This window comes from Spirillospora sp. NPDC029432 (assembly GCF_040703975.1).
Classification (GTDB): Bacteria; Actinomycetota; Actinomycetes; order Streptosporangiales; family Streptosporangiaceae; genus Spirillospora.
The window spans coordinates 111,741-168,381 of record NZ_JBEZWH010000011.1 but is presented as its reverse complement, the minus strand read 5'-3'; the positions used below and the strand labels follow the sequence as shown (position 1 = coordinate 168,381).

General features: G+C 73.7%; 50 protein-coding genes (2 of these 50 only partly in view). 25 read left to right on the top strand and 25 right to left on the bottom strand.

The window, feature by feature from the left end:
• Both AB0881_RS12065 and AB0881_RS12060 read left to right on the top strand, forming a co-directional pair.
• Nucleotides 1–180, top strand: the 3' portion of a protein-coding gene (locus tag AB0881_RS12065) for a hypothetical protein (RefSeq protein WP_366616428.1). The gene continues 42 nt to the left of window position 1, outside the view; the window shows 180 of its 222 coding nt (coding positions 43–222); the start codon falls outside the window, past its left edge; the stop codon is at nt 178–180.
• 148 nt (nt 181–328) lie between these two features.
• The gene (locus AB0881_RS12060; protein ID WP_366616427.1) at nt 329–1,756 is read left to right on the top strand and encodes a S28 family serine protease; all 1,428 of its coding nucleotides are present in this window, start codon (nt 329–331) and stop codon (nt 1,754–1,756) included.
• A gap of 58 nt (nt 1,757–1,814) precedes the next feature.
• Here the strand turns inward: AB0881_RS12060 and AB0881_RS12055 are convergent, their stop codons facing one another.
• The 3 genes from AB0881_RS12055 to AB0881_RS12045 all read right to left on the bottom strand — a co-directional run bounded on the left by AB0881_RS12055 (nt 1,815) and on the right by AB0881_RS12045 (nt 4,163).
• The gene (locus AB0881_RS12055) at nt 1,815–2,186 is read right to left on the bottom strand and encodes a globin (protein WP_366616426.1); all 372 of its coding nucleotides are present in this window, start codon (nt 2,184–2,186) and stop codon (nt 1,815–1,817) included.
• An 83-nt stretch (nt 2,187–2,269) separates the two neighbouring features.
• Nucleotides 2,270–3,271, bottom strand: a complete 1,002-nt coding sequence (locus tag AB0881_RS12050; protein WP_366616424.1) for a mechanosensitive ion channel family protein — start codon at nt 3,269–3,271, stop codon at nt 2,270–2,272.
• Between the two features lie 505 nt (nt 3,272–3,776).
• A complete protein-coding gene (locus AB0881_RS12045) occupies nt 3,777–4,163 on the bottom strand; it encodes a hypothetical protein (RefSeq protein WP_366616422.1) in 387 nt (128 codons plus the stop codon).
• Between the two features lie 977 nt (nt 4,164–5,140).
• On the opposite strand from AB0881_RS12045, the gene AB0881_RS12040 reads away from it, so the two are divergent.
• Both AB0881_RS12040 and AB0881_RS12035 read left to right on the top strand, forming a co-directional pair.
• Nucleotides 5,141–6,220 (top strand): XRE family transcriptional regulator, encoded by a 1,080-nt coding sequence (locus tag AB0881_RS12040; protein ID WP_366616421.1) that lies wholly within the window; start codon nt 5,141–5,143, stop codon nt 6,218–6,220.
• 1 nt (nt 6,221) lies between these two features.
• Nucleotides 6,222–6,812, top strand: coding sequence for a GNAT family N-acetyltransferase (locus tag AB0881_RS12035; RefSeq protein WP_366616419.1), 591 nt, complete (start codon nt 6,222–6,224; stop codon nt 6,810–6,812).
• 33 nt (nt 6,813–6,845) lie between these two features.
• Here the strand turns inward: AB0881_RS12035 and AB0881_RS12030 are convergent, their stop codons facing one another.
• Both AB0881_RS12030 and AB0881_RS12025 read right to left on the bottom strand, forming a co-directional pair.
• On the bottom strand, nt 6,846–7,628 hold the full coding sequence (locus tag AB0881_RS12030; protein WP_366616418.1) for a methyltransferase domain-containing protein: 783 nt from the start codon (nt 7,626–7,628) through the stop codon (nt 6,846–6,848).
• 76 nt (nt 7,629–7,704) lie between these two features.
• Nucleotides 7,705–9,765 (bottom strand): prolyl oligopeptidase family serine peptidase, encoded by a 2,061-nt coding sequence (locus tag AB0881_RS12025; RefSeq protein WP_366616417.1) that lies wholly within the window; start codon nt 9,763–9,765, stop codon nt 7,705–7,707.
• A gap of 199 nt (nt 9,766–9,964) precedes the next feature.
• On the opposite strand from AB0881_RS12025, the gene AB0881_RS12020 reads away from it, so the two are divergent.
• The 3 genes from AB0881_RS12020 (at nt 9,965) to AB0881_RS12010 (ending at nt 11,563) form a co-directional block, all read left to right on the top strand.
• Entirely contained in the window at nt 9,965–10,561 is a 597-nt protein-coding gene (locus AB0881_RS12020; protein WP_366616415.1) for a hypothetical protein, read from the top strand.
• A 233-nt stretch (nt 10,562–10,794) separates the two neighbouring features.
• Nucleotides 10,795–11,304, top strand: coding sequence for an HNH endonuclease (locus AB0881_RS12015; RefSeq protein ID WP_366616413.1), 510 nt, complete (start codon nt 10,795–10,797; stop codon nt 11,302–11,304).
• A gap of 43 nt (nt 11,305–11,347) precedes the next feature.
• Entirely contained in the window at nt 11,348–11,563 is a 216-nt protein-coding gene (locus tag AB0881_RS12010) for a zinc ribbon domain-containing protein (protein ID WP_366616412.1), read from the top strand.
• 24 nt (nt 11,564–11,587) lie between these two features.
• On the opposite strand, the gene ilvD is transcribed toward AB0881_RS12010, so the two are convergent.
• The gene (gene ilvD, locus AB0881_RS12005) at nt 11,588–13,441 is read right to left on the bottom strand and encodes a dihydroxy-acid dehydratase (protein ID WP_366616410.1); all 1,854 of its coding nucleotides are present in this window, start codon (nt 13,439–13,441) and stop codon (nt 11,588–11,590) included.
• A gap of 293 nt (nt 13,442–13,734) precedes the next feature.
• Nucleotides 13,735–14,628, bottom strand: coding sequence for a nuclease-related domain-containing protein (locus AB0881_RS12000; RefSeq protein ID WP_366616408.1), 894 nt, complete (start codon nt 14,626–14,628; stop codon nt 13,735–13,737).
• A gap of 238 nt (nt 14,629–14,866) precedes the next feature.
• On the opposite strand from AB0881_RS12000, the gene AB0881_RS11995 reads away from it, so the two are divergent.
• Together AB0881_RS11995 and malQ are read left to right on the top strand one after the other, a co-directional pair.
• The gene (locus AB0881_RS11995; protein WP_366616406.1) at nt 14,867–16,291 is read left to right on the top strand and encodes an amidase; all 1,425 of its coding nucleotides are present in this window, start codon (nt 14,867–14,869) and stop codon (nt 16,289–16,291) included.
• Nucleotides 16,292–16,403: 112 nt separating this feature from the next.
• Complete coding sequence (malQ, locus tag AB0881_RS11990) at nt 16,404–18,533, top strand: 4-alpha-glucanotransferase (RefSeq protein ID WP_366616405.1); 2,130 nt, start codon at nt 16,404–16,406, stop codon at nt 18,531–18,533.
• Here malQ and AB0881_RS11985 read toward each other — a convergent pair.
• The gene (locus AB0881_RS11985; RefSeq protein WP_366616403.1) at nt 18,492–19,487 is read right to left on the bottom strand and encodes a hypothetical protein; all 996 of its coding nucleotides are present in this window, start codon (nt 19,485–19,487) and stop codon (nt 18,492–18,494) included. The genes malQ and AB0881_RS11985 overlap by 42 nt on opposite strands.
• Before the next feature lie 70 nt (nt 19,488–19,557).
• A complete protein-coding gene (gene pepN / locus AB0881_RS11980) occupies nt 19,558–22,092 on the bottom strand; it encodes an aminopeptidase N (RefSeq protein ID WP_366616402.1) in 2,535 nt (844 codons plus the stop codon).
• Nucleotides 22,093–22,293: 201 nt separating this feature from the next.
• Here pepN and AB0881_RS11975 point away from each other — a divergent pair, with 201 nt between their 5' ends.
• The 7 genes from AB0881_RS11975 to AB0881_RS11945 all read left to right on the top strand — a co-directional run bounded on the left by AB0881_RS11975 (nt 22,294) and on the right by AB0881_RS11945 (nt 27,175).
• Entirely contained in the window at nt 22,294–22,911 is a 618-nt protein-coding gene (locus AB0881_RS11975) for a disulfide bond formation protein DsbA (protein WP_366616401.1), read from the top strand.
• A gap of 111 nt (nt 22,912–23,022) precedes the next feature.
• Nucleotides 23,023–23,709: an energy-coupling factor ABC transporter permease gene (locus AB0881_RS11970; RefSeq protein WP_366616400.1), complete on the top strand. Its 687-nt coding sequence runs from the start codon at nt 23,023–23,025 to the stop codon at nt 23,707–23,709.
• On the top strand, nt 23,706–24,008 hold the full coding sequence (locus AB0881_RS11965; protein ID WP_366616398.1) for a PDGLE domain-containing protein: 303 nt from the start codon (nt 23,706–23,708) through the stop codon (nt 24,006–24,008). The genes AB0881_RS11970 and AB0881_RS11965 overlap by 4 nt, the downstream gene beginning before the upstream one ends.
• Nucleotides 24,009–24,773 (top strand): cobalt ECF transporter T component CbiQ, encoded by a 765-nt coding sequence (gene cbiQ, locus AB0881_RS11960; protein WP_366616396.1) that lies wholly within the window; start codon nt 24,009–24,011, stop codon nt 24,771–24,773.
• A complete protein-coding gene (locus AB0881_RS11955; protein WP_366616395.1) occupies nt 24,770–25,519 on the top strand; it encodes an ABC transporter ATP-binding protein in 750 nt (249 codons plus the stop codon). Before cbiQ ends, AB0881_RS11955 begins: the two co-directional genes overlap by 4 nt.
• A gap of 149 nt (nt 25,520–25,668) precedes the next feature.
• Nucleotides 25,669–26,616, top strand: coding sequence for an ATP-binding protein (locus AB0881_RS11950; protein ID WP_366616393.1), 948 nt, complete (start codon nt 25,669–25,671; stop codon nt 26,614–26,616).
• Nucleotides 26,617–26,701: 85 nt separating this feature from the next.
• On the top strand, nt 26,702–27,175 hold the full coding sequence (locus AB0881_RS11945) for a ribose-5-phosphate isomerase (RefSeq protein WP_366616392.1): 474 nt from the start codon (nt 26,702–26,704) through the stop codon (nt 27,173–27,175).
• Nucleotides 27,176–27,246: 71 nt separating this feature from the next.
• Here the strand turns inward: AB0881_RS11945 and AB0881_RS11940 are convergent, their stop codons facing one another.
• Entirely contained in the window at nt 27,247–27,471 is a 225-nt protein-coding gene (locus AB0881_RS11940) for a hypothetical protein (protein ID WP_366616390.1), read from the bottom strand.
• 184 nt (nt 27,472–27,655) lie between these two features.
• On the opposite strand from AB0881_RS11940, the gene AB0881_RS11935 reads away from it, so the two are divergent.
• Nucleotides 27,656–28,771 carry a PP2C family protein-serine/threonine phosphatase gene (locus AB0881_RS11935; RefSeq protein WP_366616389.1) on the top strand — a complete coding sequence of 372 codons (1,116 nt, stop codon included), beginning with the start codon at nt 27,656–27,658 and terminating at the stop codon, nt 28,769–28,771.
• A 3-nt stretch (nt 28,772–28,774) separates the two neighbouring features.
• Here the strand turns inward: AB0881_RS11935 and AB0881_RS11930 are convergent, their stop codons facing one another.
• Nucleotides 28,775–30,085 (bottom strand): serine/threonine-protein kinase, encoded by a 1,311-nt coding sequence (locus AB0881_RS11930; RefSeq protein ID WP_366616388.1) that lies wholly within the window; start codon nt 30,083–30,085, stop codon nt 28,775–28,777.
• A 550-nt stretch (nt 30,086–30,635) separates the two neighbouring features.
• On the opposite strand from AB0881_RS11930, the gene AB0881_RS11925 reads away from it, so the two are divergent.
• Both AB0881_RS11925 and AB0881_RS11920 read left to right on the top strand, forming a co-directional pair.
• Nucleotides 30,636–31,664, top strand: coding sequence for a HAMP domain-containing sensor histidine kinase (locus AB0881_RS11925; RefSeq protein ID WP_366616386.1), 1,029 nt, complete (start codon nt 30,636–30,638; stop codon nt 31,662–31,664).
• A 55-nt stretch (nt 31,665–31,719) separates the two neighbouring features.
• Nucleotides 31,720–33,225, top strand: a complete 1,506-nt coding sequence (locus AB0881_RS11920) for a carboxyl transferase domain-containing protein (protein WP_366616385.1) — start codon at nt 31,720–31,722, stop codon at nt 33,223–33,225.
• Here AB0881_RS11920 and AB0881_RS11915 read toward each other — a convergent pair.
• From AB0881_RS11915 to AB0881_RS11900, 4 genes are all read right to left on the bottom strand, one after another.
• The gene (locus AB0881_RS11915; RefSeq protein ID WP_366616384.1) at nt 33,216–33,929 is read right to left on the bottom strand and encodes a gamma-glutamyl-gamma-aminobutyrate hydrolase family protein; all 714 of its coding nucleotides are present in this window, start codon (nt 33,927–33,929) and stop codon (nt 33,216–33,218) included. The genes AB0881_RS11920 and AB0881_RS11915 overlap by 10 nt on opposite strands.
• Nucleotides 33,926–35,398: an aldehyde dehydrogenase gene (locus AB0881_RS11910; RefSeq protein ID WP_366616382.1), complete on the bottom strand. Its 1,473-nt coding sequence runs from the start codon at nt 35,396–35,398 to the stop codon at nt 33,926–33,928. Before AB0881_RS11910 ends, AB0881_RS11915 begins: the two co-directional genes overlap by 4 nt.
• Before the next feature lie 73 nt (nt 35,399–35,471).
• On the bottom strand, nt 35,472–36,899 hold the full coding sequence (locus AB0881_RS11905) for an aldehyde dehydrogenase family protein (protein WP_366616381.1): 1,428 nt from the start codon (nt 36,897–36,899) through the stop codon (nt 35,472–35,474).
• A gap of 4 nt (nt 36,900–36,903) precedes the next feature.
• A complete protein-coding gene (locus AB0881_RS11900) occupies nt 36,904–38,460 on the bottom strand; it encodes a PucR family transcriptional regulator (protein ID WP_366616379.1) in 1,557 nt (518 codons plus the stop codon).
• 96 nt (nt 38,461–38,556) lie between these two features.
• On the opposite strand from AB0881_RS11900, the gene gabT reads away from it, so the two are divergent.
• Together gabT and AB0881_RS11890 are read left to right on the top strand one after the other, a co-directional pair.
• Nucleotides 38,557–39,894, top strand: coding sequence for a 4-aminobutyrate--2-oxoglutarate transaminase (gabT, locus tag AB0881_RS11895; protein WP_366616377.1), 1,338 nt, complete (start codon nt 38,557–38,559; stop codon nt 39,892–39,894).
• Nucleotides 39,895–40,037: 143 nt separating this feature from the next.
• Entirely contained in the window at nt 40,038–43,514 is a 3,477-nt protein-coding gene (locus AB0881_RS11890) for an AAA family ATPase (RefSeq protein WP_366616375.1), read from the top strand.
• A 10-nt stretch (nt 43,515–43,524) separates the two neighbouring features.
• Here AB0881_RS11890 and AB0881_RS11885 read toward each other — a convergent pair whose 3' ends face one another.
• The 3 genes from AB0881_RS11885 to AB0881_RS11875 all read right to left on the bottom strand — a co-directional run bounded on the left by AB0881_RS11885 (nt 43,525) and on the right by AB0881_RS11875 (nt 46,656).
• A complete protein-coding gene (locus AB0881_RS11885; protein ID WP_366616374.1) occupies nt 43,525–44,523 on the bottom strand; it encodes an LLM class flavin-dependent oxidoreductase in 999 nt (332 codons plus the stop codon).
• A gap of 93 nt (nt 44,524–44,616) precedes the next feature.
• Nucleotides 44,617–44,925: a hypothetical protein gene (locus tag AB0881_RS11880; protein WP_366616372.1), complete on the bottom strand. Its 309-nt coding sequence runs from the start codon at nt 44,923–44,925 to the stop codon at nt 44,617–44,619.
• Nucleotides 44,926–44,967: 42 nt separating this feature from the next.
• Nucleotides 44,968–46,656, bottom strand: a complete 1,689-nt coding sequence (locus tag AB0881_RS11875; protein WP_366616370.1) for an ExeM/NucH family extracellular endonuclease — start codon at nt 46,654–46,656, stop codon at nt 44,968–44,970.
• A gap of 175 nt (nt 46,657–46,831) precedes the next feature.
• On the opposite strand from AB0881_RS11875, the gene AB0881_RS11870 reads away from it, so the two are divergent.
• Complete coding sequence (locus tag AB0881_RS11870) at nt 46,832–47,629, top strand: IPT/TIG domain-containing protein (RefSeq protein WP_366616368.1); 798 nt, start codon at nt 46,832–46,834, stop codon at nt 47,627–47,629.
• A gap of 21 nt (nt 47,630–47,650) precedes the next feature.
• On the opposite strand, the gene AB0881_RS11865 is transcribed toward AB0881_RS11870, so the two are convergent.
• Nucleotides 47,651–49,120, bottom strand: coding sequence for a hypothetical protein (locus tag AB0881_RS11865; protein ID WP_366616366.1), 1,470 nt, complete (start codon nt 49,118–49,120; stop codon nt 47,651–47,653).
• A gap of 247 nt (nt 49,121–49,367) precedes the next feature.
• Here AB0881_RS11865 and AB0881_RS11860 point away from each other — a divergent pair, with 247 nt between their 5' ends.
• A complete protein-coding gene (locus tag AB0881_RS11860) occupies nt 49,368–50,072 on the top strand; it encodes a hypothetical protein (RefSeq protein WP_366616365.1) in 705 nt (234 codons plus the stop codon).
• Between the two features lie 89 nt (nt 50,073–50,161).
• On the opposite strand, the gene AB0881_RS11855 is transcribed toward AB0881_RS11860, so the two are convergent.
• Nucleotides 50,162–51,070, bottom strand: coding sequence for a hypothetical protein (locus AB0881_RS11855; protein ID WP_366616364.1), 909 nt, complete (start codon nt 51,068–51,070; stop codon nt 50,162–50,164).
• A 94-nt stretch (nt 51,071–51,164) separates the two neighbouring features.
• On the bottom strand, nt 51,165–52,115 hold the full coding sequence (locus tag AB0881_RS11850) for a YafY family protein (protein ID WP_366616362.1): 951 nt from the start codon (nt 52,113–52,115) through the stop codon (nt 51,165–51,167).
• Between the two features lie 62 nt (nt 52,116–52,177).
• Between AB0881_RS11850 and AB0881_RS11845 the strand changes: the two genes are divergently transcribed.
• On the top strand, nt 52,178–53,320 hold the full coding sequence (locus tag AB0881_RS11845; RefSeq protein WP_366616360.1) for an epoxide hydrolase family protein: 1,143 nt from the start codon (nt 52,178–52,180) through the stop codon (nt 53,318–53,320).
• Here AB0881_RS11845 and AB0881_RS11840 read toward each other — a convergent pair.
• Nucleotides 53,317–54,213, bottom strand: a complete 897-nt coding sequence (locus AB0881_RS11840) for a LysR family transcriptional regulator (RefSeq protein ID WP_366616359.1) — start codon at nt 54,211–54,213, stop codon at nt 53,317–53,319. The genes AB0881_RS11845 and AB0881_RS11840 overlap by 4 nt on opposite strands.
• Before the next feature lie 74 nt (nt 54,214–54,287).
• Here AB0881_RS11840 and AB0881_RS11835 point away from each other — a divergent pair, with 74 nt between their 5' ends.
• On the top strand, nt 54,288–55,181 hold the full coding sequence (locus AB0881_RS11835; protein WP_366616358.1) for an EamA family transporter: 894 nt from the start codon (nt 54,288–54,290) through the stop codon (nt 55,179–55,181).
• On the opposite strand, the gene AB0881_RS11830 is transcribed toward AB0881_RS11835, so the two are convergent.
• The 3 genes from AB0881_RS11830 to AB0881_RS11820 all read right to left on the bottom strand — a co-directional run.
• Nucleotides 55,144–55,752 carry a hypothetical protein gene (locus tag AB0881_RS11830; RefSeq protein ID WP_366616357.1) on the bottom strand — a complete coding sequence of 203 codons (609 nt, stop codon included), beginning with the start codon at nt 55,750–55,752 and terminating at the stop codon, nt 55,144–55,146. The genes AB0881_RS11835 and AB0881_RS11830 overlap by 38 nt on opposite strands.
• 175 nt (nt 55,753–55,927) lie before the next feature.
• The gene (locus AB0881_RS11825) at nt 55,928–56,347 is read right to left on the bottom strand and encodes a histone-like nucleoid-structuring protein Lsr2 (RefSeq protein WP_366616356.1); all 420 of its coding nucleotides are present in this window, start codon (nt 56,345–56,347) and stop codon (nt 55,928–55,930) included.
• A gap of 58 nt (nt 56,348–56,405) precedes the next feature.
• A protein-coding gene (locus AB0881_RS11820; RefSeq protein WP_366616355.1) for a TetR/AcrR family transcriptional regulator crosses the window boundary here: on the bottom strand, nt 56,406–56,641 show its final stretch. Its footprint extends 427 nt past the window's final position; 236 of the gene's 663 nt are visible here — the last part of the coding sequence; the start codon falls outside the window, past its right edge — the gene reads right to left on this strand; the stop codon is at nt 56,406–56,408.

The following is a 56,641-nucleotide window of genomic DNA, read 5'->3' as shown; positions in this document are numbered from 1 at the left end:
TTCTTCGCCATCGAGCTGCCCGCGCTGTTCAACCGGCAGCGCGGCGACACGCTCTCCGAGGTCATCTGGAACGTCTTCGCCGTGCGCGGCAAGCCGGCCGGCTGGCAGCTGCGCCGGCTCGCGCTGCTGGTGGGCCTGGTGTGGCTGGTGGCCCATCTCGTCACCGGCGGCTGGGTCTGACCCGCGCGGGCGGGCCCGTACCCGCCCGCACGTTCTGACGCTCGCCGTCACGGATCGGTAACGAGCGCCACCGCTGTCCGCTTTGGTTGGACATTTCCCTCTACTGTCCTCTCGCGATCGTGGCGATCCCACGGAGGAAGGGGGAAGGATGCGGCGCGTCTCACGCGGAGCGACGGCGCTCATGCTCGTCGCGGGCCTGTCCGGTGCCGGCACCACGGCATGGGCGGCGGAGCCCACCCGGGAGCCCACCCGGACCGAGCCCGCGGCGGCGGCGGACATCGCGGCCGAGCTGAAGGCGATCCCGGGCATGAAGGTCGAGGAGAGGGCCTCGACGCTGCCCGGCCACCGCTGGTTCTGGCTGAGCTACCGGCAGCCGGTCGACCACCGGCGCCCGAACGGCCAGTGGTTCGAGCAGCGGGTGCTGCTCCAGCACAGGTCGGCCGACCGGCCGATGGTGCTCTACACCAGCGGCTACGGCACCCCGACGACGATGTTCCGGTCGGAGCCGACCGCGCTGGTCGACGGCAACCAGATCTCGGTGGAGTACCGGTACTTCACCCCGTCCAGGCCCGTCCCCACGGACTGGACGAAGGACACGATCTGGCAGGCCGCCACCGACGAGCACCGGCTGATCAGGGCGCTGAAGAAGATCTACCAGGGCCGGTGGATCTCCACCGGAGGCAGCAAGGGCGGCATGACCGCCGTCTACCACAAGCGCTTCTACCCGAACGACGTCGACGGCAGCGTCGTCTACGTCGCGCCCCACGACGTCGACAACGACGAGGACAGCCGCTACGACCGGTTCTTCGCGACCGTCGGCACCGACGACCGGTGCCGCGCGCACATCAAGAGCCTCGCCCGCGAGTTCCTCAAGCGCCGTCCGGCCATGCTGGAGAGGTTCGAGGCCGCCGCCGCCGAGAACGGCTGGACGTTCGACATCCTGAAGACCCCGGACCGCGCGTTCGAGAACTCGGTGATGGACTACGAGTGGGGCTTCTGGCAGTACCAGCTCCAGTCCGACTGCGCCTCGTTGCCCGCCCTGGACGCCTCCGACGACGCCCTCTACGCGAGCCTGGACGCCATCGCGGGACTGTCGTTCTACACCGACCAGGGGCTTGAGCCGTACATCCCGTACTACTACCAGGCCGGTACGCAGCTCGGCTGGGGCAAGCCCCAGTTCACCCACCTGCGCCCCCTCCTGCGGTACGAGGACAGCTACCAGCCCAGGACGTACGTGCCGCGCGACATCCCGATGCGCTTCGACAAGGGCCGGGCCATGCGGGACATCGACCGCTGGGTCCGCAACCACGGAAGCCGCCTGATGTTCCTGTACGGCGAGAACGACCCGTGGGGCTCCGAGCGGTTCAGGCTGGGCCGCGGGAGCCGCGACTCGGCCGTGTACGAGGCGCCGGGCATGAACCACAGCGGCCGCCTCATCGACAGGCTCCCCGCCGAGCAGCGGGCACGGGCCGTCGCGGACCTGATGCGCTGGGCCGGCACGCAGCAGCGCGCCGGGATCCTGTCGACCCCGGCGGACGCCGAGGACCCGATGCTCCGGCAGCGCCCGCCGCTGTAGCCCGGCAGGACGGCAGGGCGCCGGCCGGCCCAGCGAGGGCCGGCCGGCGCTCTCTCGTTCAGGAGGGGGCGTTCACCAGGCTCTTGGCGGCCATCAAGAAGTAGCGCCAGAGCATGTCCTCCAGCTCCTCGGGCAGCTCCAGCTCCTCGACCGCGACCCGCATGTGGCGGAGCCAGGCGTCGCGCTCGGCCTCGCCGATCACGAACGGGACGTGCCGCATCCGCAGCCGCGGATGGCCGCGCCGCTGGCTGTAGGTGCCGGGCCCGCCCCAGTACTGGATCAGGAAGAGCCGCAGCCGCTCCTCGGCCGGCCCGAGGTCCTCCTCCGGATAGAGGGGGCGGAGCAGCGGATCCTCGGCCACGCCCTCGTAGAAGCGGTGGACCAGGCGCCGGAAGGTCTCCTCACCGCCGACCGCTTCGTAAAACGTCACCTGTTCAGCCATAGCGCTGTCCACCCTATGCGAGATCACGGCGGTTGCGAGGAAAGATCGTTAACGTCCCGCGGACGGGCCGGTCACGGACCGGCGGCGGGGCTGGCGACCGCGATACCGGCCTCGTCGAAGGCCTTCTTGACCCGTTCGCGGAGCTCGCGCGCCACGTCCGCCTGGCGGCCGGGGGCGGTCTTGAGGACGATCCGGACGATCACGGCGTCGCCGGCCAGCGCCTGGACGCCCCACACCGACGGCTCCTCCAGGATGATCTCGTCCCAGGTGGCCGCCACCGACAGCTCGTCGGCGGTGCGCTTCATGATCTCCTTGACCTTCTCGACGTCCTCGCCGATGTCGACGGGGATGTCCAGGACGGTGCGGCCCCAGTTCTGGGACTCGTTGCCGACCTTCTTGATCTCGCCGTTCGGGACGTACCAGACGACGCCGTTGACGTCGCGCATCCGGGTGACCCGCAGCGTGACGGCCTCGACCGTGCCCTTGGCGCTGCCGACGTCGATCACGTCGCCGACGCCGTACTGGTCCTCCAGCAGCATGAACAGCCCGGCCAGGAAGTCCTTGACGATGTTCTGCGCGCCGAAGCCGACCGCCATGCCGATCACGGTGGCGCTGGCCAGCACCGGGGTGAGGTTGAGGCCGATCTGCCCGAGGACGCTGAAGAACGCCAGCCCCATGATCACGATCGAGGCGATGCTGCGCAGCACCGAGCCCATGGTCTGGGCCCGCTGGGCGCGCCGCTGGTTGAGCAGCGCCGGGCTGCCGTCGAACACCGTGCGGGAGTGCTCGCGGACCTTGGCCGACATGGTGCTCTCGGCCATCCGCAGGGTGATCCTGGTGATCATGCGGTGCGCCATCGAGCGCAGCACCAGCGCGATCACCAGGATCATGATGATCCAGAAGAGCGTGGTCAGCGGCCGGTCGAGCCAGTTGTGGAAGAACCGGGTGAAGTCGGTGTTGTGCGAGACGTTCCACACCATGCGGCAGGCCACACTGGGGCTCTTGCTGTTGCAGGCGGCCTCCGGGGTCCCCTCCTGCGCGAAGAGCTGCAGGGGACCCAGCGTGAATGACATCGGGCAGACCCTCCCCGGCCGGTTCGTGGACGTCGCGTCGACTCGCCGTGGACCCGCGGCGGTACGAGCCGATCGTAGGGGACGTGACGAGCGGTTCGTACGCGCCGGACGAGCGGCGACCCGGCCGGGGAGGGGCTGGTGGGAAGGCCGCGGACCCGGCGATACGGGTGTGAGGAAGTCGGGTCCGCGGGCGTGGTCTGGGCGCGGGGTGACACGGGGTGACACGGGCTGACGCGGGCTGACGCGGCCGTGCGGCGGGCCGTGCGGTGCGGCGGCCTGCCCGCCCGTGCTCCCCTTCCCCGAACCCGCGTGAGGCGACCGGCCGGGGCCGGGCGCCGGACGGGGCGGCCCGTGGGCCGTCCGGGAGCACGGACGGGTGTGGCCGGTGGACCGCGGCGGACGTTCCGTGCGGAAGGCCCGCCGCGGGCGCACCGGGCGAACGTGTCCCGCGGGGCCGGCGGCTGCCGCGCCGTTCCGGCCGCGACCCCGCGGGACACGCCCGGCTCTATGAGTGGCCGGCCGGCCACTCCACAGCCGTTTCCGGCGGTCGGTAATGCTCCCCAGGGAACGCCTCCCCGCTGAACTGCTCCCTGGGGAACTCTCTGCCGCGGAGGCGGGGAAGGGGCCGCAGCACGTCGGCGAGCTTGGAGGCGGCGCCGTCCGGGTCGTCGACCCGGTGCATGCGCTCGCCCCAGGACCACCAGAAGTAGTGGTCGGGGGACTCCGGTCCGGGGGCGCAGGTGACGTCCTCGGCCAGGCTGGCCGCGTCGGGGTTGACCACCCGCAGGAAGGCGGGCCCCGAGCGGGTCCGGACGACCCTCGCCACGAGCCCCCGCGTGCCGAGCTCGTGCTCCAGCTCCTCGAGGTAGCCCGTGCGTCTGTCCGTGACCACCCTGCCCACCCCCTCCGTCATGAAGACCGCTCACGTTCTGTACACTGGCCCGTCCCCGATCCGCGAGGTCGAAGATCGAACTCTGTGGATTCACTCCGTTACACGCCGCGAGAATTGCAACTCTCACACCCCGCGGTCAAGGGGACCTCGCCGGAGCCGGGCGGTACACCTCATCCGCGGGAAGAGGATCCCCCTCTTCGGAGGAAGAATCTCTACCTCGGTATCCGGGACGCACTCCCCAGCACCGGAGTTTCCCCGGAATGGCTTGGCCGGCCTCGCCGTCAGAGTTACGCTCTGTGCGCAGCAAGTTATCTGTCGTGGCCATCTAGAAAACCGGTCGCCGTGTCCGGAGGCGGGGTGATTTCCGCCCTCTTCCGGCCCCAGCGGTGAGGAGGCCGGAACCGATGTCGGATCCCCCCAGGAAAGAAACCGACATTGCGCGCCAAATACGCGCGCGTGGTCTGGCCCGAGGGCAATGTCCCGTAGAGATCGCGGAGCGCATCCACGATGAATGCGGGCCGCTTTTCGGGACGAGCCGGGTCAAGGCTCACCGGCTCTCGCACGGAGTCGCCCTGTCCGACGTCGTGGCGCAGGTCAAGGCGCTGTACGAGGTCGACGGCAAGCCCCTGCCCCGTCTCGGGGAGACGCTGCTGTCGGCGTACGAGAGCGGCTACAAGCGACCGGGACCGGAATACCTCCATTACCTCTGTGCCGTCTACAGGGTGGAACCGGACGAGCTCGGGTACCAGAGCCCGTGCATCTGCGGCCGCGGCCACGCGGCCGGGCCGACCGCCGCCGTGGCCGCACAGCGACCCCCCGTGCCGGAGCGCCCCCCTCTCGCTCCGGTCCCGGACCGACCGCTCGAGGGCACGGTCGTCGGACAGCCGGACGACCACCATTGGATCTCCGTCAGTGAACTGCGGGGCCCTGACCGCGCCGGTGGCCCCGTCTCCATCGATGTGGGAGAGGAGGACATCGTGCTTCGTAGAACCCTTCTGCAACTGCTGGCCGGAGCGGGCGTGGCGCTCGACGGCCAGTTCCTCGGCGCCGTCGACAACCTTCGTCGCAAGATGGACGACACCCTGGTCAGCGCCACCGTCTCGCCGACGATGCTCGACCAGTGGGAGGAGACGACGCTCGGCTACGGCCGCCAGTACCAGGCCACCCCGTCCCTGCGGATGCTGTGCGACGTGCTGCTGGACTTCAGCGAGGTCCGGCGGATGGCCGACAAGCGGCAGCCGGTCGAGCTGCAGGAGCGGCTGTGCCGGATCGCCGCGCAGCTGTCCGGCCTGTCCGGCCTGATCATGATCAACCTTGGCGACCACCGGCTGGCCCGCTCGTTCTTCCGGACGGCCCGGACGGCCGCCGACGAGACCGGCGACCGGCACCTGCGCGCCTGGGTGACGGTGCGCGAGTCGCTGGTCCCGATGTACTACGGCGACCCGCGGGAGGCGCTGCACCTGGCCCGCAAGGCCCAGGACCTGGCCGGCCGCAGCCCGGGGGTCGCGGCCGCGATGGCGCCCGCCGTCGAGGCCCGCGCGCTCGGCCTGCTGGCGATGCGGGGCCGGGGCGACGCCGCGCCCAGCGCCCGCCGCGCCCTGGTGCGCGGCCGGGCCGTCTTCGACCAGCTCAGCGCCGAGCAGACCGGTGACCTGGCGTTCGGCTTCACCGACCGGCAGATGGCCTTCTACGAGGGTGACACCTTCACTAATCTCGGCGATCACCGGCACGGTGACGAGGTGCTGAGCCGGGCGCTGACGCTGTACTCGCCCACCGACCGGGTGGACCGCACCCTCGTCCGGCTCGACCGGGCGACCTGCCAGCTGCACGCGGGCAATCCCGACGCGGCCCTGCACGCGGGCCGGGACGCGATCCTCGACCTGCCCCCCGAGCACCGTTCCGACATCCTGGTGCACCGGGCGCGGCAGATCGGCGCCGCGGTCGGCGCGAAGCACCCCGGCTTCCCCGGTCTCAAGGACTTCTACGAGGCGCTCGCGGGCCCCTCGGTGACCAGCCCGACGACCGACCCGGCCGTCCCCCCGGCCAAGCAGGTCTGACATGGCGTCCCGAGACGCTGCCGGCACCCTGGTCCGGCTCCGCGCGGAGCCGCCCGCCTGGGGCTTCGGCGACCTCTACCTGCGCCGCTACCGCGCCGAGGACCACGGCACGGTGCTCGACCTGCACCGGGAGGGCCTGGCGCAGGTCGGCCTGCGCCCCGGCGACGGGGTCTACTACGACCACGACTTCTTCCGGATGGAGGACATCTACCTGCGCAACGACGGCGAGTTCCTGGTCGGCGAGGTGGACGGCCGGATCGTCGCGATGGGCGGCCTGCGCCGCGCCGACCTGGTCCCCGCGGGCCAGGACCGCGCGCTCGGCGGCTACATCCTGGGCGGCCCGGCCCTGGACGCCGTGGAGATGGTCCGGCTGCGCGTCAGCCCCGGCTTCCAGCGCCGCGGCTACGGCGCCGCGGTCGTCGAGGCCCTGGAGCAGCGCGCCGCCGAGTACGGCTACCGCGTCCTGCGCGCCGACACCACCGAGCTCCAGGGGCCCGCGCTCAGCCTCTACCGCCGCTTCGGCTGGTCGGTGACGCGGCGCGAGCCGATCGGCGGCATCGTGAACGTCTACCTGGAGAAACGGCTGCGCTGAGCGGCGTTCCCGCGGGCGGCCGCGGGGACACGCCTAGGTCCGGGTGGCGCCGACCATCTGCATGGCCGGGTAGCGGCGCTGCCTGATCTCCTCGAACCCGCTCGTCCGGAGGAAGCCGGTGATCTCGCCGTCGCCGAAGAGCCGCAGGCCGGACACCTCGGCGATCGCGCGGCCGCCCAGCCGGCCGAGCGGCAGTCCCGGCCGCCGGCTGGTCAGCACGACCAGCCGGCCGCCCGGCCGGAGCACCCGCACCATGCTGTCGAGCGCCCGCCACGGATCGTCGATGAGGTAGAGCGCCCCGAAGCAGCAGACCGCGTCGAACGACCCGTCCCGGAACGGCAGGTCCACGGCGTCGCCGCGGACGTACCCGACCCTGGGGTCGGCGGTGTCCCGGGCGGCGCGCGCCAGCATCCCCTCGGCCAGGTCCAGCCCGACGACCAGGCCGTCCTCGCCGACGCCGGAGGCCAGCGCGCGGGTGACGTTCCCCGGGCCGCAGGCCACGTCCAGGACGTTCGCGTTCGGGCGCTCCGCGCCGAGTCCGAGCCAGGTCCGCGCGAGCGCGTGCTCCTGGGCGGTGTCCGGCCCGATCGGCCAGCCCTTGGCCAGGTTGAACCCGACCGGCCGCCACACCCGCTCGTAGATCTGCGGCAGGAACGCCGACTCCATCACCCGCTGCGCGAGGCTGGGCGGCGCCTCCTCGCTCGGCGGCAGCAGGTCGAGGTAGCCGGGGGCGAAGTCGGGTACGGCCGGCGGCGCGTCCAGCAGCCCGAGGATCCGCTCCCGCACGGCACGGCCGCTCAGCATCGAGGCGTTCACCCACGTATTCGACCACGCGTCAATTACTCGATGCCCGCCATTCACTCACAGTGTGACGAACCTTACGAACCGTCCGTCAGAACAGCCCCGTCTGCGCCCCCAGGAACGACAGCGTGTCGGTCATCAGCCCCACCGAGCGGCTGACGGAGCGGGCGTCGTGCCCCACCTCCGCCTCGTTGCGCAGCAGGATCGGGGCGTCGCCGGACGTCGCGTGCTGGAGCGCCGCGCACATCTTGCGCGCGTGCAGCGGATCGACGCGGGTGTCGCTGTCGAAGACGGTGAAGAGGACGGCCGGGTAGGCGACCCCCTTGCGGACGCGGTGGTACGGCGAGTACGCGAGCAGCCAGCCCAGCTCTTCGGGGTCGGCGGCGGTGCCGTACTCGTCGTTCCAGGTCTGGCCGAGGCCGAAGCGCTCGTACCGGACCATGTCGAGCAGCGGCGCGGAGCAGACGACGGCGCGGTAGAGGTCGGGCCGCTGGGTGAGGGCGGCGCCGACCAGCAGGCCGCCGTTGGACCCGCCGGAGATCGCGAGGCGCGCGGGCGTGGTCAGCCCGTCGGCGATGAGCTTCTCGGCGGCGGCGTGGAAGTCGTCGAAGACGTTCTGCTTGTTCTCCCGCATGCCGGCGCGGTGCCACTCCTCGCCCTCCTCGGAGCCGCCGCGGAGGTTGGCGACGGCGTAGACGCCGCCGGCCTCCACCCAGGCGAGGATGCTCGCGGAGTACGCGGGCGTGAGGGAGATGTTGAAGCCGCCGTAGCCGTACAGGATCGCGGGGCGGGGGCCGCTGGCGCCGGGCCGGGACAGCACCAGCATCCGGACCTCGGTGCCGTCGTACGAGGTGTACGTGACCTGCCGCGACTCGATGTCGGGCACGTCGACCGTCCCGGGGGCGGTGGCCCACGTGCCGGCCTCGCCCGTGCGGGAGTCGTACCGAAGGACGCCGGTCGGGGTGACGTTGTCGGTGTAGGCGAACCACGCCTCGTGGCCGCCCTCGGGCCGCTCGACGAGCCCGCCGATGGTGCCGAGGCCGGGCAGCGGGACGGTGCCGGTCCGCTCGCCGGTGGCCAGGTCGTGGACGGTGATCTCGCTGATCGCGTGCCGGGTCCAGCCGGCCAGCAGCACGCCGTCCAGGAGCGCGTAGTCGGTGAGGACCGCCTCGGGGTCCTCCGGGACGAGGTCGCGCCAGTTCTCGTACGCCGGGTCGGCCGGGTCGGCGACGCACAGCCGGGACCGCGGCGCGCCGCGGTCGGTGAAGATGTACGCGCGGCCGTCGCGGCCCACGTGCAGGCTCGTCTCGGCGTCCACGCCCTCCTGGACGGCCCGCAGCGCGGGCGCCTCCGGGGCGGAGGCGTGCAGGTCGGCGATCCACAGGTCGTTGCGCGGCGCCGTCCCCTGGGAGGCGGAGATCGTGAGCCAGCGGCCGTCGCGGCTGACGCCGACGCCGTAGTAGTTGGTCTTGTCGCGCCCGTCGCCGAAGATCAGGACGTCGTCGGTCTCCGGGTCGGTGCCGACACGGTGCAGGTAGACGCGGCGGTGGTACTGCTCCTCGCCCTCGGGGACCGCGCCGGGCGGCAGCCGCCGGACGTAGTAGTACGCCTCGCCGCCGGGCAGCCAGGCCGCGGCGGAGTAGCGGCCGCGGTCGATCGGGCCCTCGATCCGCTCGCCGGTGGCCACGTCCATGACGTACAGCAGCGACTCCTCGTCGCCGCCCTTGGAGATCTTGTACGCGAGCCGCCGGCCCTCCTTGTCGGGCTGCCAGCCGTCCAGGGTCGTGGTGCCGGCGGGGTCGAGCGCCATCGGGTCGATCAGGACGCGCTCGGCGCCGTCCGGGCCGGCGGTGTACAGGACGGGGTGCTCCTGGTCCGCGCCGCGGCGGGTGAAGAAGCACCGCTCGCCGCGCCAGACGGGAGGTCCCACGCTGCCGGCCGACAGCAGCTCGGTGAGCCGCTCGCGGAGGCGCTCGCGCCCGGGGAGCCCGCCGATCCGCTCCTGGAACAGCTGCTCCTGGGCCGCGAGCCACGCCTCGGTGTCGCCGCCCGCGCGGTCCTCCAGCCAGCGGTACGGGTCGGCCACCTGGTGCCCATGGAGATCGTCGACGATGTCCTCGCGCTGGGCGGGCGGGTACGGCGGTCGGTTCATGATCTGCACTGTATGCGGCTCCCGTCCTTGCCCGCGCCGTCCCCGCGGCCGATTCAGGACGGCCGTTTCCGGCGAGTCGGGAAGCTTTCCGGCAAAGCGCTGAGGTGACCTGGCGGCACGCCCGTGTCGGTGGGTGTATGCGCAGGTCATCTTGGTAGTAGTGGGGAGGACAGCGGATTCGATCATCGGGGGATTGATCATGAAACGCATCGTCGGCGGGCGCCGCGCGCCCGCTCGCCTCGCCGTCCTCGCCGCCGCCGCGGCGGCGCCGCTCGCGGCCGTGCCCGCGCAGGCCGCGCCGCCCAGGGCCGCCGAGGTGGAGTTCCGGTACTCCGACCCGGAGTTCGCCGAGTCCGGCAACCAGGTCACCTGGCGCTGGACGATCCGCAACCGCGGCGCCAAGACCGTCAACGACATCAAGCTGACCCACACGCTGACGCCACGGCTCAAGGTCTCCTCGGTGAGCGCGCCCTGCCGGGTGCGCCAGGAGGTCGTGAAGTGCGACTACGCGGCGCTGCGGCCGAACGGCGAGAAGCGCGGCGTGCTGGTCGCCGACCTGCCGCAGGGCGCCTCCGGCGCCGTCGAGATCAAGGGCCGGGTGACCTGGCGGCAGGGCACCGCGCCCGCCACCGACACGGCCTCGCCGGCCCCGCAGGCCGCGCAGTCCTCGCCCACCTCGGGAGCGCCCGCCGCGCCCGTGCCGAACGAGGGCGCCGCCACCGCGGTCACGCCGCCCGAACGGGAGGACGGCCCGGAGCCGAGGCCGAACCTGAACGCCGTTCAGCGGGTGCCCTGAAACGCCGATCACTACCACGGATCAGGTCAAGGCGCGTTCAATTCGCAGCGCTTGGGGGGATTAATGGGGTAGCGGACCGCCTTCTCAGGCGCCACACTGATTGCGGGTCGGTTCGCCCCTGAGGAGGTCCTCATGGCGGGTTCGCAGGTGCCGGAGATAATACTCGGGCCTCGGTGGGAGGCGCGTCCGCGCGCGTCCGCCGAGGCTATGCAGAGCCGGGCGGAGGGCGCCCGATGAGACAGGTGCTCCTCCTGAACGCCACCTATGAACCGCTCACGACGCTCTCCATGCGGCGGGCCGTCTGCCTGATCCTGCGGGAGAAGGCCGAGGTCGTGCACACCGACGCCTCGGGCGCGGTCCTGCACTCGGCCGCGATGTCCATCGAGGTGCCGTCGGTGATCAGGCTCCGCCGGTACGTCCGGATCCCGTTCCGCACCCGCGTCCCGCTCACCCGCGCGGCGCTGATGCGGCGCGACAACTTCCGCTGCGCCTACTGCGGCCACCGGGCCGAGACCATCGACCACGTCCAGCCGCGCAGCCGCGGCGGCCAGCACGTGTGGGAGAACTGCGTCGCCTCGTGCACGCCCTGCAACCACCGCAAGGCCGACCGCCTGCTGGAGGAGCTCGGCTGGACCCTCAAGGTCACGCCCGGCGTCCCGCGCGGCGCCCACTGGAGACTGATCGGCATCGTCAACGACGGCGACCCCCAGTGGGCCGCCTACGTCAGCGAGCCGGCCGCCTGAACGGGCCGTTCCGCCGCGTGGCACGCCGCCCTATCCTGGTGGCGTGCCACGTTATGACTACCGCTGCCGCGCCTGCGGAACGAACTTCGAGGTCTCCCGCCCCATGAGCGAGTCCTCCGCGCCCGCGTCCTGCCCCGACGGGCACGACGACACCGTCAAGCTGCTGTCCACGATCGCGGTCACCGGCGGCTCCCGCGCCGCCGCCCCCGCGCCCCAGCCGTCGGGCGGGGGCTGCTGCGGAGGCGGCTGCTGCGGCTGAGCCGGCGGGCGGCCCGGGCGGCCGTCAGCGGCCGAGCTGGCCGATGTCGCGGGCGGCGCCCGTGGAGGCCGACGTGGTCATGGCCGCGTACGCCTGGAGCGCGGCGCTGACCGGCCGCTGCCGGTCCCGGGGCCGGAAGCCGCCGAGGTCGGCCTGGAGCTTCTCGCGGCGGGCGGCCAGCTCGTGCTCCGGGACGTCCAGTTCGAGGACCCGGCGCGGGATGTCGATCACGACGCTGTCGCCGTCCTCGACCAGGGCGATGTCGCCGCCGGCCGCGGCCTCGGGGGAGGCGTGCCCGATGGACAGGCCGGACGTCCCGCCGGAGAACCGGCCGTCGGTGATCAGCGCGCAGGCCTTGCCGAGCCCGCGGCCCTTCAGGAAGCTCGTGGGGTAGAGCATCTCCTGCATGCCGGGGCCGCCCTTGGGGCCCTCGTAGCGGATGACGACGACGTCGCCCGCCTTGACCTTGCCGCCGAGGATGCCCTCGGCGGCCTCGTCCTGGCTCTCGAAGACGACCGCGGGGCCGGTGAAGGTCCACAGCTCCTCTTCGACGCCGGCGGTCTTGACGATGGCGCCGTCGGGCGCGATGTTGCCGTACAGGACGGCCAGGCCGCCGTCGGTGGTGTAGGCGTGCTCGACGTCGCGGATGCAGCCCCGCTCCCGGTCGAGGTCGAGGGCGTCCCAGCGGGCGCTCTGGCCGGACGCCTGGGTGGTGCGGACGCCGCCCGGCGCCGCGTGGTACATCTCGACGGCCTCGGGGGCGATGTCGGGGGAGCGGACGTCCCACGCCGCCAGCCACTCCGGCAGGGACGGGGAGTGGATCGCGTGCACGGAGCGGTTGAGCAGCCCGGCCCGGTCGAGCTCGCCGAGCAGGGCGGGGATGCCGCCGGCGCGGTGGCAGTCCTCGACGTGGTACTCGGGGGTGGCGGGGGCGAGCTTGCACACGCAGGGGATGCGGCGGGAGAGCTCGTCGATCTCCTTGAGGCCGAAGTCGACGGCGCCCTCGTGCGCGGCGGCCAGCAGGTGCAGGATCGTATTGGTGGAGCCGCCCATCGCGATGTCGAGCGCCATGGCGTTCTCGAACGCGTCGCGGGTGGCGATGTTGAGCGGCAGGACCGCGTCGTCGTCCTGCTCGTAGTAGCGCTTGGCGATCTCCACGACGGTGCGGCCCGCGTCGGCGTACAGCTTCTTGCGGGCGGTGTGGGTGGCCAGGACGGTGCCGTTGCCGGGCAGCGCCAGCCCGAGCGCCTCGGTGAGGCAGTTCATCGAGTTGGCGGTGAACATGCCCGAGCAGGAGCCGCAGGTCGGGCAGGCGGCCTCCTCCATCTTGGCGAGCGTCTCGTCGGAGACCGACTCGTCGGCGGAGGCGATCATCGGGTCGATCAGGTCGAGCTTGTGGCCGTTGCTGACGCCCTCGACCGGCTTGCCGGCCTCCATCGGGCCGCCGGAGACGAAGACGGTGGGGATGTTGAGCCGCATCGCGGCGATCAGCATCCCGGGGGTGATCTTGTCGCAGTTGGAGACGCAGATCAGCGCGTCGGCGCAGTGCGCGTTGACCATGTACTCGACCGCGTCGGCGATCAGCTCGCGGGACGGCAGCGAGTAGAGCATGCCGCCGTGGCCCATGGCGATGCCGTCGTCGACGGCGATCGTGTTGAACTCGCGGGGGACTCCGCCGGCCTCCTTGACCGCGGCGGCGACCATGTCGCCGACCTCGCGCAGGTGGACGTGGCCGGGCACGAACTGGGTGAAGCTGTTGGCGACCGCGACGATGGGCTTGCCGAAGTCCTCCCGCTCCACGCCGCTGGCCCGCATGAGGGCGCGCGCGCCCACCATGTTCCTGCCGTGGGTGACCGTACGTGACCTGAGCGGCGGCATCCGAGACCTCTCCAACCTGTGACGTGCTCCGGCATCGATCGTACGTCCGGCGGCCGCGTCCTCGCGGCGGGCGGAACGATCAAGATCTCCGGGGCTGTTCCGATACGTGCGTGCAGCGGCGGATCGCGGCGCTGCGGCCGGCTCGGCAGAGGTCGTGTAGGGCCGGCCCGTATCGCTCGATGGTATCAACCGCTCACAGGTGAGCACGCCGGGTGCGTACGGCGGATGCGTACGGCGGACGCCTTCGGTTGGTCAGGCGGCCCTGGGGAAGGTAGGGCCGCCCCTGGACGGCCTTACTTGTCTCCTTCGGAGGCCCGCACGGACTGCGCCTCCGCGGCGGCCGGCTGCGCGGGCGCCGTCTCGGTCGGCGCGCTGTCCAGATGCGCGGCCGCGTCGGGATACTTGGGCGGAAGGGCCTTCTGCGCGGCCTGGTAGATCCGCATGATGTCGGTCTCGGTCAGCACCTTGGGCCTGCGGCGCAGGTAGCCGCGCGCCCGGTTGCCGGCGTAGACGTCGACGTCCCGGACCCGCATGACCTTCCACGGGATGGACGGGCCGTAGATCGCCACCGACGCCTGGACCGGGACGTCGAACCCGACCCGGGTGCCGATGATCTTGGCGGCCTGCTCGGCCTCCCAGCGCGCCTCGTCCAGCCGGTCCTTCTTGTTGAACGGGCCGTGGAAGAGCTTGCGGTGCGAGAGCGTCCGCACCGGGAGCCGCTTGTCCCACTTCTCGGAGTCGATGGCGTAGACCCCGCTCGGGCCGATCACCAGGTGGTCGATCCGGCCGTCGCTGACGCCCTCGTCGTCGCGCGGGACGGCGCGCGCGTGCAGCACGTGGTAGCCGCCCTTCTCCAGCGAGCGCAGCTGCTTCTCGGTGCGCCGCTCGGCCGCCGAGGACTTCTGCCACGCCGGGACGCTGGAGTCCTTGCGGGACCAGCGCACCACGTCGGCGATGACGGCCAGCACGGCGACGGTGATCCCGATCCGCACGCTGAACAGGATCGAGGCCACCAGGGCCAGCGCGATCGCCCCGCCGGCGCGCCAGAGCCACAGGCGCACGCGCGGTTGCTTGAGCAGCTCGTCGAACGACCCCCGCCCGGGCGGCCGGCCCTGCGGCCCGCCGACAGAGGTTTCCTGAGGCTGCCCCCGCGCCCCGTTGGTGTCGCCCCGCTCCATGATCGCCATGAGTGACGCTCCGTGTTCCTTTCGTCGGGCAGGCATGATCCTCCGTGCGCAGAGTAATCATTTTCCGCGTTCGGAGACTAGCCATGCCGGGTTAATACTTTTGTCGCCGCCGCGATGGGGTTGGTTGTTGGCATGACCGGGTACGGCCGTCCTCTAGCTCTTCGCGTCCCCTCTTTCGCGGTTGGTCGCCGTTGCCCATCTTTGATGCTGGGCCATCCGCCGTCTAGCGTTCCGCTGTGTGACTCATACCCATGATCTGAGCGCCATCCGGCTGGCCGCCGCGATCCGTGCGCGCGAGCTGTCCCCCGTCGAGGTGGCCGACCACTACCTGGACCGCATCGAACGGCTGAATCCCCAGGTCGGGGCCTATGTGACGGTGACCGGGGAGCGGCTCCAGGAGGAGGCGCGCGCGGCCGAGAAGCAGGTCACGGAGGCGGCCGACCCCGCCGAGCTGCCGCCGCTGCTCGGGGTCCCGGTGCCGATCAAGGACCTGAACATGGTGAACGGCGTGCCGATGACCTTCGGTTCCGCGGTTTTTCATGATCTGACCGGGTTCGCCGACGACAATGTCGTCCTCCTGCTGAGGCAAGCGGGATCTGTCCTTCCGGGTAAGACGACGACCCCCGAATTCGGCCTGCCCTGTTACACCGAAAGCGCCGTCGCGCCCGCCGCCCGCACCCCCTGGGACCTCTCCCGGTCGGCCGGCGGCTCCAGCGGCGGCGCGGCCGCGGCGGTGGCGGCCGGGCTGGCGCCGGTCGCCCAGGGCAGCGACGGCGGCGGCTCGATCCGCATCCCGAGCAGCGCGTGCGGGCTCTTCGGATTGAAGCCGACCCGCGGCCGGGTCTCGGCGGGGCCGGTCGTCCCGGACCTGTTCGGCCTGTCGACCAACGGGCCCATCGCCCGCACGGTCCGGGACGCCGCGCTCCTGCTCGACGTGATGGCCCGCCCGATGCCCGGAGACCTCTACCTGGCGCCTCCCGCGGACGGGTCCTTCCTCTCCCACACCGAGCGCCCGCCGGGCCGCCTGCGCATCGCCCGCAGCCGCGTGCCGGCCGTCCCGGGCGCCGAGGTGCACCCGGACTGCGTCGCCGCGTACGAGGACGCGAGCCTGCTGCTGGAGGAGCTCGGGCACGACGTCGTCGAGCTGCCGCAGGTGCTCGGCCCCGAGCTGGTGCCGATCTTCGAGACGCTCTGGGGCGTGATGGCGACGATCACGCCCGTCGACCCGGCCCGCGAGCACCTCCTCCAGCCGCTCACCCGCTGGCTGCGCGAGCGCGGGCACGCGACGTCCGCCCCCGAGCTGTTCGGCGCGCACGCGACGCTCCAGGCGGCCCTGCGCGCCGCGTTCCCGGTGATGAACGAGTTCGACGCGATCCTGCATCCGACGCTCGCGGGGCCGCCCGTGCCGGTCGGCCACTTCCACGACCAGGAGCCGGCGGAGAACTTCGAGCGGCAGAAGCACTTCACGCCGTTCTGCGCCCCGTACAACGTGTCCGGCCAGCCCGCCGTCAGCGTGCCGCTCCACTGGAACGCCGACGGCCTGCCCATCGGCGTCATGCTCGCGGGCCGCCTCGGGGGAGAGGGCACCCTGCTGTCCCTGTCGGCGCAGCTGGAGGAGGCGCGCCCCTGGATCGACCGCAAGCCTCCCATCTGGAACGAGTGACCAGGAGCGGCGGGAGCTTAGGGGCCCTGACGGGGGTATCAGGGTTCAGAGGTATTGCGTAAGGGGGCGCAGGGAAGGCAGTAGGCCGCGGACTGAGGGGCAGGGTCAGAGCGTGGCGGATGCGGAACTGAACAGGCTGGCCCGGGCGCATCGGGTGGCGACGCGCTACACGGACTGGCGGGGACGCGACACCGACGTCTCCGAGGACACGTTGAAGGCCGTCCTCACGGCCTTGGGCGCGGACGTGTCCACGCCTCTGGCGGTACGGGACACCCTGGCCCGGCTGGAGGAGGAGCGGCGCACCCGGTTGCTCCCGCCCATCCTCTTCCAGCGCGCGGGCCGTCCCGGCGGGATCCGGATCCCGTGGGGCACGCGCGGGGCCGACGAGGTGTGGCTGGACATGTCCACGGGTGGCAGCGTCGAGCTGCACGGCACGACGGTGCGCTCGTCCGAGGGGCTGCTGAAGCAGTACCACCTGCCTCCGGGGACGCCCGAGGGCTGGCACCGGGTGCGCGTCCGCGTCCGGAGCCAGTGGCGCGAGGTCAGCGCGCCCCTGCTCGTCACGCCGCAGCGCCTCGAACCCCCGGCCAGGGCGTGGGGCCTGACGATCCAGCTGTACTCCGTGCGCTCCGAGAACTCCTGGGGCATGGGAGACCTGCACGACCTGGCGGACCTCGCCGCGTGGAGCGGCCAAGAGATGGGCGCGGGCTTCCTCCTGGTCAACCCGCTGCACGCGACCGAGCCGGTGCCGCCCGTCACGCCCTCTCCGTACTCGCCCATGAGCCGCCGCTTCGCGAGCCCCCTGTACCTGCGCGTGGAGGACGTAGCGGAGTACGCCGCCCTTCCCGGCCGGGAGCGCGAACGCTTCGCCGCCATGACGGTCGAGCCCCTCGACAGGGACGCCATCTGGGAGACGAAGCGCGAGGCCCTCGAAGCGGTGTACGCGGTGCCGCGCGGCACGGCCCGGCAGGAGGCGTTCGACTGGTACCGCCATCGCGAGGGGGCGCCGCTGATGGCGTTCGCGACCTGGAGCGCCCTGAGCGAGGAGCACGGCGCGGACTGGCGGCGCTGGCCGGCGGAGCTGCGCGACGCGGAGAACCCGGCGGTCGCGTACGCGGCCAAGCGGCTCGCCGACCGCGTCGACTTCCACGCCTGGCTCCAGTGGCAGCTGGACGAGCAGCTCGCGCAGGCGCAGGCGGTGGCGCGCGCGGCGGGCATGCCGGTCGGCATCGTGCACGACCTCGCGGTGGGCGTGCATCCGGGCGGCGCTGACGCCTGGATGTACCGGCCGATGTTCGCGCCCGGGATGAGCGTCGGCGCCCCGCCGGACGAGTTCAACCAGCGCGGCCAGGACTGGGGGCAGCCGCCGTGGCATCCCGGGCGGCTCGCCGAGGCGGCGTACCTGCCGTTCCGCGGCATGCTCGCCGCGGCCCTGCGGCACGGCGGGGGCCTGCGCCTGGACCACGCGATGCAGGTCTCGCGGCTCTGGTGGGTGCCCGAGGGCGGCTCGCCCGCGGACGGCACGTACGTCGCGTACGACCGGGAGGCGATGCTGTCCACGCTCGTCTGGGAGGCGGCCCAGGCCGGCGCGGTCGTCGTGGGCGAGGACCTCGGGACGGTGGAGCCGGAGGTGCGCGAGGACCTCGCCGACCGGGGCGTCCTGGGCACCTCGCTCCTGTGGTTCGAGCGGGACGGCGAGGGCCGCCCGCGCGGGCCGTCCGAGTGGCGGGAGGCGTCGCTGGCCACCGTCGGGACGCACGACATGCCGCCCATCACGGGATTCCTGCACGCCGACCACATCGAGCTGCGCGACCGCCTCGACCTCCTCACCCGCCCGGTGGAGACGGAGCTCGCCGACCACCGGGCGCAGCTGTCCGACTGGCTGCGCCTGCTCCACGAGGAGGGGCTGCTCGCCACGCCGGCCGAGGACGTCCTGCGGGCGGTGGAGGCGGGCGACACCTCGCACGACGCGGAGGTGACGGCGGCCCTGCACGCCTTCCTGTGCCGTACGCCCGCGCGCCTCATCGGCGTCTCCCTGGCCGACGCCGTCGGGGAGCGCCGCACGCAGAACCAGCCCGGGACGGTGGACGAGTACCCCAACTGGCGCGTCCCGATGGCCGGCTCCGGCGGCGAGTCCGTGATGATGGAGGACCTGCCGTCGTCGGCGTCCCTCCAGGCGGCGCTCGCGCCGTTCAGCCCCTCACGACAGGGCCTTGACGAGGCGGGACGAGACGTCGTCTAGGAGCGTGTCGGGCTCGATCCTGGTGGCGGCGATCGCCGAGAACAGCGCCGGAAGCCCTGCGAGCGGGTACGGGTCGTCCTCGGCGGAGGCGAGAACGTCCCTCCCCAAGGCGTGGCGCTTGAACGACGCGCGCGCACGAGCCCACGCCGTCTGCACCTCCTCGGGAGACGGCACGCCGAAACCGTGCCCGACCGGGGCGGCGTGCCGGAGCCTCACCAGCGCCCCCTCCGTGAACTCCGCGGCGAGCTTGCACCGCGCCTCCAGGTCCGCCCGCACGCCGGCGTCCAGGCGGTCCATGACCGAGCAGGGCGTGCGGCAGCGGGCCGCGCAGTCGCCCAGCGCCTGCGCGACCTGGCTGTGCTGGCGGTCCAGGTAGGCGCGCCAGCCGGGCGGGGGCTCGTTGGCGACGCGCAGGGCGCGGTCGCACGCCGACCGCTCCGGGCGGGTGTGGTCGCAGATGCGCGCCTCGCCGGGTTCGAGCGCGACGCCGAAGCGGCTGCCGGGGCCCGTGACGGCCTCCTTGAGCCGCGCCGGGTCGCCGGCGTGGCCCAGCACGGGCTCCCAGGCCAGCAGGGCGGCGTACTCGCTGGCGATGTGCACCGCCGCCACCAGCGCCGCCATCTCGCGCCGCTCCCAGCGGATCGCGATGACCTCCAGCAGCAGCCCGTACGCCGGGCGCAGGCTCGCCAGGGCGCCCCGCGGATACTCGCGGGGGCGCTGCGGCATCCGGCTGGAGAGGGCGCGCCCGAGCAGGTCCTCGGGGACCTCGCCGACCTCCTCGGGCATGCCGAAGTCCTCGGCGTCCAGGTCGAGGACCCGCTGCCCGAACGCGCACAGCGCCGCCACCCGCGTCGTGTCCCCGTCCAGTACGGGACCGCTCGAGACGAGTGCCTCGATGTCCCCGAACGCATGCCTTCGTGCCAGTTCCGTCAGTACGTCCCGCGCGGTCTTCACCGTCCCAGCCTTCCACCCCGCGGCCCGTGACCGCGCCGTGCGGGCGCGGTCACGGGCATGCCTCCCCGCGTCAGGCGGAGGCGGCGTCCTTCGCGCGGGCGCGCTGGGCGCGGGCGACGCCGTCGCGGCCCTCCGACAGCAGCCGCACCAGGGCGGCCGGCGGCCGGTTCTCGGCGATGTAGGCCTCGGTACGGTCGATCGTGGACTGGTCGACGACCAGGAACGGGTAGGCGACCTCGGCGAACGTCTGGGACATGTCGCCGCTCCACTCCTTCCAGATCCGGCCGACCTCCGCGAAGTACTTGTCCACGTACGGGACGAGCAGCTCGGCCTGGTCGGGCTCCACGAACCCGCCCAGCGTCGCCCGGAACACCGCGTTCGGCAGCTTCCCGCCGACGATCGACTCCCAGGCCGCGGCCTTGGCCTCGGCGGTCGGGATCGCGGCCCGGCAGCCCGCCGCGTGCCGCTCGCCGGCGGCGGTCGGGTCGCGCTCCAGCTCGGCGTCGATCTCGGCCTGGCCGGCCCGGCCCGTCACGACCAGGCGGCGCAGCAGCGTCCAGCGCAGCTCGGTGTCGACCGTGAGCCCCGCCGGGACCTCGGAGCCGTCCAGCATCCCGGCGATCACGTTCAGGTGCCGGTCGGAGACCGCGGTGCCGGCGAACGCCTGGACGTAGGCGAGCTGGAAGTCCGACCCGGCCTCGGCGCCGGACGCCAGCTCGTACAGGGCGTCGGCGAGCAGGCCGAGGCCCGTGGCGCGCCAGCCCGGGTCGGCGTACTGCTGGAGCGCGGTACGGGTCTGCCGCAGCAGCGTCTGCGCGACCGAGATGTCGGTGACGCCGCGGATGCCGCTGATGACGAGCTTGACGTAGTCGCGGGTGGCCATCTCGGCGTCCCGCGTCATGTCCCACGCCGCCGACCAGCACAGGGCGCGCGGCAGCCCGTCCTTGATGTCGCCGATGCCGGAGACGAGCGTCGCCTGCGAGTGGTCGTCCAGCCGGATCTTCGCGTACGTGAGGTCGTCGTCGTTCACCAGGACGAGGTCGGGCCGCTTCCGGCCGGCCAGCTCCTTGACCTCGGTGCGCGCGCCGACGACGTCCAGCTCGATCCGCTCCCGCCGGACGATCCCGTCGTCCGTACGGTCGTAGAGGCCGATCGCGACGCGGTGCGAGCGCAGCGTCGGGTAGTCCGGCTTGGCCTCCTGGAGCACGGCGAACGACGTGAAGTCGCCGTTCGCGTCCACCTCGTACGAGGGGCGCAGCGTGTTGACGCCCGCCGTCTCCAGCCACTCCTTCGACCAGGACGCCAGATCGCGGCCGGAGGTCTCCTCCAGCGCGTCCAGCAGGTCCGACAGGACCGTGTTGCCCCACGCGTGCCGCCGGAAGTAGCGCCGCACGCCCTCCAGGAAGTTGTCCCGGCCCACGTACGCCACCAGCTGCTTGAGCACGCTCGCGCCCTTGGCGTAGGTGATCCCGTCGAAGTTGACCTCGACCGCCTGGATGTCGGGGATGTCCGCCGAGATGGGGTGCGTGGACGGCAGCTGGTCCTGCCGGTACGCCCACGCCTTCATCAGGTTCGCGAACGTCGTCCAGGAGCCCGTCCACTTGGTGGCCTCGGCCTGGCACAGCACGCTCATGTACGTCGCGAACGACTCGTTCAGCCACAGGTCGTCCCACCAGCGCATGGTGACCAGGTCGCCGAACCACATGTGCGCCATCTCGTGCAGGATCGTCTCGGCGCGGCGCTCGTACGCGGCGTCCGTCACCCGCGACCGGAAGACGTAGTCCTCCAGGAACGTGACGGCGCCGGCGTTCTCCATCGCGCCCGCGTTGAACTCCGGCACGAACAGCTGGTCGTACTTGGTGAACGGGTACGGCCGCCCGAACACCTCCTCGAAGTACGCGAAGCCCTGCCGCGTCACGTCCACGATCGCGGCCGCGTCCAGGTGCTCGGCCAGCGACGCGCGGCAGTAGACGCCCAGCGGGATCCCGCTGCCGTCCGCGCGCCGGTACTCGTCGGTCTCGACGTGGTACGGGCCCGCGATCAGCGCCGTGATGTACGTCGAGATGCGCGGCGTCGGCGGGAAGTGCCAGGAGCCGCCCTCGCTCCGGTCGGCGCCCTCGTTCGTCACCACCTGCCAGTCCTCGGGCGCGGTGACTGCGAACTCGAAGGTCGCCTTGAGGTCGGGCTGGTCGAAGCACGTGTACATCCGGTGCGCGTCGGCCGTCTCGAACTGCGTGTACAGGTAGACGCTCCGGTCCACCGGGTCCACGAACCGGTGCAGGCCCTCGCCGGAACGGGAGTAGGCGCAGTCGGCCACGACGCGCAGCTCGTTGGACTCGGCCAGGGAGGGCAGCGGCAGCCGGCCCTTCTCGGCGTCGTAGGACGCGGGGTCGAGCGCGGTGCCGTTCAGCGTGGCCTCGCGCACGACGGCGCCGTGCAGGTCCACGAAGGTCGACGCGCCCGCCTCGGCGCTGCCGAACCGGATCACGGTGGTGGAACCGAACCGTTCCTCACCCGTCGTGAGGTCGAGCTCGACCGTGTACGAGTCGACGGTGAGCAGCCGGGCCCGTTCCCGCGCCTCGTCGCGCGTGAGGTTGCCTGCCACATGTACTCCTTGGGTGTCCTGAAAGGTGTCGCTCCATGTCTACCAACCGCCCTGCCGGTCGTGGGGCCGAGGCGCGTCCATCGGTTCCGGTGTGGCGGCTGGGAGGGGCCGGGTACGGCCACCTCGTACCCGGGAATGGCGGTGTGTCCTCCTGGGTTGCCCTGAAGGAATCCTGACCAGGTCCGCTTATGGGAGGCCGCCTTGCCGTCCGAAGAATCGCGTACGCCCGTCGACTTCTGGTTCGACCCGCTGTGCCCGTGGGCGTGGATCACCTCGCGCTGGGTCCACGAGGTGGCGAAGCTGCGGCCGATCGAGCCGCGCTGGCACGTGATGAGCCTGTCCGTCCTGAACGAGGGCCGCGACCTGCCGGAGAAGTACCGCGACCTGATGGACGTGGGCTGGGGCCCGGTGCGGGTCTGCATCGCGGCCGAGCAGAAGTACGGCTCCGAGGTCCTCGGCCGGCTCTACACCGAGCTCGGCAACCGCTTCCACCACGAGAAGCTACCCAAGACCAAGGAGACGTTCGCCGCCGCGCTGGAGGCGGCGGGCCTGGATCCGGCGCTGGCCGACGCCGCCGACTCGACCGCGTACGACGAGGCCCTGCGCGCCTCGCACAAGGTCGGCATCGACAAGGTCGGCCAGGAGGTCGGCACGCCGGTCATCGAGGTGGAGGGCAGCGCGTTCTTCGGCCCGGTCGTCACCCCGATCCCGCGCGGCGAGGCCGCCGTCAAGCTCTGGGACGGCGTGCTCGCGGTCGCGTCGACCGACGGTTTCTACGAGCTCAAGCGCACCCGCGACCGGGACCCGATCTTCGACTGACGCGCCGCGCCCGTTCCCGCGAAAGATCGGCTATTGCGACTCTATTGCAATAGCGGTGTCGCCCCCGCAAACTGGTCATGTCTCGGCATGCCGGTAGGGATGGTGGCGATCATGCACGTACCGGACGGATTCATCGACGCGCCGGTCTCGCTCGCGGCGGGCGCGGTCGCCGTCGCGGGCGTGGCGGTGTCGCTGCGCGGCGCGCGGCGCGAGCTGGACGACCGCACGGCGCCGCTGGCCGGGCTGACCGCCGCCTTCGTGTTCGCCGCGCAGATGCTCAACTTCCCGGTCGCCGCCGGGACCAGCGGGCATCTGCTCGGCGGCGCGCTGGCGGCCGTCCTGGTCGGGCCGTACGCCGGCGTCCTGTGCGTGTCGGTGGTGCTGCTCCTGCAGGCGCTCCTCTTCGCGGACGGCGGCGTCAGCGCGCTCGGCGTCAACATCACGCTGATGGCGCTGGTCACCGTCCCCGTCGGGTACGGGCTGTTCCGGCTGCTCCTGCGGGTGCTGCCGAAGAACGGAACGGCGGCGGGCGGGGCCGCGTTCGCGGCCGCCGCCCTTTCGGTGCCGGCCTCGGCGCTGGCGTTCACGCTGATCTACGCGGTCGGCGGCACGACCGACGTCCCGATCGGCACGGTCGCCGCCGCGATGGTCGGCGTGCACGTGCTGATCGGCATCGGTGAAGGGCTGATCACCGCGCTGGCCGTGTCGAGCGTCCTGGCCGTCCGGCCCGACCTCGTGTACGGGGCGCGCGGCCTGATCGGACGCCCGGAGCTCCGGACCAGGGAGGCGGCCGTATGAGCACCAGGCGCTTCTTCGCCGCCGCACTCCTGGTCACGCTCATCCTGGCCGGGATCGTCAGCCACTACGCCAGCTCCAGCCCCGACGGCCTGGAGAAGGTCGCCGGCGACAAGGGCATCAGCGCCGAGGAGAAGGATCACGCCCTCAAGGACTCCCCGCTGGGCGACTACGGCGTCAAGGGCATCGAGAACGCGCGCCTTTCGGGCGGCCTGTCCGGCGTCATCGGCGTCGGCGCCGTGCTGCTCGTGGGCGGGGGCCTGTTCTGGGGCCTGCGGCGCCGTTCGCCCCAGGACTCCTAGATGGGCGCGGGCCATGTGCACCGGCTCTACGTGCGAGGCGACTCGCCGGTGCACCGGCTTCCGCCGCAGTGCAAGCTCGTCGCGCATCTGGCGTTCGTGCTCGTCGTGGTGGCGACGCCCCGCGAACGGGTCTGGGCCTTCGCGGCGTACGCGGTCCTGCTCGCCGCCGTGGTCGCGACGGCCCGGATCCCGTACGGGACGGTGCTGCGCCGGACGATGATCGAGATCCCGTTCGTGGCGTTCGCGCTGGCCATGCCGTTCGTCGCGACCGGGCCGGAGACCGCGGTCCTCGGCCTCCGGCTGAGCGTGGAGGGCCTCTGGGGCGCCTGGAACATCCTCGCCAAGGGCACCCTCGGCGTGGTCGCGTCCGTCCTGCTGGCGGCGACCACCGAGCCGCGCCTGCTCCTGCACGGCATCGAGCGGCTCCGGATGCCGCAGCTGATCACGCAGATCGCCGCGTTCATGCTCCGGTACGGCGACGTCGTCGCCGCCGAGCTGGGCCGCATGCGGACCGCCCGCGCCGCCCGCGGCTTCGAGCCGCGCGGCCCGCGCGACGCGCGCGTGCTGGCCCGCTCGCTCGGCGCGCTGTTCCTGCGCTCGTACGAGCGCGGTGAGCGCGTCCACCTGGCGATGGTCAGCCGCGGCTACGACGGCCGCATGCCCGTCCTGCACGACGTGCCCGCCTCGGCGCGCCAGTGGTCGGCCGCGTCCGCGCTGCCCCTCGCCGCCGCCTTGATCGCCCTCGCCGCCTGGACGGTGCCATGAAGTCCCTGGAGGTGAGCGGCCTCGCGTACGCCTATCCCGACGGCACCCAGGCCCTCTACGGCGTGGACGTCGCCATCGAGCGCGGCGAGCGGGTCGCGCTGCTCGGCCCCAACGGCGCGGGCAAGACGACGCTCGTCCTGCATCTGAACGGCATCCTGCACGGCGGCCTCGGCTCCGTCCGCGTCGGCGGCCTCCCCGTCGACCCGGCCGACAGGAGATCGCTGCGGGAGATCCGCCGCCGGGTCGGGATCGTCTTCCAGGACCCCGACGACCAGCTGTTCATGCCGACCGTCCGCGAGGACGTCGCCTTCGGCCCCGCGAACCTCGGCCTGCGCGGCGCGGAGCTGGACGCCCGGGTGGAGCGCGCGCTGGCCGCCGTCGGCATGCTGGACGCCGCCGCCCGCCCGCCGCAGCACCTCAGCTTCGGCCAGCGCCGCCGCGTCGCCGTCGCGACCGTCCTGGCGATGGAGCCGGAGATCCTCGTCCTGGACGAGCCGTCCTCCAACCTCGACCCGGCCGGCCGCCGCGAACTCGCCGAGGTCCTGCTCTCCCTCGACGTCACGGTCCTGATGGTCACCCACGACCTCCCGTACGCGGCGCAGCTGTGCCCCCGCGCCCTGATCCTCTCCGGCGGCGTCATAGCGGCGGACGCCCCCACGCTCGACCTCCTGTCCGACGCGGACCTCCTGGCGGCCCACCGCCTGGAACTCCCCTTCGGGTTCGATCCCGGCGCCGTGCGGAGCTGAGCCGGGGGAGAGCCGAGCCGGCGGAGCTGAGTCGGGGGAGTTCGGCCGTTCCGCTTGCTTCGATCGGTGCGGTTGGGGAAACTCGTCTCCGGAATGGCAACGGTTTTCATATCCAAATCGACCCGAATCAATCCGGAACGGGGGCTTTCGTGAAGGTTGCGTTCGTCGGCAAGGGCGGCAGCGGCAAGACGACGCTGTCGTCGCTGTTCGTCCGGCATCTGGCCGCGCGCGGGCTGCCGGTGGTGGCCATCGACGCCGACATCAACCAGCACATGGGCGTGGCGCTCGGGCTGGACGAGGCGCGCGCCGCCGAGGTGCCCGCGATGGGGGACCGGCTCCCCGAGATCAAGGAGTGGCTGCGCGGCGACAACCCGCGCATCTCCTCGGCCGCCGCGATGGTGAAGACGACCCCGCCCGGCGCCGGGTCCCGGCTGCTGCGCGTCGGCGGCGACGACCCCGTGCACGCGCTGGGGTACGACGTCGACGGCATCACGCTGCTGGCCACCGGCCCGTTCAACGACGACGATCTCGGGGTGGCGTGCTACCACTCCAAGACCGGCGCGGTGGAGCTCTACCTCAACCACCTGGTCGACGGGCCGGGGGAGTACGTCGTGGTCGACATGACCGCCGGGGCGGACACGTTCGCCTCCGGACTCTTCACGCGGTTCGACCTGATGTTCCTGGTGGCCGAGCCGACCCGCAAGGGCGTGGGCGTCTACCGGCAGTACACCGACTACGCCCGCGACTACGACGTCGCGATCACCGTCGTGGGGAACAAGGTGCAGGGCGACGGCGACGTGGCGTACCTGCGCGAGCACGTCGGCGACGACCTGCTGACGTGGCTTGGGCAGTCCGCCGCCGTGCGGGCGCTGGAGCAGGGCCGCGGCGGCGTCCCGCTGGAGCCGGCGAACGAGGCCGCGCTGGACCGCATGCTCGCGGCCGTCGACGCGCGCGAGCGCGACTGGGACCGGTTCCGCCGGCAGGGCGTGGAGTTCCACGTGAAGAACGCGCGGAGCTGGGCCAACCGGGCCGTCGGCGAGGATCTGGAGGCCCAGGTCGACCACGGTTTCCGGTTCCCCGTACCGGTCGCGGGCTGACCGGGGGCTGAGCGCGGGCTGATCGGGGGGCGCGAGGGCGCGCCCCGGCGCCCGGGCGGTGCGCCGCACCTGGGAGAATCGGCGCATGCGCGTGTTTCTTGGATGCGACCATGCCGCCTTCGAGCTGAAGGAGCACCTGGTCGCCTGGCTGAAGGCGAACGGCCACGAGCCGGTCGACTGCGGGGCGTTCGAGTACGACGCCGTCGACGACTACCCGCCGTTCGTGCTGCGGGCGGCCGAGCGGACCGCCGCCGAGCCCGGCTCGCTGGGCGTCGTGCTCGGCGGCTCCGGCAACGGCGAGGCGATCGCCGCCAACAAGGTCAAGGGCGTCCGGGCCGCGCTGGTCTGGAACGAGGACACCGCGAAGCTCGCCCGCGAGCACAACGACGCCAACGTCATCAGCATCGGCGCGCGCCAGCACGACCAGGACACGGCCACGGAGTTCGTCCGGCTGTTCCTGGAGACGCCGTACTCGGAGGAGCCGCGGCACACCCGCCGCATCACGATGCTCAGCGACTACGAGACCACCGGCGAGCTCCCGCCGCTCCCCAACTCCTAGGACACGTCACTGGAAGTCCCGGCCCGCCCGGTGAGGCGCCGCCTCACCGGGCAGCGGTGATCCATCCCCGATCAGAGGTTCTCGGCCGCCGAGGGGGCGGCGGGGCGGCGGGGTCCGCGCTTGCCGAGGCGGCGGCGCTCGTTCTTGGCGGCCTTGCCGCGCCTGGCGGTCTGCTCGTCGGGCGCGGCGGGCGGTTTGGGCGGCGGCGGCGATCCGGTGCCGTCCGGGCGCGGCCGCGACACCTCGCGTGCCCGCATCGCCGCGTCCAGCGTGATCCGCATGCCGGGCTGGCCCATCGCGCCGCCTCCCTCGCCTCGCCGTTCCCCTGATTCTCGCCGGGCCGGGCCGGGCGGAAACCCGGACGAACCCGTCCGGTGGCCCGGTGGCTGGGGATCGGACCGCCGCTGGACCGTTGCAACGGATGATCGGTGGCGCGGATGCGCGCCCGCCGAGGTGGATGCTCGATACAGTGCCGGAGTCATGCTGCAGCGTCTGGTCCACCTCCTCCCGCCGGGGGTCCGCGCGTTCCTGCGCCGGATCCCTCCCCTCGTGCGGCTGTACCGGTGGCTCCGGATGGGCCGGCTCAAGCGCGAGCGGAACGTGTTCGTGGCGCTGGCCGTGCTGGCGGTGGTGCTCGGCATCGGCGCGACCGTGTCGCGGGCCTGGGCGCCGCCGAGCGCGCTGGTGCTGACCGTGCTCGGCGGCGGGCTGCTGCTGAAGCTGCGCAGCCTGGCCGTCCTGCTGGGCGTGGTCGCGGCGATGGTCGCGTACAACAACTGGCACGACCCGCGCGAGGTCGGCCCCGGCATGATCGCCACGCTGGTGATCACCGCGGTGCTGGCGCTGACGCTGGCCCGGACCCGCCAGCAGCTCGGCGTGCAGGGCCTGCGCGGCGACTCGATGCTGCTGGAGCTGCGCGACCGGCTGCACCGCCAGGGCCAGATGCCCGAGCTGCCCGCCGGGTGGGACTCCCAGGTCGTGCTGCTCCAGGCGGGCGGCTCGTCGTTCGGCGGCGACTTCGTCGTCTCCTCCCGCGAGGGCGACACGCTGGAGCTGGCGCTGGTGGACGTGTCCGGCAAGGGCACCGACGCCGGGACGCGGGCCCTGATGCTTTCGGGTGCTTTCGGTGGATTGCTTGGATCGCTCCAGCCTGAGCAGTTCCTCCCGGCCGCCAACACCTACCTGCAGCGGCAGCGCTGGGACGAGGGCTTCGTGACGGCCGTCCACCTGGTGCTCGACCTGGCGACGGGCGAGTACACCGTCGAGTCGGCGGGCCACCCGCCGGCCGTCCAGTTCGACGCGGGCAGCGGCACCTGGCAGGTCAGCCCGGCCAAGGGCGTGGTGCTGGGCGTCGTGCCCGATCTGCGCTGCGTTCCCGAGCACGGCCAGCTCCGCCCCGGCGACGCGCTGCTCCTCTACACCGACGGGCTGGTGGAGTCGCCCGGACGCGACCTGGACGCGGGCATCGACCGGCTGCTGGGCGAGGCCGAACGGCTCGTCCCGGAGGGGTTCCGCAAGGGCGCCAGGGAGCTGGTCCAGACGATGGCCGCCGAACGCGACGACGACTGCGCCCTCATCCTCATCTGGCGCACCTGACGCTCAGCGCCCGCGCGCCTTCTTCTTTCCGTTGCCCTTGGCCTTCTGCTTGGACGTCGTGCCGGTCTTCGGCCGGAGCTTGGGCTTCTTCTTCCGCACGGGCACGGCGCGCCGTACGGGAGTCCGCGTGGGGGACGGCGAGGCCGCCGGGTCCACCGGGGCCGTCGTCGTGGTCTGCCGGACGGGGGCCGCGCCGCCCTCATCGCCTCCCATGCCGGCGATGAGGCCGCCGACCAGCAGTGTCGCGGCGGCCGCGCCGGCCGCCGCGAGCAGCCGTACCCGGGTGGTGGAGCGCGCCCCGACATGCGTGATCACGGTGAACGCGGCGGTGTCCGGCCCGTCGCCGCCGGGCGCGCGCCGGGGCTCGGGGACGGGCGCGGCGGCCTTCTTCCGGGCCCCCGACCGGACCCCCGACCGGGACGCCGGCCGGGGCGCGGGCACGGCCGGGATCTCGCCCAGCCCGCCCTGCCCGCCTTGCTCGACCAGCGCGAGCAGCAGGCGGGCGGCGGACGGCCGCCGTTCCGGGTCCTTGGACAGCGCGGCCCGGACGGCCGGGAGCAGCGTGCCCGGCAGCCCCGCCAGGTCGGGCTCGTCGCGGATCACCCGGCGGGCGACCGCGATCGGCTGACCGTCGCCGAACGGCAGCCGCCCGGTGCCCGCGTACGCGATCAGGCAGCCCCAGGCGAAGATGTCGGCGGCCGGGCCGGCGGCGCCGCCGGTGAGCACCTCGGGGGCCATCCAGCCCGGGGTGCCGAGGACCGTTCCGGAGCCGGTGAGCGTGCCCGCGGCGTCCTGCGCGCGGGCGATCCCGAAGTCGATCACCCGGCAGCCGGAGAGGGTGAGCATCACGTTGGCGGGCTTGAGGTCCCGGTGCACGAGCCCGGCGGAGTGGATCGCCGCCAGCGCGGACATCACGCCCACGGCCACGCCGTGCACGTCGGCGGCGGGCAGCGGGCCGTTCGCGCTGATCCGGTGCTGGAGGGAGAGGCCGCCGACGTACTCGCTCACGATGTACGGCAGCCCGTCCTCCTCGCCGTGCGCGAGGACGCGGGCCGTGCAGAACGAGGCCACCCGGCCCGCCAGCACGGCCTCGTCGTCGAACCGGCGGCGGTACGCGGCGTCGGCGGCCAGGTGCGGGTGGATGGTCTTGACCGCGACCCGCGCGTCCGACCCCGGTTCGTGCCCGAGGTAGACCGTTCCCATCCCGCCCGCGCCGATCCGGCCGATCAGGGGGTAGCCGCCCACCATCGGCGGATCGCTCGCTTCGAGGGGATGTGCGTGGTCCGGCGGGGACCCGGTGGCGTGCCCGTCCATGCTGTCCCCTCGACCCCTTTCGTCGGCTCAGTCCGTCCTGTCCCCGATCGTGTGCACAGTATGGTGCCGCATGAACACGGGTTGTAGGAAACGTGTTCGTCACCTCGATGTAGCCCCGATGGCATCCGGACAGGGCAGAGTTATCTCCAGTTCGGCAACCGCCCGGCTCCGGTGGATCCTCCTCGGCGCGCGGGGCCGGGGGTTGGCGGCACCGAAGGCGATGTCCGCGCGGTCGGTACCCCAGGGGTGGGAGGCACCGTTCCGCGCGGACATCGGTTTCGCGGTATTCCCTATAAAGTCGGTTGACTTTATAGGGAATCGGGGCCAGGATGGTCCGCGTGGTCCCCGCCGTCCAGGGCGCTTCGACGGCCGGGACGAGTGGCCCGGGACGGCGGAGGCACGGCCCGTCCCGGGCCACCTCGTGTTTCGCACGGCAATGGGATGGTTACAACCAGTTCTAGGCCAGGTAGAGACGAACATTCCGCTCACCCCCCAGGCGTGGGAAGCGCGGTGCGCACCGCGCGGGACCGGGAACGGGAGGGTGCCGGGAATGCGGAATCCGGTACTGCGCCGGCACTGGTCGGTGGAGGCCAGGGTGACCGGCATGGCGACCGTCGTGGTCGCGGTGCTCCTCGCCGCCGGGATGGCGGTGTTCTACGCGCTGGCCCCGGCCGGGCACTTCCACGACGCCCCGCGCGATCTGACGTTCCTGCTGCTGGGCTTCGCCGTCGCGCTCGCCGCGGTGGCCTGGTCGGTGTGGCACGCGGTCAAGCGCGCGCTGCGTCCCGTCCGGACGATGACCGGGGAGCTGGACACGATCAGCGATGACCGTACGTTCCACCAGGTCACCGTGCCCGCCGGGCACGACGAGGTCGCCGAGCTGGCCGGCGCGGTGAACCGGACGCTGCGCCGCCTGGAACGCCTGAACGAGCGCCAGCGCGCCTGGGTCGCCGACGCCTCGCACGAGCTGCGCAGCCCGCTCACCGGCCTGCGCGCCAAGCTGGAGCTGGCCCTGGAGCATCCCGAGGACGAGGACTGGCCGGGCGCGGCCCGGTCCGCGCTGGTCGACGCCGACCGGCTGCACCGGATCATCAGCGACCTGCTGGTGATGGCCAAGCTGGAGGCGGGCGTCCTCGGCGAGCAGGAGACGATCGACCTCGGCGAGCTCGTCCGCGCCGAGACGGCCCGCCGCGGCGGCCGCGTCCCGATCGAGCTGGAGACCGACGAGGGCGTGCTGGTCCACGGCGCCCGCTCGCACCTCATCCGGCTGCTGACCAACCTGCTGGACAACGCCGACCGGCACGCCCGCACCTGGGTGCGCGTCGCCGTGGGCACCGACGGGCGGCACGCCCTGCTGATGGTCGCCGACGACGGCCCGGGGATCCCGCCCGAGGAGCGCGAGCGCGTCTTCCAGCGCTTCCAGCGGCTGGCCGAGGGCCGCCGCTGCGACGCCGGCGGCACCGGACTCGGCCTGCCGATCTCCCGCGACATCGCCATCGCGCACGGCGGCAACCTGGTCGTGGGCGATGCCGACGGCACGGGCGGCGCCCGGCTCGTCCTCCGCCTCCCCCTGGCCTGAACCGGGATGATCGGCGCGGGCTAGGTTGAAGGACGCGGATTCGACGGAGGTGGGCATGCCGGGCGGGCGGGCGGGGGCGGAGGAGCTGCTGGGGCGGGTGCTGGACGCGGCCGGCCGCGAGTCCTGGGACGTGCCGCCGCGGCGGGTGGCGGCGCCGGGCTCGGCGTACGAGCGGGAGCTGGCGGCGGCGCGGGAGCGCAGCGGCCGCGACGAGGCGGTGGCGACCGGGGCGGGCCTGCTGCGGGGCCGCCGGGTCGCGTACGTGGTGTCGGAGTTCGGCTTCCTGGCGGGCTCGATCGGCGTGGCGACCGCGGACCGCATCGTGGCGGCGGTGGAACGGGCCACCGCCGAGGGCCTGCCGCTGGTGGCGGCGCCGTCCTCGGGCGGCACGCGCATGCAGGAGGGGACGCTCGCGTTCGCGCAGATGGCCCGCATCACCGCCGCCGTCACCCGGCACCGCGCGGCGGGCCTGCCGTACCTGGTCTACCTGCGGCATCCCACCACGGGCGGCGTGTTCGCGTCGTGGGGCTCGCTGGGGCACGTGACGGCGGCCGAGCCGGGCGCGCTGATCGGCTTCCTGGGGCCCCGCGTCTACGAGGGCCTGTACGGGGAGCCGTTCCCCGAGGGCGTCCAGCGGGCGGAGAACCTGTTCGACAAGGGCCTGGTGGACGCGGTCGTGGGCGTCGACGACCTGGGCGCGGTCGCGGCCGGGGCGCTGGACGTCCTCTGCGCGCGCACCCCGCCCCCGTCACCGCCCCCGCCGCCTCCGCCCGCGGAGCGCCGCGAGCCCGTCCGGCCGCCCGATCAGGGGCCGGCGTGGGACTCGATCGAACGCTCCCGCCGTCCCGACCGTCCCGGCGTGCGCGAACTCCTCCGGTACGGGGCGGCGCGCGTCACGCCGATGTCCGGCACGCAGCAGGGCGAGGCCGACCCCGGCGTCCTGCTCGCCCTGGCCCGCTTCGGGGACGCGCCGTGCGTGGTCGTCGGCCAGGACCGCCGCAGCCAGCGCGAGGGGCATCTCCTCGGCCCGGCGGGCCTGCGGGTCGCGCGACGCGGCATGAGCCTGGCCGCCGAGCTCGGCCTGCCCCTGCTCACGGTCGTCGACACGCCCGGCGCCGTCCTGTCGGCGGAGGCGGAGGAGGGCGGCCTGGCGGGGGAGATCGCCCGCTGCCTCGCCGACCTGATCACCCTGTCCGCGCCGACGCTGTGCCTGCTGATGGGCGAGGGGACGGGCGGCGCGGCGCTGGCGCTGCTGCCCGCCGACCGCGTGCTGGCCGCCCGGCACGCCTGGCTGTCCCCGCTGCCGCCCGAGGGCGCCTCGGTGATCGTCCACCGGACCCCGGACCGGGCGCCGGAGATGGCGGCGGCGCAGGGCGTCCGCTCGGCGGACCTGCTCGGGAACGGCATCGTGGACGCCCTGGTCGACGAGCGCCCCGACGCCGCCGAGGAACCGGAGGCGTTCTGCCGCCGGACCGCGGCGGCGATCGGGGAGGCGCTCACCGCGCTGGCCGCGCTGCCGCCGGCGGAGCGCCTCGCCCGCCGGACGGCCCGCTACCGCTGACGCGCCCCGGCCGCCGTCACCAGGGCCGTGAAGACCGCCTGCTGGGCCGGGTCGGTGGCGGCGGTGTCCTCCGGATGCCACTGGACGCCGAGGAACCAGCCCGCGCCCGCCTGCCCCGTCCCCTCGACGCCCTCGACGCCCTCGATCGTCCCGTCGGCGGCCCGCGCCGTGACCTCCAGGCCGCCGCCGAGGACGTCGATGTCCTGGTGGTGGTAGCAGGACGCGGTGGTCTCGGTCCCGTCCAGGATCTTGGCCAGCAGCGTGCCGGGGGAGACCGCGACCGGGTGGACGAGATGGCGGTGCTCGGCGTCCATGTGCTGGCGGAGGGTGCCGCCGCGCACGACGTTCACGATCTGGAGGCCCCGGCAGACGGCCAGCAGCGGGATCCCGGCGGAAAGGGCGTGCCGGGCGACGGCGAGGTCGAACGCGTCCTGCTCCTCATCCACGTCGTACAGGGCCTCGTGCTCGTCTGCCGCGCCGTAGTGGCGGGGGTGCAGGTCGCCGCCGCCGGGCAGCAGGACGCCGTCGCAGCGCTCCAGCCGCTCCGCGGCGCCGGACGGGTCGGCCGGGTGCATGATGAACGGCTCGCCGCCGCCCCGCCAGACCGCCTCCACCAGCGCCCGCGCCGCGACCTCGGCGGCGTACCGGAGGGCGGAGGCGTTGCTGGAGAAGCGGGCGGGCAGGGCGATGAGCGGCCTGCTCACAGGGTGATCCAGGTGGTCTTGAGGTCGGTGTACTTGTCGAGGGCGTGCAGCGACTTGTCCCGCCCGTGCCCGGACTGCTTCATCCCGCCGAACGGGACGCTCATGTCGCCCTCCTCGTAGCAGTTCACCCAGACGATCCCGGCCCGCAGCGAGCGGGAGATGCGGTGCGCCGCGGACAGGTCGCCCGTCCAGACGGCGGCGGCCAGCCCGTACTCGGTGTCGTTGGCCAGCCGGACCGCCTCGTCGGCGTCGTCGAACTCCAGCACCGACAGCACCGGCCCGAAGATCTCCTCGCGGGCGATCCGCATCCCCGGCTTGACCTGGTCGAACACCGTCGGCCGCAGGAAGAGGCCGTCGCCCGCGCCGCCGGTCCGGAGCCGGGCGCCCTCGGCCCGCCCCGCCTCCACGTACGACAGCACCCGCTCGCGGTGGCGCGCCGAGACCAGCGGGCCCATCTCGGTGGCCGGGTCGAGCGGGTCGCCGACCCGCAGCGTCTCCGCGCGCGCCACGATCCGGTCGAGGACGCGGTCGGTGATCGAGCGGTGCACCAGCAGCCGGGACGGGGCGCTGCACATCTCGCCGGCGTTGAAGAAGATCCCCCACGCGGCGGTGTCGGCGGCGGCGTCCAGGTCGGGCGCGTCGGGCAGGATGATGTTGGGCGACTTGCCGCCCAGCTCCAGCCAGACCCGCTTGAGGTTGGAGCCGGCGGCGTACCGCAGGAAGTGCCGCCCGACCTCGCCGGACCCGGTGAACGCGACGACGTCCACGCCGGGGTGCTCGCCCAGCGCCCGGCCCGCGACCTCGCCCGGCCCGTTCACGACGTTGAACGCCCCGGGCGACAGCCCCGCCTCGGCGGCGAGGGCGGCCAGCCGCAGCGCCGACAGCGGCGACTCCTCGGCGGGCTTGAGGACGACCGTGCAGCCGGTGGCCAGCGCCGGGGCGAACTTCCAGGCGGCCATGGTGAGCGGGAAGTTCCACGGCACCACGGCCGCCACCACTCCGGCCGGCTCCCGCGTGACCAGCGCCAGCGAGCCGGCGTCGGTGCGGGGCGACTCGTCCAGCTGCTTGTCGGCGGCCTCGGCGTACCAGCGCAGGCAGCCGATCACCGCGCGCAGCTCGATGCCGTCCGCCTCGGAGATCGGCTTGCCCATCTCCAGGCTGATGAGCAGCGCCAGCTCTTCCCTGTCACGTTCCACGAGGTCGGCCCAGCGCAGCAGGGCCGCCTTCCGCTCGGCGGGCGGCAGCCGCGGCCACGGCCCGTCGTCGAACGCGCGCCGCGCCGCGCCGACCGCGCGGTCCACGTCCGCCGTGCCGGCGGACGCGACCTGCGCGATGGTGCGGCCGTCGCGCGGCGACACCACGGGCGCCGTCCCCTCGCCGGGGGAGGGCGCGCCGTCGATGTGGTGCTCGGTGCACGGGTCGAGCCGGTCGGCCCGGGCGAGCCATTCCTCGTACGCAACGCCGGTCAAAGGGGGTCTCCTCCTGGGGGCAGAGGGATCAGCGGGATCAGCGGGCTGAGTGGGCTGAGCGGGCTGGGCGGGCTCAGAGGGGAAGGCCGGTGAGGACCATCACCTTCTCCTCGGTGTAGTCGGTCATCGCCGAGTGCAGGCCCTCGCGCCCGACGCCGGAGTCCTTCACGCCGCCGTACGGCATCTGGTCGGCGCGGTACGAGGGCACGTCGCCGATGACGACGCCGCCCACGTCCAGCTCGCGGTGGGCGCGGAACGCGATGTCCAGGTTCCGGGTGAACACGCCCGCCTGGAGGCCGAAGGTGGAGTCGTTCACGACCTCGAACGCCTCGTCCACGCCGTCCACCGGCTGGACGAGCATGACCGGCCCGAAGACCTCCTCGCGCGCGATCTTCGCGTCGGCGGGGACGTCGGCCAGCACGGTCGGCGCGTACGCGGCGCCGTCGCGCGCGCCGCCCGCCAGCACCCGGGCGCCCGCCTCGACGGCCTCCTTCACCCAGGACTCGACGCGCTCGGCGGCGTCCTGGCTGACCAGCGGCCCGACCTGCGTCCGGTCGTCCCACGGGTCGCCGGTGACGAGGCCGTTCACCGCGTCGATCAGCTTGGGCACGAACTCGTCGTACACCGGGCGGTCGACCAGGACGCGCTGCACGGCGATGCAGCTCTGGCCGGCCTGGTAGTTGGAGAACAGCCCGATCCGCGTGGCGGCCCAGTCGAGGTCGGCGTCGGGCAGCACGACCGCGGCGCCGTTGCCGCCCAGCTCCAGCGTGACGTGCTTGCGCGGCGCCTGGTCGCGGATCGCCCAGCCGACCGGGACCGACCCGGTGAACGAGACGATCGGCAGCCGCGGGTCGTCCACCAGCGCGGGCGCGCGGTCGTTGGGCACCGGCAGGACCGAGAACATGCCCGCGGGCAGGTCGGTCTCGGCCAGCAGTTCGCCGAGCAGCAGCGCCGACAGCGGCGTGGCGGGGGCGGGCTTGAGCACGATCGGGGCGCCGACCGCGATCGCCGGGGCGATCTTGTGCGCGGCCAGGTTGAGCGGGAAGTTGAACGGGGAGATGCCGAGCACCGCGCCCTTGGGGACGCGCGTCACGTACGCCATCCGGCCGGCGGCGGCCGGGTCGGTGTCGAGCCGCTGCGTCGTCCCGCTCCAGCGGCGGGCCTCCTCGGCGGCGAACCGGAACGTGGAGACCGCGCGGGTCACCTCGCCGCGCGCCCACAGCAGTGGCTTGCCGTTCTCGCCGGTGATCAGCCGGGCGATCTCCTCGGACCGTTCGGCGAGCCTCCGGGAGACGTGCGCCAGCGCCTCGGCGCGCACGTGCAGCGGCAGCGCGGCGGCCTCCTTGCGCAGCGCGTACGCGGCGGCGACGGCCTCCTCGACCTGATCCGGGGTCGGTACGGCGGCGGTCCCGACGACGCGGCCGTCGTACGGGTGGGCAACGGTCAGTTCCTCGTCACCGGTCGCGGGCCGACCGGCCAGCCAGAATGGGGTCACGTCCATGCGCTCACGCTATCCCCGCGGGCCCGCCGGGAAAGCCTCCAGCGTGTCCAATCGGGGTGTCCCGGTTGGACGCCACGGCGAGCGCGACCCACAATTCGGCACGGACCGCCGGATCGTCCAGGTCGCGATGGAGGAGTTCGGCCGTTTTGCGCATCCGGGCGCGCAGCGTGTGCCGGTGCACGCCCAGCGCCCGCGCCGCCGCCTCGCCCTGCCCGTTCGCCGCGAGGTACGCCCGCAGCGACGCGACGAGCGCGGGGTCCTCGGCGTGCAGCGGCGCCAGCAGCGCCTCGGCGAACCCCTCGGCGAGGTCGTCGCGGAGCAGCCCGAGGAGCCCCTGCCCGGGCAGGTCCTCGTAGCGCATCAGCCCGTACGGGCTGTCGGCCCCCTCCCGCACCCGCCGCGCCGCGGCCAGCGCCCGCCCGGCCTGCTCCAGCGCGCGCGGCAGCGACTCCAGGTCCGCGGCGGGCGCGCTCACCCCGACCGGCCCGCCGGCCCGCGCCAGCGCGCCCACCTGGCCCGCCAGCCGGTCCGGAACGATCACCGCGGTGCAGTCGCCCGCCGGGACCGCCAGGCACCGCTCGCCCGCCGGGTCGGCCTCCAGCGCGTCCAGGACCTCGCCGCCGCACGCCAGCACCCGCAGCGGCGGCTCCGGCGGCGCCGCCCCCGGCGGCCGCAGCCCCAGCAGCACCCCGCCGAGCGCCGCCCGCACCCGCCGCCCGCTGCGCGGGCTCTCCAGTTGCAGGGTCAGCAGCGACACCGCCGCCCCCACGATGGTGTGCGCGGCGGGCGGCAGCGGCTCCTCCGTCCCCACCGCCAGGTAGCCGCGCGGCCTCCCGCCGACCCCGATCGACTGCATCACGACATGCCCGTCGGCCCCGGCCAGCGCGATGCTCACCGGCCCCCGAGCAGGCCCGCCCGGTGCGCCGCCGCCCGCCGGGTCGGCGGTCTCGGCCGGGTGCCGGCCGTCCCGGGCGGGCCGGACGCGGGTGATCTCCCGGGCGAGGTGCTCGGCGTGCCTGCGGGCGCGGGACGGCTCGGCGTGGCGGGCCCCGCCGGCCGGATCGAGGAGGAGGGCCCAGCCGCCCAGCTCGCGGGCCAGCCGGGCGATCAGGGCGCCGGGGCCCTTCAGCGCGGCGCGGGTCAGCTCGCGCTGCGCCTGGAACGAGCGGGTGACGTCCCGGTACTCCTCGGCCGCGAGCAGCCGCGACACCGCCTTGCCGACGGCGATGAACGGGGTCGGCCGCGGCACCTCCAGCAGCGCCAGGCCCTGCGCGCGCGCCGCGGCGAGCAGCTCCGGCGGCACGGACCCGTGGATGACGCCGACCGCGAAGCCCAGCCCGGCGACGCCGCGCTCCACCAGTCGGGTCACGTACGGCCCGGCGTTCTCGGGCGTGAGGCGCATCCCGACCGTGAGGACGAGCTCGCCGCCCTCCAGGAACGGGGTCGGGTCCTCCAGCTCGCTGACCGCGACCCAGCGGACGGGCGCGTCCCGGGGCACCTCGGTCAGCGGGCGCAGGCCGAGGCCCGGGAGCGCGGCGACTCTGCCGAGCGTGGGCGGCATCTCGCGGACCCTCCTGTGCACGGTGTCCAACCGGACGGGCGGGATTCGCCGGTCCGTACGGTTCAGCGTAGGTCAGGACCGGCTTATGTTCGCGCCATGAGCAGCCAGAATCCGCCGCAGGAACGCCGTGTCGTCACCGAGATCCCGGGACCCCGCTCGCGGGCGCTGCAGGAGCGCCGGGCGGCCGCCGTCGCGCCGGGGGTGAGCAGCGTGCTCCCGGTGTACGTGACCGACGCGGGCGGCGGCGTGGTCGTCGACGCCGACGGCAACTCCCTGATCGACTTCGGCTCGGGCATCGCGGTGACCAACGTCGGCAACGCCAACCCGCGCGTCGCCGAGCGGGTGAGGGCGCAGGCGGACCGGTTCACGCACACCTGCTTCATGGTCGCGCCGTACGAGTCGTACGTGGAGGTCTGCGAGTCCCTCAACCGGCTCACCCCGGGCGACCACGAGAAGCGGTCGATCCTGGTCAACAGCGGCGCGGAGGCGGTGGAGAACGCCGTCAAGATCGCCCGGTACGCGACCGGCCGCGACGCGGTCGTGGTGTTCGACCACGGCTACCACGGCCGGACCCTGCTCACCATGACGCTGACCAGCAAGAACATGCCGTACAAGCAGGGCTTCGGGCCGTACGCGCCGGAGGTCTACCGGATGCCGATGGCCTACCCCTTCCGCTGGCCGGGGAGCCGGGAGGACTGCGGGCCGGAGGCGGCGGCGCAGGCGATCGACCAGATCACCAAGCAGATCGGCGCGGCGAACGTGGCGGCCCTGGTGATCGAGCCGATCCAGGGCGAGGGCGGCTTCATCGACCCGGCGCCCGGGTTCCTGCCGGCGCTGGCCGCGTTCTGCCGCGACAACGGGATCGTGTTCGTGGCCGACGAGGTGCAGACGGGCTTCGCGCGGACCGGCGACCTGTTCGCCTGCGAGCACGAGGGCATCGTGCCGGACATCGTCGCCACCGCGAAGGGCATCGCGGGCGGGCTGCCGCTGGCCGCCGTCACCGGCCGCGCCGAGCTGATGGACAAGATCCATGCCGGCGGGCTCGGCGGCACCTACGGCGGCAACCCGGTCGCGTGCCAGGCGGCGCTGGCCGTCCTGGAGGAGATCGAGAACGAGAAGCTCGCCGACCGCGCCCGCGCGATCGGCGACATCATGCTGCCCCGCCTGCGCGCGCTGGCCGACCGCCATCCCGCCGTCGGGGACGTGCGGGGCCGCGGCGCCATGCTCGCGATCGAGCTGGTGGAGCCGGGCACCACCGAGCCGGACGCCGCGCTGACCGCCGAGATCGCGCGCCGCTGCCACGCCGCCGGCCTGCTGGTGCTGACCTGCGGCACGTACGGCAACGTGCTGCGCTTCCTGCCCCCGCTGGTCATCCCCGAGCACCTGCTCAAGGAGGGCCTGGACGTCCTGGAGGAGGCGTTCGCCGCCGGTTAGCCGGGGTGCGTTCCGGCGATCACCTGATATGCCGTAAAGATCACGTTGGCCGGTCCGGGCGGTCCGGCAGCCTCTAGGCTGCTCGGACCGATCGACGGGTGTCGCGGAGATTCTGGTGTTTCGGGGGATCGTGGGGGATCGCATTGGCGTTGCCGGACGAGCTGCGGGTGCTGCTGACCGACGAACCGGTGCTCGACCTGTACTCGCGGCCTCCATGGCGGGTGCCGGACGGGACGGCCGAGGACGTCCGGAGGCGGCTCGAAGAGGTCGTGGGCCGCTGGGACGGCGCGTGCGAGCCCGGCTCCGTCGTGCTGGCCGCGTCCCGGCCGCTCCTCGACCTGCTGTCCGGCGCCGGTGCGCGCGGCGGCGCGTACGGCGACCTGGCCGGCGGGATCCTGCGGCCCTTCCTGTCACCCCGCGCGGCCGTGCCGGACCACCACCTGTCCGAGGCCGTGAGCGTCCCGGAACTGCGCCTGCTGCGGGAGCGGTACGGGCCCGAGAAGGCGTTCGAGATCGTCCGCGATCTGCTGGCGGCGGTCGAGGGGCTGGAGCCGCTGGAGCCGCGCCGGCGGGCGCTGCTGGAGCTGTTCGCCGACCCGCCGCCCGGCATCGGGGACGCGCGCGGCCGCGCCTGGCGGGACGGGTGGGCGGCGCATGCCGGGGACGGCGTCCTGGCGGTGCTGCCCGAGGCGGCGGGGTACACCGGCTACCTGGAGTGGATCTGCGGCGGGCTGTTCGCCGTGCACGGGAGGCTGTGCGCCGCCTCCTCCACCACCTGGGACGAGCCGTACCTGCTGCGCGACCTCCTGCTCGCGGCCAAGCTCGCCGCCGTGCCGAACGCCCTGCTCGCGGCGCTGCCGTCCGAGCGGTTCGGCACCCTGATCGACGACGTCGCCTCGGGCTCCCCCGTGCCCGCCGGAGCCCAGTGGGCGGCCCGGACCCGGGCGTGGCTGCGGCGGCTCCTCTGGGCGGGCGAGGCCGGGGCCTGCCGCGCCTGGATCGACCTCGCGGTCCGGTTCGCCGCCGCCACGACCGCCGCGACCGCCGCCACCGCGGACACCGTGCGGAAGGGAGCGCCCCTGGGGCTCCACGCGACCCCCTACCTCGACCTCCTCCGCGACTTCCAGACGGACCTGCGGGAGATCTGGGGCCCGTACCGCTCGGCGCCGCCCAACCCGATCGCCGCCGGCGATGGACCTGCGGGCACCGCCAGCGCGGGAGGCGGCGCCGGCACCGCTCCAGCGGCCGAAGAGCAGGCGGACGACAGGACCATCGACCAGCCGGAGCTGGCGGCGGCCATCCAGGACGTGGCCGACGGGTCCGGCCCCGTCCGGCTGCTGATCGCCGGGCCGGACGGCACCGGCAAGCGCCGGGCGGCCAAGCGGATGAACGAGCTGGTCACCGCGCGGCCGGGGTCCGTGCGGGAGGCGCCGTTCTGGCTGGCGGCCGACTACCTCAACGGCATGAACATCTTCTCCGCCACCACCTACCTGGCCGACGTCGCGCGGGAGAGCGCCGGCCAGCGGGTGCTGATCATCGACGGCCTGGACGCCGCCGCCCGCGAGCCGTTCAACGGCGAGGCGGTGGTCGAGGAGCTGCACCGCTCGATCGACCTGTTCCCCGACCTGAACATCATCGCGCTCTGCGAGACCGGCGGCGACGAGCGGATCCGGGAGATCAACCCGGCGCTGGCGCTGCGGTTCACGGTGGTGCGGTCCCGCCCGTTCACCGCGGCGGGGTACCGGGAGCTGTTCGACAAGGCGGTCCGGCGGTCCGGCGCCTCGGCCACCCGGCCCGCGCTGGACGCGGCGGCCGAGCTGCTGCTGCGCACCAGGCCGGTGCGCAACATGCGCAACGCCCGGCTGGCGAACCGGCTCGCCGGGACGGTCGTCGAGAGCGCCCGCCGCCGCACCCCCGGCGGCGCGGCACCGGTGGTGCGGCGGGGGGACATCCCGGCGAGCCTCGACGTCACCGGCGCCACCGGGGACCCGCTGGCCGAGCTGGCCTCCCTGACCGGCCTCGCCGCCGTCAAGCGGCAGGTCGAGCTGGTCCTGGCCGAGGCGCGGGCGGCCGAGACGCGCGCCGCCGCCGGGCTGACCGTCACCCCGCCGACCCGGCACATGGTGCTGACCGGCGGCCCCGGCACCGGTAAGACCGAGGTGGCGCGGCTGCTGGCGCGCGTGTTCGCCGACCTGGGCCTGCTGTCGTCGGGGCACGTGGTGGAGGTGACCCCCACCGACCTGGTCGGCCAGAACTACGGCCAGCCGCGCCAGGTGATCGAACGGGCGATCGGCGGCGCGCTGCTGATCGACGAGGCGTACGTGCTCGGCCGGGGAGATTCCAACTCGATGGCGGACGCGGTCGCCACGCTGGTCAAGCTGATGGAGGACCACGGCGACGACCTCGTGGTGTTCGCGGCGGGCTACCAGCGGGAGATGCAGGACTTCCTGTCCGCCAACCCCGGGCTGGCCTCCCGGTTCCCCGTCACGCTGCACTTCCCGGACTACACCGACGAGGACCTGGTGGAGATCTTCGTCGGGCAGGCGGCGAAGGCGGGGCTGCGGCTGGGCGACGGCGCCCGCGAGAAGGTCGCCGACCTGCTGCGCCGGGCGCCCCGGGGCAAGTCGTTCGGCAACGCCCGGGTCATGCGGAACCTGTGCCAGCGGGCGCTCCCCCTCCAGGCCGACCGGGTGCTGAACGCCGGGGGCGGCGAGAAGGACCTGGCGATCCTGCTGCCCGAGGACATCCCCGACTCCCTCAGCGGCGCGACCCGGACGGTCGCCGACGGCGACCCGTTCGCCGAGCTGGCGGCCATGGTCGGGCTCGACGAGGTCAAGGCCGAGGTCCGCGCCCTGATGGCCGAGGCGCGGGTGCTGGAGGCGCGCCGGGTGGCGGGGCAGCGGGTGCCCATGCCGACCCGGCACATGGTGTTCTCCGGCAACCCCGGAACCGCCAAGACGACCGTGGCCCGACTGATCGCGCGCATCTACGCCAGGCTGGAGCTGCTGTCGTCCGGGCACCTGGTGGAGGTCACGCGGGCCGACCTCGTCGGCGAGTACCTCGGCCACACCGCGCCGAAGGTCCACCGGGTCGTGGAGCAGGCGATGGGCGGCGTCCTGTTCATCGACGAGGCGTACGCGCTGCACCAGGACCGCTTCGGGGCGGAGGCCGTCGCGGCGCTGGTCAAGCTGATGGAGGACAACCGCACCGACCTGATCGTCATCGCGGCCGGATACGAGGACGAGATGACGCGGTTCCTGGACGCCAACTCGGGCCTGCGCTCCCGCTTCGCCAAGCACCTGCGCTTCCGCGACTACAGCGACAAGGAGCTCGTCGGCATCTTCGAGCACGCCGCGTCGGTGGACGGGTTCGCGCTCGCCGACGGGGTGACCGGCGCGCTGTTCGACCTGCTGCGCCGGGCCGGGCGCGGCCCCGCGTTCGGGAACGGCAGGTTCATGCGGAACCTGCTGGACGCGACGATCAGCGCGCAGGCCCAGCGGCTCGCCACCGGCGAGCGGCCCGGTACCGAGGACGTCGTCACGCTGCTGGTCGAGGACCTCCCCGAGCCCGAGCGGGCCGACGGCGGCGGCCGGGCCGGCGCCGTCGGCAACTACCTGTGAGCCGGCCCGGCTAGACGGCCGCCCCGGCGGGCTCGAGGTCGTAGAGGCCGGCGAGCAGGTCGTACGAGCGCAGCCGGTCCGCGTGCTCGTACACCGAGGTCACCACCATGACCTCGTCGGCCGCGGTCTCCTCCAGCAGCGCGTCCATCTGCTTGCGGACGGTCTCGGGCCCGCCCATGACCTGCCCCGCCAGCCGCGACTGGACGATCTCCCGCTCGACCTGGGTGTACGGGTACGCGGCCGTCTCCTCCGGGCTCGGCAGCGGGCCCGGACGGCCCTGCCGCAGCCGCAGGAACGACAGCGCGTTCGGGGCGGCCAGCTCCCGCGCCCGCTCGTCGGTGTCGGCCGCCGTGACCGACACCGCGATCATCGCGTGCGGCCGCTCCAGCTCGGCGGACGGCCGGAACGACTCGCGGTAGAGCTTGAGCGCCGGGAGGGTGTTCTCGGCGGAGAAGTGGTGCGCGAACGCGAACGGCAGCCCGAGCAGCCCGGACAGGCGGGCGCTGTAGCCGCTGGAGCCCAGCAGCCAGACGGGCGGCTCGTTCCCGGCGGCCGGGGTGACCGTGCTGTGCTCGCCGAAGTAGGCGCGCAGCTCGTGCACCTGCTCGGGGAAGTCGTCCACCGACAGCGCGTCCGGCGAGCGCCGCAGCGCCCGCGCCGTCTTCGCGTCGGTGCCGGGCGCCCGGCCGAGGCCGAGGTCGATCCGCCCCGGGTAGAGCGCCTCCAGCGTCCCGAACTGCTCGGCCACCACCATCGGCGCGTGGTTGGGCAGCATGATCCCGCCCGAGCCGACCCGGATCCGCTCGGTCGCCGCGGCGACCTGGCCGATGAGCACGGCGGTCGCGGAGCTGGCGATGCCCGGCATCGTGTGGTGCTCGGCCAGCCAGTAGCGGTGGAAGCCGAGCGCCTCGGTATGCCGGGCCAGGTCCAGGGTGTTGCGCAGGGCCTGGGCGGAGGTGGATCCGCTCACCACGGGGGACAGGTCGAGAACCGAGAAGGGGACGCTCATGATCCGTGCAACCCCGCGACCGGCGCGCGTCTTCCCGCCGCGGCCCGCGTGTGGCTCAGCGCACCACCCCGGCGTCCCCGGCCCACGCGCGGCTCAGCCCGTGACCAGCCGGACGATGCCGTACACCAGCAGCGCCACCGCCAGGCCCACGATCGGCCCGGCCGAGACGCACACCCACGACCAGATCACCCGCGTGCGGGCGCCGGCCGGGTCGCGCTCGAAGCGCCCCTCGGCCCAGGTGTAGAGCAGCGCGGCCATGATGAGCGCCGGGAAGAACACCACCATGGCGTACAGCCCGAGCAGGAACGCGACGATCTGCCCGCCGAGCGTGTAGGTGCCGTCCGGCCCGATCCCCGGCGCCCGCCGGGGCTCGAACGCGGTGGGGATGACGGGAATGGTCATGGCGTCCTCCGGGTCGTTCAGTTGTGACCCGGATCATATGCCTCACCGCAGCCGCAGGCCCACCAGAACCGGATCATGGTCGGACGACCGGTACGCGTCGGGCCGGTAGAGCCCGGCCGGGTTGTACTCGGTGTTGTAGTCCAGGATCAGCGGCTCGTCGGCGTTGATGTGCCAGATGGTCGCGCCGGTGATCCGCCGCGCCAGCTCGCGCCCGGCCAGCAGGTGGTCGAGCTCGCCCGACTGGCCGTCGAAGACGTACGAGTAGCGCTGCGCGGGCCGCACGTACCGCTCGGTCTGCGAGGCCAGCCCGGCGGCGGCGAGCACCTTCACCGGGTCCTCGGCGGAGTAGGCGTTGAGGTCGCCGAGCACCATCGGCTGCCGCTCGCCCGCGGCGAGCCCGGCGATCGCCCGCGCCTGGCCGACGCGGCGCGCGTTGAAGCAGCCCTGCCCGTCGCCCTGGTCCCGGTCGGGCCCGGTCGCGCCGTCGCAGCCCTTGGACTTGAAGTGGTTGACGATCATGGTGAACGGGGCGCCGGTGCGGCCCTGGAACGCCTGCACCAGCGGCGGCCGGTCGAAGACCGGGTCGTCCGAGGAGCGGGCCGCGCCCACCGGCCGCAGCTTCGCGCTCTTGTAGATCAGCGACACGTGGATCTCGTCGGTCCCCGGGTTCGGGTGCCGGATCCAGGAGTACGTGCCCGCGCCCGCGGCCGCGTTCAGCCGGTCGACCAGCGCCTTGATCGCGGTGTCGCCGTTGTTCTCGACCTCCATCAGGCCGACCGCGTCGGCGTCGAGGCCCCTGAGCGCCGCGACGAGCTTGGCGAGCTGCCGCTCCTGCTCCCCGGCGGTGTCCGCGCCGCGCCGGTCGAGCGTGGTGAACCAGTTGAGCGTGTTGAAGCTCGCCACCTTCACATCGCCGCCGACCCGCGCGGGACGCGGCGGGCGCGGGTTGGTGCGGGCGAAGCGCGGCGTGCGGGTCGGCTGCAGCCGGTGGCTTCCGAACCCCTCGCTCAGCACGCCCGTGACCCCGGCCGCGGAGTCGCCGACGCGCACCGCCCGCGGGGTCGTGAACGGCACGTCGTCCGGGTTCTGCACGGTCGAGCCGTCGTCGATCAGCAGCCGGCGCCGGTCGTTCTCCTCCTGCGTCGACCCGTGGCCGCCGGTCGGCTGGAAGAGCCGCCCGCCCGCCGACACCGTCAGCTCCCCGTACCGCCCGAGCTGGTACGTCTCCGTCGCCGTCAGCCGCTGGCCGTACCGCAGCAGCATGCCCTCGCGGGCCTCGCGCTCCGCGCCGTCCATCGGCAGCCGTGCGGCCTGCGCCCGGACGTTCCCGCCGCCGCACACGTCGACGGCGGTGACCGGCGACAGTTCCGTCAGCCCGCCGAACTCGACGGCCCGGCCGGTGACCAGGACCCGGTCGCCGGGGGAGACCGCCCGGGTGGAGTAGACGAACAGGCCGTCCGAGGTGCGCGGATCGGCGTCCGGCGTCGGGTCCTGGACGAAGAAGCCCTTCAGCTCGCCGGCCGCCTGGAAGTCGCCGGTGACGACGCCTTCCACGCGCACGGTCTGCCCGTTGAGAGGCGTCGCGGCGCCCGTTCCCTGCACCTGGGCGATCTCGTGCGTGGCGGGCGTCCCGCAGGCGGCGGTGCCGGGTTCCGGCTCCGCCCGGGCCGCCCCGGTGCCGGCCATGGTGACGGCCAGGACGGTGGAGAGTGCTGCTGCTGTACGGCGCATGGGCCGGAGGCTAAGCCGGGCGTATCGCCCATCAGCCACCTATTCGTGAAGACTCCACCGATTCGTAATGAACACCCGGAGCGGGGCGCGCCGGGGAAACGCCGCCGGCGGCCGGGGCGATGAACAGGATGACCTTGCCGCGGGGAGAGGTCGGTCGAGAGGCGGGGGCGCGCTGGTGGGGGACGAATCGTCGGTCGGCACCCGGTACGCGCGGACGCGCGACATCGTCCTCATGGCTGCGTTCCTGCTGCTGCTCACCGCGGCCCTCCTGACGCTGCTCGTGCAGGCGTGGCCGCCCGCGCCGCAGATCGCCCCGGACGGGCGGCCGGAGGCGCCGGCGAAGTCGGTCGCCCTGCGGCTGTTCGGCTGGCGGCCGGTGATCGGCCGGGAGGCGAGCTTCTTCGTCATCGTGATGGCGGCGGGCGCACTCGGCGCCGTCGTCCACGCGCTGCGCTCGCTGTACTGGTACGTGGGCAACCGCTCGCTGCGCCGCAGCTGGCTGATGATGTACCTGCTGCTCCCGGTCACCGGCGCCCTGTTCGGGCTGATCGTCTACCTCGTCCTGCGCGGCGGGCTGACCTCGCCGGCCGGCGGGTTCACCGAGGTCAACCCGTACGGGATGGCGGCGATCGCCGCGCTGGTCGGGCTGTTCTCGCAGGAGACCGCCGAGAAGCTGCGCGCGGTGTTCCAGACGCTGCTCTCGCCCGCCAAGGCCGGCCGCGACCAGGCGCTGCCGCCGCGGGTCCACGCGGTCGAGCCGGCCGGAGCGCCGGTCGGCAGCGTCGTCATCGTGCGCGGCGTGGGGCTCGGCTCGGCGTCGGCCGTGCGGTTCGGCGCGGCCGAGGCGGCGGTCACCGACGTCACCGACACCCGGTTGCAGACGACCGTCCCGCCGGGCGCGTCCACCGGCCGGCTCGTCGTCACCACGCCCGCCGGGTCGGCCACCAGCCCGGCCGACTTCACCGTCGCCTGAGGCCGTGTCCGCCGGGCCGGGTCAGGCCGGGTCGGGCCAGTGGTCGTGCCACTGCTCGTACGCCGCGCCCGGCAGGAACGTGGGCAGCGACCGGGGATCGGCCGTGTTGAGGACGGCGGGCCGGTCGCCGGCGTGCGAGGCCGCGAACACGGCCGACTCGCTGTAGGTGTCGCGCTCCGGGCTGATCGGCCCCGCCACCAGGCAGGTGAAGCGGTCGCCCGCCAGGTCCTCGTCCGGGATCGCGTTGCTGATCACCAGGCTGTTGGAGACGGTGACCCAGCTGCCCAGGGCGGCGATCTGCCGTTCGGCGCCCTGCTGCTCCCAGCGGTACCGCAGGATCGGCTTGGAGAAGATCGGGACGAGCAGGTGCGACACGCCGCAGGCCAGCAGCTCGCGCTCCCAGCCGACGGACCGGCCGAGGTCCTCGCAGATCAGCACGGCCAGCCGGCCGAGTGCGGTGTCGAGCACGCCGACCCGGGTGCCGGGGGCGATGTACTCGTCGGCCGTGCCGCTCGCGGGCGCGCCGGGCAGCCGCCACAGCGCCATCTGCCCGGCGGTGAGGGTGAAGCCGGAGAGCTTGTCCTGGACGAGCAGTTCCTCGCCCGTCCAGCGGTCCAGCAGCACGGCCCGGTTGGGCGGCGGGTCGTCCGGGCCGAGCGGGCCGCTGCCGAGCAGGATGAACCGCAGCGGGTGGCGGTGCCGGTCGCGCCCGGCGGTGTCGAACGCGACCTCCTTCCAGTGCTCGAGGAGGGAGTCCGACAGCGCGATCTCGGGCATCACCGCGACCTGCGCGCCGGCCTCGTCCAGCCGCCGGATGACCGACCGCACGCGGGTGTGCATCTTGGACGAGTCGCGCGGGCACAGCCGGTAGACGGTCATGCCGTTCCGCGTCTCGAACTCGATCTCGATGTCGTCGAAGTTCTCCAGCATCGGCGCGCAGCCGACGCGCACCGGCTCGTCCCGGCTGAAGTGGGGGTCGTGGACGGACGGCAGCACGCGGTGCTCGACGCGGTCCCACTCCTCCGGCGGGACGCGGTGCACGCCGAAGAACTCGGCCTTGGTCCGGCGGCCGAGCGGCCGGCCGGGGAACGCGCAGCGCGGCAGCAGCGCCCCCTCGCTCTCGTCGCCGTTGAACCGGCCCTCGGTGAGGTACTGGATGAGGACGCCGCTCATGGCGGGGACGTTGTGGTACGGCCCGTACGGGTTGGCGTGCGCGAGGGCGGCGTCGAGCCCGAGCAGGATCGTGAACCGGCCGCGGTCGCCGTCCGCGGCGATGATCTCCTCGGTCATGTCGGGGTCGAGCACGCCGAGGGCCAGCACGATCTCGGAGATCTCCGCGGCGCGGCGGCGCACCCGCGCGTCGTCGTTCCACATCGTCGCGGTCCAGCTCTGGAAGACGTGGTCCGGGAGCGCGTCGTACAGGCGGATGAAGAGATCAGCCGGCTCGGCCGGGTGGGCCGCTTGGGCAAGAGCCGCCAACTGATCGGTCATAGATGTTCCCCCAGGGGGTTGACAGGGCCGGTTACGGGTAGTCGATCGATGCTAACTCTCGCGAGTTCGCGTCTTCAGTGGCATCAGATACAGATTCGGCCACGGATGTTGGAGATCCTGGGTACCGGAACGGTCACGGGCCGCTCCGGTACGGCCCGAAATCGGACGAAGCTGTCACTTGACATTCACTTGGCATGGGCGCACTCTGGAGGGGTCCGCCCTTCCTCGACGACCATGGGGTGAGCCGGTGAACGCGAGGGCAGAGACGCAGGCGAGGATGCCGCAGCTCGGCCGCGACCGCAGGAGCGAGGCGCGGCGGCTGATCGACGCGATGGAACACGCCAAGGAGCTGACCGAGGGGCACTTCAGCGCGCTCGGGATGCTCATCACCGATGCCTCCCTCAACGCCGACGAGCCCGCCCTCACCGAGGTGAAGGACGGGCTCCAGTGGTTGCACCGCAACTACCTCGACACCCGTTCCCTGGACGGCGACCAGCGCGAGCAGCGCGGCCGGCTCCTCGGCCTGATCGACTGTGCGCACTGGGCCCTGCAGCGCCTGCCCTCCGGACTCCAGCTCTCCCTCCAGCCGGGCGGCCACGCGGCGCGCTTCCTGGCCGCCGTGGCCCGCCGCCAAGGGCTGTCCAACCAGCAGCTCGCGGCCGAGCTCGGCACCGACGAGACCGAGATCAGCCGGGTCGGCCGCCGGCTGCTGTCGGCGGGCGTGGTGTGGAAGCGCAAGGAGTGGCGCCACAACGCGTGGGACATCACCCCCCGTGGCCTCCAGTACGCCGAGAGCGCCGGCCTGCTGGACGAGCCACACGAGCCACAGGAGAGCGCGGATCCCGTCCCGGCGCGCTCGCGCGGCGCCGACCTCGTGGACGACGCCCCCCGCCGCCCGGAGGACCTGGACGGCCCCCGCCGCACCGGAGAGCGCGGCCGCTCCCAGACCTGAAGCACACCGTCCGGGCCCCGGCAGAGCACCGGGGCCCGGACACCACCACCGCCCCCCTGCCGCGGCCGAGCGCGCGGAAGCGGACCGGACTACCGCCCGGCCGCGCGCGGCGGTCTGATCCGGCGGCGCGTCCAGGGACCTGGCGCGGCGGCCCCGACCTCGGTCTCGGTCATGGGGAAGGCGTGCCCGGCCGCCGGGAGGCGCGGGCGCGTCCCGGCGCGCAGCGCCTCGCCGTGCAGGCGGACGGCCTCGTCGTAGCGGCGCAGGAAGAAGAGCCTCCACAGGGCCAGGGGCAGCCTCCGGCCGGACACGAGCCGGGTGGCCCGAGGAGCGGCGGGCCCGGCGGTGCGGCGATGCCGGACTCCGCGGTGCCCGGGACGTCCGGCCGGTCGCGCGCCCTCGGCTCGCCGGGCGGCCCTCGGGCCGGGCAGGCGGATCCAGCCGCGCGTCCTGGTCTCCTTCACCGACACGTGGATCGGCCGGTAGGCGTCCGGCTCGCTCTCCGGGTGGTGGCGTACGACCTCGTCGTAGAACCAGTCGGAGGCGATGAGCGCCAAGGGGCCGGCGGACTCGCGCAGGGCGTCCTTGAGGGGCGCCGCGTCCAGCAGGCGGGCCGCCAGGTTGATGGCGCTGCCGGCGACGCCGTGCTCGTCGTGGTGCACCTCGCCGGCGTGCAGCGCCGCGCGCAGCTCGATCCGGGCCGTCTCGGGCGCCTTCGCGTTGCAGGACTCCAAGGCGGCGGCCAGCTGGAGCGGCAGCGCGACCGCGAGCCGCTCTTTGGGCACGTCCGCGGGCACCAGGATGAGCACGCCGTCGCCGCGGTCCTCCCAGCGGCAGTCCTCGCAGCGCACGCCGGACCGCTTGAGCGCCCGCCGCAGCGCCCGGTAGAGGCCCTCGCGCACGGCGATCTGGTCGCGGTTGGTGCGCCGCCGGTCGCCGAAGCCCGCCACGTCCACGTACACGATCGCCCAGTGCATGGCGGGCGCCACTTCTCGCACAGCCACCCCTCGGTGCTCGAAATACCGTGCAGATGCATGAGCTAATGCACGTGCATTTCCGAGATGGTAGCGCGCCGCCACCCTCCGCGCCCTGTTATGGCGCGAAAGCGTCGGCGGCGCGGGTGGAGAGGGTCGCCAGGGCGGACAGGAGTTCGGGTGGGCCCGTGACGTGGAAGCCGGCGTCGAGCATGAGGATGTGCAGGGCGAGCTGCAGGGGAGTGTCGCCGCCCGCGTGGACGAGGCAGGTGTGCTCGTCCAGGGGTTCGACCAGGATCGCGGGAGGAACGCGGGCCGCGATCGTCTCCGCGGGGGCGTGGACGGTCACCTCCGCCCTGTAGCGGGACAGCGCGGTGTCGACGCCGCGCGGGACGAGGTCGGCCGGCGGGTCCTCGCGCGGGGCGAAGCGCGGGCCGTGCGGGACGCGCAGGGCCATCCGGTCGGCGCGGAACGTGCGCCAGCCGTCGCGCCCGACGTCCCAGGCGAGGAGGTACCAGCGGCGCCCCATGCTCACGAGGCGGTACGGCTCCACGTCGCGGACGAGGCCGGCGCCGTCGTGCGTGCGGTAGTCGAAGCGCAGCCGGTGGCGGTCGCGGCAGGCGGCGGCGATGGCGGTGAGGACCTCGGCCGGTACGGAAGGCGTAGGGGCGCCCGTGGGGAGCGGGGTCGTGTACTCGTGCAGGGCGTTCACGCGTTCGCGCAGCCGTGCGGGGAGGACCTGCTCCAGCTTGGCGAGGGCGCGGACGGAGGTCTCCTCGATGCCCGCGACCGTGCCCGCCGCGGCGGTGCGCAGGCCGATCGCGACCGCGACGGCCTCGTCGTCGTCCAGCAGCAGCGGCGGCAGGGAGGTGCCCGCGCCCAGGCGGTAGCCGCCGTGCACGCCGGGCGCGGCGTGGACGGGATAGCCGAGGTCGCGGAGCTTGCCGATGTCGTAGCGCAGGGTGCGGGGGCTGACCGCCAGGCGCTCGGCCAGTTGCGCGCCCGTCCAGTCGGGACGCGTCTGCAACAGCGACAGCAGGCGGAGGAGTCGTGCCGAGGCTTCCAGCATGGGATCGATTGTCCCGGCAATCGCGGCAAGGATCCTGCCGCATCGCTTCCTAGGGTCGGGGCATGAGCGACAACGAGATCCGCCCGTTCCGCATCGACGTCCCGCAGGCCGACCTGGACGATCTGCGCGAGCGCCTGGCCCGCACGCGGCTCCCGGGGGAGGTGCCCGGCGGCGGCCGGAACCGCGGCCTTCCGGCCGGCGAGCTGCGCGAGCTGGTCGAGTACTGGGCCACCGGGTACGACTGGCGCGAGCACGAGGCCAGGATCAACGCCCACCCGCAGTACGTGACCGAGATCGACGGCCAGGACGTCCACTTCCTGCACGTCCGCTCGCCCGAGCCGGACGCGACGCCGCTCGTCCTCACGCACGGCTGGCCGGGGTCGGTCGCGGAGTTCCTCGACGTGATCGGCCCGCTCACCGACCCGCGGGCGCACGGTGGGGACCCCGCCGACGCGTTCCATCTGGTCGTCCCGTCCCTGCCCGGCTACGGCTTCTCCGCGCCGCTCAGGGAGGACGGCTGGGACCTGCGCCGCATCGCGAAGGCGTGGGCGGCGCTGATGGCCCGCCTGGGGTACGACCGGTACGGCGCGCAGGGCGGCGACTGGGGTTCGGGCGTGTCCCGGGAGCTCGCCAAGGTGGACCCCGCGCACCTCATCGGAGTCCACGTCAACTACCTTCTGACGTTCCCGTCGGGACAGGAGGGAGAGCTGGACGGGCTCACCGGCGCCGACCGGGAGCGGCTCGCGGGGCTGGAGCGCTTCCAGGGCGAGCTGGGCGGCTACATGGCGATCCAGGGGACGCGGCCCCAGACGCTCGCGTACGGGCTGGCGGACTCGCCGGCGGGCCAGCTGGCCTGGATCGCGGAGAAGTTCGCCGAATGGACCGAGGACGGCGTGGACCGCGACGCCCTGCTGACCAACGTCACCCTCTACTGGCTGACCAACACGGCGGCCTCCTCGGCGCAGCTGTACTACGAGTTCGCGCACGCGGGCTGGAGCATGCCGGAGCCGTCGACCGTGCCCACGGGGGTCGCCGTGTTCCCGTACGACATCGCCCTGCCCGTCCGGGCCCTCGCGGAACGCGACGAGAAGATCGTGCACTGGACGGAGTTCGAGCACGGCGGGCACTTCGCCGCGCTGGAACGGCCCGACCTGCTCGCCGGCGACGTCCGCGCGTTCTTCCGGGGGCTGCGCCAGGCCCGCTAGGGCACGGAGCGGCGCAGCGCGTCCAGGCCGTTCGCGATGGCGGGCCGCCGGTCGCCGCCCCGGCGGACGCAGGTGATGATCCGCCGGGACGGCACCGGCTCGCCGCGCAGCGGCACCCGGAGGACCTGGTGCTCGGGCGGCAGCGGCGCGAGCCGGGGGACCAGCCCGATCCCGAACCCGGCCGCCACCAGCGCGGCGACCGCGAACCACTCGTTGGCGTGGTGGGCGATCCGCGGCGTGAACCCCGCCGCGGCGCAGGCGGTGAGCATCAGGTGGTGCTGGTCGCCGCGGTCGGGGGAGCCGATCCAGGGCTCCCGCGCGGCGTCGGCCAGGACGGGCCGCGGCCGTTCCGCCAGGGGGTGGCCGGGCGGGACGAGCAGGTCCTGCGGCTCGTCCAGCAGGGGGTGCTGCTCGAAGCGCGGGTCGTCCGGCGGGGGGCCGTCGGCGGTCGGGATGAGCACGGCGATGTCGAGCCGCCCCGCCAGCAGCAGCGGGAACGCGTCCTCGCTCTCGGTCTCGCTCATCCGGACGTCCAGCCGCGGATGCTCCCGGCCGAGCAGCACGGCCGCCGGGGTGACGATCGCGGCCAGGGCGCTCGACACCGAGCCGAGCCGCAGCCGCCCGGCGGCGCCGTCCTGGTGCGCGGCGATGTCGGCCTGGGCGCGTTCCCACTGGGCGAAGAGGACGTCGGCGTGGTCGAGGACGGTGTACGCGGCGGGCGTGAGCCGTACGCGGCGCCCCTGGGCCTCCAGGAGCGTGACGCCCAGATCGCGCGCGAGGAGGCGGAGCTGCTGGGAGACCGTCGAGGGCGTGAGGTGCAGGATCTCCGCCGTCGCGGTGACCGTGCCCTGCTCTCTCAGCACGCGCAGCGCCTGCAGCCGAGGATCGATCATGCGGCGATTCAACACGATCCGGTGCGGGATCTTTCGATGGACCCGCACGGTGGGGGCTGCGCAGACTCGGGCACATGTCCCGTGCCTCGCTCGTGCCGGCGCCCGTCCTGGTCCTGGGCAGCGTCGTGTCGGTCCAGACGGGCCAGGCGCTCGGCAAGCAGCTGTTCGGTGAGGCGGGCCCGCTGGGGGTCGTCACGCTCCGGCTCGCGTTCGCCGCCGCGTTCCTGCTGCTCCTCTGGCGGCCCCGATGGCCCGGACGGGAGGCGCTCCCGCTCGTCGCCGCGCTGGGCACGGCCATCGCCGGGATGCAGTTCATCTATCCGGCGATGGCCCTGCTCCCGATCGGGATCGCCTCGACGGTGCAGTTCCTCGGGCCGCTCGTCCTGGCCCTGACCGGTTCGCGGCGTCCGGCCGACCTGCTCTGGGCGGGCCTGGCGGGAGTCGGCGTCGTCCTCATCTACCGGCCGGGCGGCGAGATCCCCTCCCTCGCGGGGCTGGCGTTCGCGCTGGCGTCGGGCGGGTTCATGGCGGCCTACCTGGTGCTGAACAAGCGCGCGGGCGCCCGTTCCGGCGACGGCTCGCTGCTCACCTGGGCGGTGGTCTTCGCCGCCGCGCTCACGCTGCCGCTCGGGCCCCTGTCCACCGGAACGGACCTGTTCCGCCCGGGCCTCCTGCTGGCGGGGGCGGGCGCGGCCCTGGTCTCCGCGGTCGTCCCGTGGTCGCTCGACCTGGCCGCCCTCCGCCGCCTCCCCGAACGCGTCCTGGCCGTGATGGTGAGCCTGGAGCCCGCCGCCGGAGCCGTCGCGGGACTCGTCCTGCTGGCGGAGGACCTGTCGGCGTCCCAGTGGGCGGCCATCGCCTGCGTCAGTGTCGCGTCCGCCGGGGTCGTCGCCACCGCCGCCCGGAACGGCGGCGGCGACCGCCCGCGCGTCAGCCCTGCGGCGGCGGAGCCAGCTCGGCGTGCCTGACCTTGTACCCGCCGCGCGTGACGGGGGCGAACGCGGCCGGGGCCTGGCAGGTGCCGACCCTGCCCTCGACCCACTCGCCCTGCTCGTTCTGGTCGGCGTTGCCGATCGACCACGAGAAGCCGACCCGGTCGCGTCCCTTGGGGCCGTCCTGGACGCTGAACCCGAGCCGCTTGCCGACCCAGTCCTTGACTACGTCGTCGGCGCGCACGACCTTCGCCGTCAGCGCCGCGTTCCCCGGGCTGGTCGTCATGCAGTCCACGACGGCCTCGAACCGGACGGTCACCTTGTCCTTCGCGACGTAGTGCGACACCTTCACGGTTCCGGTCGCGTCCGAGGGCAGCCCTCCGGGGAGGCCGGGCATCGGGCGCGAGTACGGCTTGGCGCGCGCGTCGAAGGTGAAGGTGCGGACGTCGTCGTCGGGCGCGTACGTCAGCCGGAAGTCGGCCGACCCCCGCACGCTCGCGGTGTCGGGCCCGGCCGGGCGTTCCTGCGGCAGCGCGTACGCGGCGGTGCCCATTCCGGCCACCGACGCGAACGCGAGGGTCGCGGCCACGATCGTCAGCTTGCGCATCTCGTACCCCCTGGGGAGTCGCTCCGGGCCGCTCTGACCCGGGCGCTTCCGATCCTCCGGCCCGGCGCCGCCCCGGAGACTCCCCCGTGGAGGCGGGACGGATCCCCCGCGGGGAGGAGATGCGAACGGGCGGCACGGGCGGAGCCGCGCCGCCCGTGCCGCCCGCGGCGGACCCTTACTCCTCGGTCGCCGGCTCCTCGGAGCCGGTCTCCGGCCTGGGGTTGGGGTCGGCGTCGGGGTACGCCGCGATGAACGCCGCGTACACCTCGTCGGCGATGACGCCCTTGGCCGACACCTCGACGTCGTTGGCGCGCGCCCACTCCCGCACGTCGGTGTTGGTGTAGCCCTTGATCTTCGCCGGTGCGGCCGCCTTGCGTCCCCGTCCGGCGGCCTTCACCTCGCGCGCCTTCTCCACGAACGCCTCGATCGTGTCGATCGCGTCGCGCAGGCGCTTGTCGTTCGCGTCGCTCAGGTCGATCGTGAACTTCCGTCCCAGGACGTCGAAGTCACGCTTGGCGACGTCGCTCTCCTCGGTGCCGTCCATGTCGTCAACGAGGATGACCTTCTCGGCCATGTGGTCCTTTCCGCTAGCCACCGTGAGCATCAAGACGCTAGCGGATTCCGGCAGGTAGTCGGGCCGGACGCGCCCGGGTTCACCCCTCCGGGAGGAGCCCTCGCACCAGCGCTCGCAGCCCTTCCGCGTAGGTGTCGCGCGCGGTCAGCTCGGTCCAGCGGGCGCCCACGGAGGCCAGCCGCGGGTAGGCGGCGGGGTCGATCCCGGCGAAGACGCGGTCGCGGTACGTGGGGCGCTCGTCCTGGGCGCGGCGGCGCGCCGACGTCGCCGTGGTGATGATCTGGCCGGCGGTGTAATACCAGACCGTCCGGTACG

What these genes read in the sequence shown, in the direction of transcription:
- AB0881_RS11900 (WP_366616379.1), bottom strand. Translation starts at nt 38,460, where the DNA reads ATGCCGCCCACGCTCGGCAGAGTCGCCGCGCTCCCGGGCCTCGGCCTG.
- AB0881_RS11935 (WP_366616389.1), top strand. Translation starts at nt 27,656, where the DNA reads ATGCTGCAGCGTCTGGTCCACCTCCTCCCGCCGGGGGTCCGCGCGTTC.
- AB0881_RS11905 (WP_366616381.1), bottom strand. Translation starts at nt 36,899, where the DNA reads ATGGACGTGACCCCATTCTGGCTGGCCGGTCGGCCCGCGACCGGTGAC.
- AB0881_RS12060 (WP_366616427.1), top strand. Translation starts at nt 329, where the DNA reads ATGCGGCGCGTCTCACGCGGAGCGACGGCGCTCATGCTCGTCGCGGGC.
- AB0881_RS11880 (WP_366616372.1), bottom strand. Translation starts at nt 44,925, where the DNA reads ATGACCATTCCCGTCATCCCCACCGCGTTCGAGCCCCGGCGGGCGCCG.
- AB0881_RS11835 (WP_366616358.1), top strand. Translation starts at nt 54,288, where the DNA reads ATGTCCCGTGCCTCGCTCGTGCCGGCGCCCGTCCTGGTCCTGGGCAGC.
- AB0881_RS11885 (WP_366616374.1), bottom strand. Translation starts at nt 44,523, where the DNA reads ATGAGCGTCCCCTTCTCGGTTCTCGACCTGTCCCCCGTGGTGAGCGGA.
- AB0881_RS11955 (WP_366616395.1), top strand. Translation starts at nt 24,770, where the DNA reads ATGAAGTCCCTGGAGGTGAGCGGCCTCGCGTACGCCTATCCCGACGGC.
- AB0881_RS11840 (WP_366616359.1), bottom strand. Translation starts at nt 54,213, where the DNA reads ATGATCGATCCTCGGCTGCAGGCGCTGCGCGTGCTGAGAGAGCAGGGC.
- AB0881_RS11850 (WP_366616362.1), bottom strand. Translation starts at nt 52,115, where the DNA reads ATGCTGGAAGCCTCGGCACGACTCCTCCGCCTGCTGTCGCTGTTGCAG.
- AB0881_RS11845 (WP_366616360.1), top strand. Translation starts at nt 52,178, where the DNA reads ATGAGCGACAACGAGATCCGCCCGTTCCGCATCGACGTCCCGCAGGCC.
- AB0881_RS11875 (WP_366616370.1), bottom strand. Translation starts at nt 46,656, where the DNA reads ATGCGCCGTACAGCAGCAGCACTCTCCACCGTCCTGGCCGTCACCATG.
- AB0881_RS12015 (WP_366616413.1), top strand. Translation starts at nt 10,795, where the DNA reads ATGAGACAGGTGCTCCTCCTGAACGCCACCTATGAACCGCTCACGACG.
- AB0881_RS11930 (WP_366616388.1), bottom strand. Translation starts at nt 30,085, where the DNA reads ATGGACGGGCACGCCACCGGGTCCCCGCCGGACCACGCACATCCCCTC.
- AB0881_RS11830 (WP_366616357.1), bottom strand. Translation starts at nt 55,752, where the DNA reads ATGCGCAAGCTGACGATCGTGGCCGCGACCCTCGCGTTCGCGTCGGTG.
- AB0881_RS12000 (WP_366616408.1), bottom strand. Translation starts at nt 14,628, where the DNA reads ATGGCGATCATGGAGCGGGGCGACACCAACGGGGCGCGGGGGCAGCCT.
- AB0881_RS12025 (WP_366616417.1), bottom strand. Translation starts at nt 9,765, where the DNA reads ATGAACCGACCGCCGTACCCGCCCGCCCAGCGCGAGGACATCGTCGAC.
- AB0881_RS11925 (WP_366616386.1), top strand. Translation starts at nt 30,636, where the DNA reads ATGCGGAATCCGGTACTGCGCCGGCACTGGTCGGTGGAGGCCAGGGTG.
- AB0881_RS11970 (WP_366616400.1), top strand. Translation starts at nt 23,023, where the DNA reads ATGCACGTACCGGACGGATTCATCGACGCGCCGGTCTCGCTCGCGGCG.
- AB0881_RS11945 (WP_366616392.1), top strand. Translation starts at nt 26,702, where the DNA reads ATGCGCGTGTTTCTTGGATGCGACCATGCCGCCTTCGAGCTGAAGGAG.
- AB0881_RS11920 (WP_366616385.1), top strand. Translation starts at nt 31,720, where the DNA reads ATGCCGGGCGGGCGGGCGGGGGCGGAGGAGCTGCTGGGGCGGGTGCTG.
- AB0881_RS11865 (WP_366616366.1), bottom strand. Translation starts at nt 49,120, where the DNA reads ATGACCGATCAGTTGGCGGCTCTTGCCCAAGCGGCCCACCCGGCCGAG.
- AB0881_RS11965 (WP_366616398.1), top strand. Translation starts at nt 23,706, where the DNA reads ATGAGCACCAGGCGCTTCTTCGCCGCCGCACTCCTGGTCACGCTCATC.
- AB0881_RS12050 (WP_366616424.1), bottom strand. Translation starts at nt 3,271, where the DNA reads ATGTCATTCACGCTGGGTCCCCTGCAGCTCTTCGCGCAGGAGGGGACC.
- gabT (WP_366616377.1), top strand. Translation starts at nt 38,557, where the DNA reads ATGAGCAGCCAGAATCCGCCGCAGGAACGCCGTGTCGTCACCGAGATC.
- AB0881_RS11940 (WP_366616390.1), bottom strand. Translation starts at nt 27,471, where the DNA reads ATGGGCCAGCCCGGCATGCGGATCACGCTGGACGCGGCGATGCGGGCA.
- ilvD (WP_366616410.1), bottom strand. Translation starts at nt 13,441, where the DNA reads ATGCCGCCGCTCAGGTCACGTACGGTCACCCACGGCAGGAACATGGTG.
- AB0881_RS12035 (WP_366616419.1), top strand. Translation starts at nt 6,222, where the DNA reads ATGGCGTCCCGAGACGCTGCCGGCACCCTGGTCCGGCTCCGCGCGGAG.
- cbiQ (WP_366616396.1), top strand. Translation starts at nt 24,009, where the DNA reads ATGGGCGCGGGCCATGTGCACCGGCTCTACGTGCGAGGCGACTCGCCG.
- AB0881_RS12020 (WP_366616415.1), top strand. Translation starts at nt 9,965, where the DNA reads ATGAAACGCATCGTCGGCGGGCGCCGCGCGCCCGCTCGCCTCGCCGTC.